The sequence below is a fragment of the Reichenbachiella carrageenanivorans genome (assembly GCF_025639805.1).
In the GTDB taxonomy this organism is placed as follows: Bacteria; Bacteroidota; Bacteroidia; order Cytophagales; family Cyclobacteriaceae; genus Reichenbachiella; species Reichenbachiella carrageenanivorans.
Genome location: NZ_CP106735.1, coordinates 3,480,932 through 3,538,602 on the forward strand (window position 1 = coordinate 3,480,932; position 57,671 = coordinate 3,538,602).

At 40.9% G+C, this 57,671-nt stretch carries 51 protein-coding genes (2 of these 51 running past the window's edge); 26 read left to right on the plus strand and 25 right to left on the minus strand.

The annotated features are described in order from the left end of the window. The 3 genes in view from N7E81_RS14020 to N7E81_RS14030 are tightly spaced (at most 36 nt apart) and all read left to right on the plus strand, a layout consistent with a single transcriptional unit that may run on beyond the window. A protein-coding gene (locus tag N7E81_RS14020) for a TolC family protein (RefSeq protein WP_263050219.1) crosses the window boundary here: on the plus strand, positions 1–1,249 show its 3' portion. 104 nt of this gene lie to the left of the window's left edge; 1,249 of the gene's 1,353 nt are visible here — the last part of the coding sequence; its start codon lies beyond the left edge, outside the window; it ends in the stop codon at positions 1,247–1,249. A gap of 36 nt (positions 1,250–1,285) precedes the next feature. After that, positions 1,286–4,441: an efflux RND transporter permease subunit gene (locus N7E81_RS14025; RefSeq protein WP_263050220.1), complete on the plus strand. Its 3,156-nt coding sequence runs from the start codon at positions 1,286–1,288 to the stop codon at positions 4,439–4,441. Between the two features lie 23 nt (positions 4,442–4,464). After that, the gene (locus N7E81_RS14030) at positions 4,465–5,610 is read left to right on the plus strand and encodes an efflux RND transporter periplasmic adaptor subunit (protein ID WP_263050221.1); all 1,146 of its coding nucleotides are present in this window, start codon (positions 4,465–4,467) and stop codon (positions 5,608–5,610) included. Between the two features lie 52 nt (positions 5,611–5,662). Here N7E81_RS14030 and N7E81_RS14035 read toward each other — a convergent pair whose 3' ends face one another. Next, on the minus strand, positions 5,663–6,832 hold the full coding sequence (locus tag N7E81_RS14035; RefSeq protein WP_263050222.1) for an OprO/OprP family phosphate-selective porin: 1,170 nt from the start codon (positions 6,830–6,832) through the stop codon (positions 5,663–5,665). Positions 6,833–6,946: 114 nt separating this feature from the next. Then, on the minus strand, positions 6,947–8,053 hold the full coding sequence (locus tag N7E81_RS14040; RefSeq protein ID WP_263050223.1) for a Na/Pi symporter: 1,107 nt from the start codon (positions 8,051–8,053) through the stop codon (positions 6,947–6,949). A gap of 180 nt (positions 8,054–8,233) precedes the next feature. Between N7E81_RS14040 and N7E81_RS14045 the strand changes: the two genes are divergently transcribed. Further along, positions 8,234–9,952 (plus strand): Na/Pi cotransporter family protein, encoded by a 1,719-nt coding sequence (locus tag N7E81_RS14045; RefSeq protein WP_263050224.1) that lies wholly within the window; start codon positions 8,234–8,236, stop codon positions 9,950–9,952. Between the two features lie 73 nt (positions 9,953–10,025). Here N7E81_RS14045 and N7E81_RS14050 read toward each other — a convergent pair whose 3' ends face one another. Beyond that, positions 10,026–10,706, minus strand: coding sequence for a head GIN domain-containing protein (locus N7E81_RS14050; protein WP_263050225.1), 681 nt, complete (start codon positions 10,704–10,706; stop codon positions 10,026–10,028). A 243-nt stretch (positions 10,707–10,949) separates the two neighbouring features. Here N7E81_RS14050 and mtaB point away from each other — a divergent pair, with 243 nt between their 5' ends. Continuing rightward, positions 10,950–12,257, plus strand: coding sequence for a tRNA (N(6)-L-threonylcarbamoyladenosine(37)-C(2))-methylthiotransferase MtaB (gene mtaB, locus N7E81_RS14055; protein WP_263050226.1), 1,308 nt, complete (start codon positions 10,950–10,952; stop codon positions 12,255–12,257). A 1-nt stretch (position 12,258) separates the two neighbouring features. Here the strand turns inward: mtaB and N7E81_RS14060 are convergent, their stop codons facing one another. Continuing rightward, on the minus strand, positions 12,259–12,846 hold the full coding sequence (locus tag N7E81_RS14060; protein WP_263050227.1) for a DUF2911 domain-containing protein: 588 nt from the start codon (positions 12,844–12,846) through the stop codon (positions 12,259–12,261). A 253-nt stretch (positions 12,847–13,099) separates the two neighbouring features. On the opposite strand from N7E81_RS14060, the gene N7E81_RS14065 reads away from it, so the two are divergent. Further along, positions 13,100–13,360, plus strand: coding sequence for a hypothetical protein (locus N7E81_RS14065; RefSeq protein ID WP_263050228.1), 261 nt, complete (start codon positions 13,100–13,102; stop codon positions 13,358–13,360). A 237-nt stretch (positions 13,361–13,597) separates the two neighbouring features. Next, positions 13,598–14,131 (plus strand): peroxiredoxin family protein, encoded by a 534-nt coding sequence (locus tag N7E81_RS14070; RefSeq protein ID WP_263050229.1) that lies wholly within the window; start codon positions 13,598–13,600, stop codon positions 14,129–14,131. A 10-nt stretch (positions 14,132–14,141) separates the two neighbouring features. Here N7E81_RS14070 and N7E81_RS14075 read toward each other — a convergent pair whose 3' ends face one another. From N7E81_RS14075 to N7E81_RS14125, 11 genes are all read right to left on the minus strand, one after another. Next, positions 14,142–14,438 (minus strand): hypothetical protein, encoded by a 297-nt coding sequence (locus N7E81_RS14075; RefSeq protein WP_263050230.1) that lies wholly within the window; start codon positions 14,436–14,438, stop codon positions 14,142–14,144. Between the two features lie 97 nt (positions 14,439–14,535). Further along, entirely contained in the window at positions 14,536–17,685 is a 3,150-nt protein-coding gene (locus N7E81_RS14080; RefSeq protein WP_263050231.1) for an AsmA family protein, read from the minus strand. A 115-nt stretch (positions 17,686–17,800) separates the two neighbouring features. Next, entirely contained in the window at positions 17,801–18,499 is a 699-nt protein-coding gene (locus tag N7E81_RS14085) for a sulfite exporter TauE/SafE family protein (protein WP_263050232.1), read from the minus strand. Further along, the gene (locus tag N7E81_RS14090; RefSeq protein WP_263050233.1) at positions 18,499–18,933 is read right to left on the minus strand and encodes a FixH family protein; all 435 of its coding nucleotides are present in this window, start codon (positions 18,931–18,933) and stop codon (positions 18,499–18,501) included. Before N7E81_RS14090 ends, N7E81_RS14085 begins: the two co-directional genes overlap by 1 nt. Next, the gene (gene ccoG / locus N7E81_RS14095; protein WP_263050234.1) at positions 18,933–20,345 is read right to left on the minus strand and encodes a cytochrome c oxidase accessory protein CcoG; all 1,413 of its coding nucleotides are present in this window, start codon (positions 20,343–20,345) and stop codon (positions 18,933–18,935) included. Before ccoG ends, N7E81_RS14090 begins: the two co-directional genes overlap by 1 nt. Then, entirely contained in the window at positions 20,345–21,229 is an 885-nt protein-coding gene (locus tag N7E81_RS14100; protein WP_263050235.1) for a cbb3-type cytochrome c oxidase N-terminal domain-containing protein, read from the minus strand. Before N7E81_RS14100 ends, ccoG begins: the two co-directional genes overlap by 1 nt. Before the next feature lie 4 nt (positions 21,230–21,233). Then, positions 21,234–21,407: a cytochrome C oxidase Cbb3 gene (locus N7E81_RS14105; RefSeq protein ID WP_263050236.1), complete on the minus strand. Its 174-nt coding sequence runs from the start codon at positions 21,405–21,407 to the stop codon at positions 21,234–21,236. A gap of 12 nt (positions 21,408–21,419) precedes the next feature. After that, a complete protein-coding gene (ccoN, locus tag N7E81_RS14110) occupies positions 21,420–23,537 on the minus strand; it encodes a cytochrome-c oxidase, cbb3-type subunit I (protein ID WP_263050237.1) in 2,118 nt (705 codons plus the stop codon). Positions 23,538–23,973: 436 nt separating this feature from the next. Beyond that, a complete protein-coding gene (gene hemN, locus N7E81_RS14115; protein WP_263050238.1) occupies positions 23,974–25,332 on the minus strand; it encodes an oxygen-independent coproporphyrinogen III oxidase in 1,359 nt (452 codons plus the stop codon). 79 nt (positions 25,333–25,411) lie between these two features. Continuing rightward, entirely contained in the window at positions 25,412–25,576 is a 165-nt protein-coding gene (gene ccoS / locus N7E81_RS14120; protein ID WP_263050239.1) for a cbb3-type cytochrome oxidase assembly protein CcoS, read from the minus strand. After that, positions 25,573–27,966, minus strand: a complete 2,394-nt coding sequence (locus tag N7E81_RS14125) for a heavy metal translocating P-type ATPase (RefSeq protein ID WP_263050240.1) — start codon at positions 27,964–27,966, stop codon at positions 25,573–25,575. The genes ccoS and N7E81_RS14125 overlap by 4 nt, the downstream gene beginning before the upstream one ends. A gap of 211 nt (positions 27,967–28,177) precedes the next feature. Here N7E81_RS14125 and N7E81_RS14130 point away from each other — a divergent pair, with 211 nt between their 5' ends. The 5 genes from N7E81_RS14130 (at position 28,178) to N7E81_RS14150 (ending at position 33,083) form a co-directional block, all read left to right on the plus strand. Continuing rightward, a complete protein-coding gene (locus N7E81_RS14130; protein ID WP_263050241.1) occupies positions 28,178–29,440 on the plus strand; it encodes a sensor histidine kinase in 1,263 nt (420 codons plus the stop codon). After that, the gene (locus tag N7E81_RS14135; protein ID WP_263050242.1) at positions 29,433–30,491 is read left to right on the plus strand and encodes a response regulator; all 1,059 of its coding nucleotides are present in this window, start codon (positions 29,433–29,435) and stop codon (positions 30,489–30,491) included. The genes N7E81_RS14130 and N7E81_RS14135 overlap by 8 nt, the downstream gene beginning before the upstream one ends. Positions 30,492–30,715: 224 nt before the next feature. After that, on the plus strand, positions 30,716–31,183 hold the full coding sequence (locus N7E81_RS14140; RefSeq protein ID WP_263050243.1) for a hypothetical protein: 468 nt from the start codon (positions 30,716–30,718) through the stop codon (positions 31,181–31,183). A gap of 259 nt (positions 31,184–31,442) precedes the next feature. Beyond that, entirely contained in the window at positions 31,443–32,060 is a 618-nt protein-coding gene (locus N7E81_RS14145) for a hypothetical protein (protein WP_263050244.1), read from the plus strand. A 225-nt stretch (positions 32,061–32,285) separates the two neighbouring features. Next, the gene (locus N7E81_RS14150) at positions 32,286–33,083 is read left to right on the plus strand and encodes a hypothetical protein (RefSeq protein WP_263050245.1); all 798 of its coding nucleotides are present in this window, start codon (positions 32,286–32,288) and stop codon (positions 33,081–33,083) included. A 226-nt stretch (positions 33,084–33,309) separates the two neighbouring features. Here the strand turns inward: N7E81_RS14150 and N7E81_RS14155 are convergent, their stop codons facing one another. Further along, entirely contained in the window at positions 33,310–34,329 is a 1,020-nt protein-coding gene (locus N7E81_RS14155; protein ID WP_263050246.1) for an IS110 family RNA-guided transposase, read from the minus strand. Between the two features lie 239 nt (positions 34,330–34,568). Between N7E81_RS14155 and N7E81_RS14160 the strand changes: the two genes are divergently transcribed. The 3 genes from N7E81_RS14160 (at position 34,569) to N7E81_RS14170 (ending at position 37,006) form a co-directional block, all read left to right on the plus strand. After that, positions 34,569–36,128, plus strand: a complete 1,560-nt coding sequence (locus tag N7E81_RS14160; protein WP_263050247.1) for a serine hydrolase — start codon at positions 34,569–34,571, stop codon at positions 36,126–36,128. 241 nt (positions 36,129–36,369) lie between these two features. Then, complete coding sequence (locus N7E81_RS14165) at positions 36,370–36,726, plus strand: type II toxin-antitoxin system RelE/ParE family toxin (protein ID WP_263050248.1); 357 nt, start codon at positions 36,370–36,372, stop codon at positions 36,724–36,726. Further along, positions 36,716–37,006, plus strand: a complete 291-nt coding sequence (locus N7E81_RS14170) for a helix-turn-helix domain-containing protein (protein ID WP_263050249.1) — start codon at positions 36,716–36,718, stop codon at positions 37,004–37,006. Before N7E81_RS14165 ends, N7E81_RS14170 begins: the two co-directional genes overlap by 11 nt. A gap of 305 nt (positions 37,007–37,311) precedes the next feature. On the opposite strand, the gene N7E81_RS14175 is transcribed toward N7E81_RS14170, so the two are convergent. Then, positions 37,312–38,304 carry a zinc metalloprotease gene (locus tag N7E81_RS14175; protein ID WP_263050250.1) on the minus strand — a complete coding sequence of 331 codons (993 nt, stop codon included), beginning with the start codon at positions 38,302–38,304 and terminating at the stop codon, positions 37,312–37,314. Between the two features lie 236 nt (positions 38,305–38,540). Here N7E81_RS14175 and N7E81_RS14180 point away from each other — a divergent pair, with 236 nt between their 5' ends. The 5 genes from N7E81_RS14180 to N7E81_RS14200 all read left to right on the plus strand — a co-directional run bounded on the left by N7E81_RS14180 (position 38,541) and on the right by N7E81_RS14200 (position 43,823). Further along, a complete protein-coding gene (locus N7E81_RS14180; protein ID WP_263050251.1) occupies positions 38,541–38,948 on the plus strand; it encodes a hypothetical protein in 408 nt (135 codons plus the stop codon). Between the two features lie 280 nt (positions 38,949–39,228). Continuing rightward, entirely contained in the window at positions 39,229–41,550 is a 2,322-nt protein-coding gene (locus N7E81_RS14185; RefSeq protein WP_263050252.1) for an acyl-CoA dehydrogenase family protein, read from the plus strand. A gap of 402 nt (positions 41,551–41,952) precedes the next feature. After that, positions 41,953–42,402 carry a thioredoxin-dependent thiol peroxidase gene (bcp, locus tag N7E81_RS14190; protein WP_263050253.1) on the plus strand — a complete coding sequence of 150 codons (450 nt, stop codon included), beginning with the start codon at positions 41,953–41,955 and terminating at the stop codon, positions 42,400–42,402. A 44-nt stretch (positions 42,403–42,446) separates the two neighbouring features. After that, positions 42,447–42,788 carry a hypothetical protein gene (locus N7E81_RS14195; RefSeq protein ID WP_263050254.1) on the plus strand — a complete coding sequence of 114 codons (342 nt, stop codon included), beginning with the start codon at positions 42,447–42,449 and terminating at the stop codon, positions 42,786–42,788. A 327-nt stretch (positions 42,789–43,115) separates the two neighbouring features. Then, positions 43,116–43,823 (plus strand): DUF2490 domain-containing protein, encoded by a 708-nt coding sequence (locus tag N7E81_RS14200; protein ID WP_263050255.1) that lies wholly within the window; start codon positions 43,116–43,118, stop codon positions 43,821–43,823. Between the two features lie 88 nt (positions 43,824–43,911). Here the strand turns inward: N7E81_RS14200 and N7E81_RS14205 are convergent, their stop codons facing one another. Beyond that, positions 43,912–44,415 carry an FKBP-type peptidyl-prolyl cis-trans isomerase gene (locus N7E81_RS14205; protein ID WP_263050256.1) on the minus strand — a complete coding sequence of 168 codons (504 nt, stop codon included), beginning with the start codon at positions 44,413–44,415 and terminating at the stop codon, positions 43,912–43,914. A gap of 80 nt (positions 44,416–44,495) precedes the next feature. On the opposite strand from N7E81_RS14205, the gene N7E81_RS14210 reads away from it, so the two are divergent. Together N7E81_RS14210 and N7E81_RS14215 are read left to right on the plus strand one after the other, a co-directional pair. After that, on the plus strand, positions 44,496–45,077 hold the full coding sequence (locus tag N7E81_RS14210; RefSeq protein WP_263050257.1) for a DUF4202 domain-containing protein: 582 nt from the start codon (positions 44,496–44,498) through the stop codon (positions 45,075–45,077). 116 nt (positions 45,078–45,193) lie between these two features. Beyond that, positions 45,194–46,363, plus strand: a complete 1,170-nt coding sequence (locus tag N7E81_RS14215; protein WP_263050258.1) for a mechanosensitive ion channel — start codon at positions 45,194–45,196, stop codon at positions 46,361–46,363. Positions 46,364–46,450: 87 nt separating this feature from the next. Here N7E81_RS14215 and N7E81_RS14220 read toward each other — a convergent pair whose 3' ends face one another. The 4 genes from N7E81_RS14220 to N7E81_RS19335 all read right to left on the minus strand — a co-directional run bounded on the left by N7E81_RS14220 (position 46,451) and on the right by N7E81_RS19335 (position 50,968). Beyond that, complete coding sequence (locus N7E81_RS14220; protein ID WP_263050259.1) at positions 46,451–48,574, minus strand: lamin tail domain-containing protein; 2,124 nt, start codon at positions 48,572–48,574, stop codon at positions 46,451–46,453. A gap of 96 nt (positions 48,575–48,670) precedes the next feature. Continuing rightward, the gene (locus tag N7E81_RS14225; RefSeq protein WP_263050260.1) at positions 48,671–49,747 is read right to left on the minus strand and encodes a phosphotransferase family protein; all 1,077 of its coding nucleotides are present in this window, start codon (positions 49,745–49,747) and stop codon (positions 48,671–48,673) included. 10 nt (positions 49,748–49,757) lie between these two features. Then, positions 49,758–50,333: an acyl-CoA dehydrogenase family protein gene (locus N7E81_RS19330; protein WP_317624049.1), complete on the minus strand. Its 576-nt coding sequence runs from the start codon at positions 50,331–50,333 to the stop codon at positions 49,758–49,760. Then, positions 50,255–50,968: an acyl-CoA dehydrogenase family protein gene (locus N7E81_RS19335; protein WP_317624050.1), complete on the minus strand. Its 714-nt coding sequence runs from the start codon at positions 50,966–50,968 to the stop codon at positions 50,255–50,257. The genes N7E81_RS19330 and N7E81_RS19335 overlap by 79 nt, the downstream gene beginning before the upstream one ends. A 399-nt stretch (positions 50,969–51,367) precedes the next feature. On the opposite strand from N7E81_RS19335, the gene N7E81_RS14235 reads away from it, so the two are divergent. The 4 genes from N7E81_RS14235 (at position 51,368) to N7E81_RS14250 (ending at position 55,940) form a co-directional block, all read left to right on the plus strand. Continuing rightward, positions 51,368–52,183 carry a 2,3,4,5-tetrahydropyridine-2,6-dicarboxylate N-succinyltransferase gene (locus tag N7E81_RS14235; RefSeq protein ID WP_263050261.1) on the plus strand — a complete coding sequence of 272 codons (816 nt, stop codon included), beginning with the start codon at positions 51,368–51,370 and terminating at the stop codon, positions 52,181–52,183. Between the two features lie 43 nt (positions 52,184–52,226). Further along, the gene (locus N7E81_RS14240) at positions 52,227–52,967 is read left to right on the plus strand and encodes an alpha/beta hydrolase (protein ID WP_263050262.1); all 741 of its coding nucleotides are present in this window, start codon (positions 52,227–52,229) and stop codon (positions 52,965–52,967) included. A gap of 722 nt (positions 52,968–53,689) precedes the next feature. Further along, the gene (locus N7E81_RS14245; protein WP_263050263.1) at positions 53,690–55,264 is read left to right on the plus strand and encodes a PAS domain-containing protein; all 1,575 of its coding nucleotides are present in this window, start codon (positions 53,690–53,692) and stop codon (positions 55,262–55,264) included. 16 nt (positions 55,265–55,280) lie between these two features. Next, positions 55,281–55,940 carry a response regulator transcription factor gene (locus tag N7E81_RS14250; protein ID WP_263050264.1) on the plus strand — a complete coding sequence of 220 codons (660 nt, stop codon included), beginning with the start codon at positions 55,281–55,283 and terminating at the stop codon, positions 55,938–55,940. Here N7E81_RS14250 and xseB read toward each other — a convergent pair whose 3' ends face one another. From xseB to N7E81_RS14265, 3 genes are all read right to left on the minus strand, one after another. Next, positions 55,941–56,132, minus strand: coding sequence for an exodeoxyribonuclease VII small subunit (gene xseB, locus N7E81_RS14255; protein WP_263050265.1), 192 nt, complete (start codon positions 56,130–56,132; stop codon positions 55,941–55,943). Continuing rightward, positions 56,129–57,358, minus strand: coding sequence for an exodeoxyribonuclease VII large subunit (gene xseA, locus N7E81_RS14260; RefSeq protein ID WP_263050266.1), 1,230 nt, complete (start codon positions 57,356–57,358; stop codon positions 56,129–56,131). Before xseA ends, xseB begins: the two co-directional genes overlap by 4 nt. Before the next feature lie 148 nt (positions 57,359–57,506). Then, on the minus strand, positions 57,507–57,671 hold the final stretch of the coding sequence (locus tag N7E81_RS14265; RefSeq protein WP_263050267.1) for a LytR/AlgR family response regulator transcription factor. It continues 549 nt past the right edge of the window; the window shows 165 of its 714 coding nt (coding positions 550–714); the start codon falls outside the window, past its right edge — the gene reads right to left on this strand; its stop codon occupies positions 57,507–57,509.

The window sequence follows — 57,671 nt, forward strand, 5'->3', positions numbered from 1 at the left end:
ACGCGCCCTTTCTGAAGCGACACTACAAGAAGTAGGGGCGACCAAAAACATATACATGCCGAAGTTGATGCTACAGCATCAATATACCTATTCAACTGGCAACAGTGTAGAAGGTGGTTTTTTCCCCAACGAAGGTACGATTTCACCGTCAGGAGGTATCCGTACTGAAAACATAAATCAGGGTGCATATGGGAGTTTTACCTCGGCTATTATGGAGTGGGATGTTTTCAGTTTTGGAAAGCAATCATCTAATGTAAGAGCAGCTAAAGCAGATGCCAATGCTGGTCAGTTGGATCTTGAGAACGAGATATTTCAGCATCAAATCAGAGTAGCTGATGCCTATCTATTATTGTTGGTGTCAGAAAAACTAACCGAAGTACAAGAGCATAATGTAATACGAGCGAAAAACTTTAGTGATGCGGTAGATGCAGGTGTCAGAGCCCAGCTTCGAGCCGGTGTTGATAGTTCATTGGCGCATGCCGAATATGCACGGGCTAGGGTGCTTCTGCTAGAAAGTCAGCGCAATGAACAGATGAGAAAATATCGTCTGATCGAGCTTTTAGGAGAGGATGCACAGACCTTTTCATTGGAAATTGATAGTATGAGTTTTTGTTCGCAGTTGCCAGTTGTAGGTTTTGCAAATATGGAGATCGATCAAAACCCATTGCTCAGAATGCAGCAAGCCAAAATCGAAGCTGCAGGGCAGCGAGCCTTAGCAATGAAGCGAAGTTTTATGCCAACGGTGTCATTAGTAGCTGCTGGCTGGGCAAGAGGTGCTGGCGTCGATAATGCTGATGGTTCTTACCATACAGATTTTGCTAACGGAACTCAGTACCAAGTGAGCAATTATCTGCTTGGCGTGACTGCCAAATGGAGGGTTACCGATGGTTTTTTAATCAGAAATAGATACAAAAAACTCCAATATATCACTGATCAGAATACACAGCAATTTTATCAGCAACAAAACATGCTGAAACGTCAAGCGACCGAATCAGAAATGCAGTATCGCATTATGATGGAAAAGGCCCGAACCATACCACTACAAATGAAAGCCGCAAAGCAGGCTTATACCCAAGCAGAAGCGCGATATGAAAATGGATTGAGTGACCTGTCGACACTACTTCAAAGTATGGTTGTGCTCAATCAAGCAGAGGCAGATTTAGCCATAGCCTATAGTAATGTGTGGAGATCACACCTAATGGTAGCTGCTGCAAAAGGAGATTTGACGTCATTTTTCGATTCGCTCTAATCAAGGCGAGTCCTATTAAAAATTAATTAAAGGATTATGTTAAAACTAATAAAATCTGCCTTACAGAAACCTATATCAGTGATGGTAGGTATCATAGGCATTCTGTTTTTTTCGGTGATTTCCATCAAGGAAATTCCTGTTGATATATTTCCAGAATTGGAATTGCCATCGATATATATTATTCAGCCCTATGGAGGAATGGCACCTGATCAGATGGATGGGTTTATTACTACTCGGTATCAGGATCATTTCCTGTATGTATCAGGAGTTCGAGATGTCGAAGTACGTACCATACAAGGGATGTCTATTCTGGAATTGAAATTTTACCCAGGAACGGACATGGGAGAAGCGGCCGCTGAAGTGGCTAATAATATAGCAAGAACAAAGGCTTATATGCCAGAAGGTACAGTGCCGCCTCAAGTTTTGCGATTTGATGCCAGCTCAGTACCAGTAGGGCAGTTGGTGTTTGAGAGTGAGACGCATACGCTCAATGAAATACAAGACTTGGCTTCTTCGCGTGTTCGACCTATGTTTTCGAAAATAGAGGGAGTATCGAGCCCGCCGCCACTTGGAGGAAATCAGCGAAGTATTGTGATCAAAGTAGATCCAAAACAACTGAGAAGTTATAAAGTGACTCCAGAGGAAGTGATCAAGGCAGTGATTGCCAACAACCAGCCTTCTCCTGCGGGGAATGTTAGAATCGGAAATAAAGCATTGATGGCGCCTATCAATTCACTCATCGATGACCCACAGGAGTTTCTCGATGTGCCTATCCGAACAGGGTCAGGGCCGTCTGTTTTTATCAGAGATGTAGCCACTGTCGAAGATGCTGCAGATATTACAGTCGGATTTGCCCTTATTCAAGGTAAGCGTGCAGTTTATATACCAGTGGTGAAAAAGGCAGATGCCTCTACGCTTTCTGTGGTGAATAATATAAAAGAAGCATTGCCTCGATTGCAGCATGCAGTACCTGAAGATGTTAAAATTTCCTATCAGTTTGATCAGTCTGTTTATGTATCCAATTCACTCAAGAGTTTAATTGTGGAAGGAATTCTCGGTGCCTTACTAACAGGGCTTATGGTGTTTTTGTTTTTAAAAGATTGGAGAAGTGTAATCATTGTGGTGGTTACTATTCCTGTGTCGGTTCTTTGTTCTGTGATGATCTTAAATCTGTTTGGGCAAACGATCAATATTATGACCTTGAGTGGATTGGCACTATCTATTGGGATATTGGTAGATGAGGCTACGATCACTATCGAAAACATTCACCAGCATCTAGAAATGAAGAAAACTAAAGCCATGGCGATTTGGGAAGCATGTAAAGAAATCGCATTTCCTAAGTTGCTAATTCTGCTATGTATTTTGGCTGTTTTCTTACCCGCTTTGGTCATGCATGGCGTACCTAGGTCTATGTTTTTACCCTTGTCGTTGGCTGTAGGGTTTGCGATGATAGCCTCCTTTTTACTATCTCAAACTTTAGTGCCTGTATTATCCAATTGGTTATTGAAAGGTCATGTTTCAATACCAAAGAGTGAAGAACTTACAGGTTTTGATCGATTCAAAGATCGATACCTCAAGTTGCTCGGCGAGATAATGGAAAAACGAAAATGGTGGGTTGGCGGATATTTGGTGATAGCTCTGGGTATTGCAGGATTATCATTTTATGTGATCGGTACAGATATTTTGCCTCATGCCAATAGTCATCAGTTTCAGCTCCGACTCAAAGCTGCAGATGGGACTCGTGTAGAGCGTACCGAAGAAATGACACTGAAAGTACTCGACTTGATTGATGAGGAAGTGGGAGAGGAGAATGTGGTCATTACTTCTGCCTATGTGGGCAACGTGCCTACGAGTTACGGTTCGGCGCAAGCCTTTGTGTTTAATAGTGGCCCTCATGAAGCGGTGATGCAAGTAGCACTGGATGAATCGTATCCCGTAAAAATGGATGAACTTAAAGAAAGGCTTCGTGCAAGAGTTTCTGAAAATATGCCTGAGCTAAAAGTGTCTTTTGAACCTATTGAGCTCGTAGATAAGATTATGAGTCAGGGTGCTGCTACGCCTATAGAGGTTCGAGTGGCCGCAAAAGATATCATACAGGCATATGGCTTTGCAGAGAAGATACGTGTCAATATGGGAAAGATTCCATTCTTGCGTGACGTACAGATCAAACAGCCAATGAATTATCCTACACTAAATATAGACATTGATCGTGCACGTGCGGGACAATTAGGGGTCACGCCAGTTCAGGTAGCGAAGTCCATGGTGGCAGCTACTTCTTCGAGTCGGTTTACAGATAAAAACCTTTGGTTGGACAATTCTAAAGGGTTGGCCTATCAGGTACAGGTACAAATACCAGAGCATGAAATGTCTTCTGTGAATGATGTGGCCAATATTCCGTTGCAAGCTGGGGCGGCACGACCAGCACTGGCCGATGTGGCTACTATTTCTCAGGAGGTTAGCCCAGGACAATATGACCGTACGGGGCCAAACCGGTTGGTAACCATTACTGCTAATATTCAAGAAAAGGATTTGGGTGCAGCCAAAAAAGCTGTGCAGCATGCGATTGATCAGACTGGCGAGCCCCCTCGGGGTATGATCGTAGAATCGAAGGGTTTAGCTCAATTGCTTACGGAGACTTTAGATAGCTTACAGGGAGGTTTACTTGTCGCAATTGTAATTATTTTCTTACTCCTTACGGCCAATTATCAATCATTCAAACTATCACTTGTAGTACTATCATCTATCCCTGCTGTGCTGGCAGGGTCACTGATGATGTTGCTGCTCTGTGGAGCCACACTCAATTTGCAGTCCTATATGGGGATGATTATGTCGTTAGGCGTTTCGGTGTCCAATGCCATTTTGATGGTCACTAATGCAGAGAGTATTAGACTGGAAGAGAAAGATGCACGTAAGGCGGGGTTGATGGCTGCTAATGGAAGAATACGTCCCATCATTATGACCAGTATCGCCATGATTATGGGTATGGCACCTATGGCCTTAGGTATGGGAGAAGGTGGCGATCAAGTTTCTCCATTGGGGCAGGCAGTGATCGGAGGGCTTATTGCCTCTACACTGGCATCGTTACTTATTCTGCCAAGTACTTTTAGCTTGTTGCAAGCCAAGGCAGGTTTTGATTCTGTGTCTTTAGATCCTGAAGACGTAGAGAGTAAATATTTTCAAAAACAATCGTGAAAAAGAGTTTAAAAATTAAAGAGATGTATAAAGCAATAGAAAGAGTAGGGTGCTTGATTGTGATCGCTGTACTCATACAATCATGTAGTCATGGGGCTAAATCTAATGAGAGCCCAAAGACATTGGTTCCCGAAGTTGAAATAACTAATGTGCAAGAAAAGACTCCTTCTAGACAGGTTGTGCTGCCAGGAGAACTGAAGCCATGGAACAAAGTAGATATTCTGGCCAGAGTCCGAGGCTATGTAGGAGGGATTCATGTAGATAGAGGGAGTATGGTGAAAAAAGGGCAGGTTTTGACTGTTTTGGAAGCGCCCGAAGTGGTGGCGGAATTAGGCAATGCTCAGGCGCAATACGAGACAGCCAAAGCAGGTGTGATAGAGCAAGAGGCTCGACTAAGGTCTAGTAAACTGACCTATAATCGCCTGATGGTGACGAGCAAGACTCCTGGCGCAGTATCAGCTAATGAAATAGATATGGCCTATGCTCGAATGATGGTGGATAGTGCTGCCACAGTATCAAGAGAGGGCTTGTTGGAGGCTGCGCGGGCTAAGCTGGTCTCGCAGCGCCAGTTGGTGAAATACCTAACTGTAAGGGCACCTTTCAACGGGATCATTACGGCAAGGAATGTGAGCCCAGGGACGCTTGTGGGATCGGGAGGCAACCAAGGGCTTCCCATGTTTGTGCTAGAGGACAGATCAAGATTACGGTTGACTGTAGCCATTCCAGAGCGCATGACGAATGCTATTCCTAAAGACAGTGAAGTAAGCTTTGTAGTCGCGGCTAATCCAGGTGATAGCTTTGTGGGGCACTATGCACGAAGTGCCAATAGTCTGGAAGAGATGAATCGTTCTATGCTTACTGAATTTGATGTAGACAATAAATCTGGCGAATTGAAATCTGGAATGTATGCTGAAGTTACTTTGCCTTTGGTGCGTAATGAGGCTACTTTGTTTGTGCCTGCTTCTGCATTGGTGCATACGTCGGAAGGCGTATACGTAATTAAAACGGTGGGTAATACCGCAGAATGGGTAAGCGTGGAGAAAGGAAACCAAATTGAAGATTTGGTGGAAGTATTTGGAGCGATAGAAGCAAAACAAAATATTTTATTGGTAGGTAACCCTGAAATTAGAAATGGACAAAGGGTGAACATAGCACCATCCAAGTCTTAATTTTTTATTTTAGGTGATGGGTCGAAACTTATGTGCTTCGACCCATTTTTCATTAAAATCCGATCTCCATCTGCGCGATAAACAATAGGGCATCATCGGCAGTGTAATTGTCAATGTAAGAGGCACTGGCTTGTATTTTGAGCGTATGCCCTGCAATGAATTTGGAGACGTTTAGGGTGTAAATATTTTCTTTGTCTCCAATAGATTCACTTTCAGGTGCATTATATACATAGCGACCTGCAAATTCGAGATTATTTTTAAGTAGATAGCCTGCGGAAATATTGAAAGCTTCTCCTGTATAATAATATCGGGTGGTACCAGTTTCATCTATGCCATCATGAGGTCCATCAAGTATGGTTCTGATACCGTATTCCGACATCATTGAGAATCCATTGTATTTGAACATCGCGTCTATAAAAAGTGTGGAAAAATCCACTTCGGTATTTAGGAACCTCCCCAATTGTCCTCTTTCTCTGTTGTTGTTGTCGTTGAAGTCATAAGTAACTCCGATCGATAGTTTTGGCTTAGGTTCTCTCATCAGGTCAGAACCGAAATAATCTCCTTTCTTTTTGAATTTGCCAAAAGGAAGAATCTCACCTCTTACTGTATAGTCATAGCCATTAGAACTATTCGAAATAGTCACATTTCGACCTTCACCCATAGAAATAGATGCAATTTCACGCAACACCATTTGACCAATTGTATGTTCGTGATGTAGTTGTATCCCAATGTCTCGGTCTAGCGTGTATCGATTGTTGAGCTGACTACGCTCTGTGAATTGCAAGGCGCCAGAAGAAATCACCCTTTCTCTGTTGCCAGGTAGTTTTGTTTGACCTACCCAGAGGTGCCAATTTTTCCGAAAATGCCATTTGAGCGCAGCGTCTAGGACGATGTTGGCTGCTCCAGAGTTTTCATTGTAAAAACTACCCTGATCGCGGTTGGATAGCCCCAGTTCAATTTTGTATTCGATTCGTGGGTCATACAAAAAACCTTTGAATTTTAAGCGATACCGTCTTATTAGAAACTGATCCGCATATTCTTCTGAGTCAAAGTCGTAGAGGCCTAGGTATTGTGTTTGAAATCTGAGATTGATTTGCGTACTAAAAGTCGAATCTTTGTCAACGAACCGTAATCCGTTCCCGATTTTACTGCCGTCGAATGATTGAGCTTGGGCCATAACGGCACAGGTAGCCAAAGCTAAAGTGAAGTAAAAAAGTTTCATATTTTCTGAATATAAGCCGCGAAGATACCCTGCCAAACTTGCTTACTAGTTAATTAAAGGTTTCCTTAATGTTAAGCAATTGTTAACAAAATGAAGAAATGCTGCTTAAATGATTCAGAGCCTATGCAAAAAGATAAGCGCGAGGGGTAATATAAAAAATATGAAAAGGATATAGAAAAAACCAATGACACGGTATTGCATGGTCATAAGTCCAAATTGTCTCGCATAGCGAATAGGCAATTGATTGAGGTAGGGTATAACTAAGAAAAGAATGCTCCCTATCAAGTTGAATAAAAAGTGAACCACTGCAATACTTAAAGCAGCTTCAGATTTATTGAATGCAGCGATGAGTGCAGTAATGGTAGTACCCACATTGGCGCCTACAATGTAGGGGTATATTTTGCTCAAATGGATTTTTCCAGTAGCTCCCAATGGAACGATGATAGAGGTAGTGATAGAGCTAGATTGAATTCCGGCAGTTAGTACTGTGCCTAAACCAAATGAATTGAGTTTGTTTTTGAAAAACACTTCTTGAAAACGTTCTTCTGATGCACCTATCATCCTGTTGGAAATGATTTTGGATATAATCTTGATGGATGCAAATAATGCAATACAAGCTACAAGTACCAGTACGAATTTGTACTCGACAGAATCAATCAAAAAACCATTGATCATATCAAAGAAACTCAATCCCGATTCCTGTCCTTTTGCCGCAGGAGTATGAGACAAATTTAAAGCTGTGACGACTTGAGTAGAGAGTTTGGAGAGTACGTGGTAGTAATATTCCAATGGAAACAACACCATCACCGTCATGATATTGAAAAAGTCGTGCATTACGCCAGTCGCAATAGCATTTTTAAACTCTTTGTTGTCGGTGATATAACTAAGGGAGACAATGGTACTAGTCAGGGTAGTACCCATATTGGCACCCATGATCATGGGTACTGCATTCTCTAGAGTCATTCCTCCTGAGGCTACTACAGCTACTATGAGAGAAGTACTCGTAGAACTGCTTTGAATTACGGCAGTGATAAACAGTCCGATAAAGAGACTAATAAAAGGGTTGGAGGTAATGGCTAATACTTTGATTACCGTATCATTGCCAATTACATGAAAAGAGCTGGTCATTAGATCTAATGACCATAAGAATACCAATAAAGCGAGCGATATGCTCAGTATAAACTGTACTAGATTAAGTTTTTGTGTTGTACTACCTTCCATAATTCAAGCTGCAAAAGTAGAATAGTTTGACTTCTCATATATTACTAAATTGTTATGAAGTGAAAGGTAAAGTAGAACTGCTTGGGTTTATCCTTAACATTTATTTAAAATTGAGCTTCTTTAATATTATTAGCTTTGCAAGCATTTTAAAATCAATTCAGAAAAATAAATAACGATCTCGTGGAATACGGAATTTTTGACATTTTACAGTTAATAGGAGCACTAGGTTTCTTCATTTATGGGATGAAGGTAATGAGTGAATCTATTCAGAAGGCAGCGGGGGATTCATTGAGATCTGTCATGAGTATTATTACTTCCAATCGAGTGAGTGGAGTATTTACAGGTTTTTTAACCACAGCTATTATACAATCATCATCAGCGACTACCGTGATGGTGGTAAGCTTTGTAAATGCTGGATTGCTAAAACTAAGGCAAGCTATAGGTGTAATTATGGGAGCCAATATAGGCACCACCATTACAGGCGTTTTAATCTTGGTATTTGGATTTTCAAAGTTTAGTATATCGCATTACACTTTGCCTATCATAGCGGTGGGTTTTCCCATGCTATTTGCTAAAAAAGTAGAGTGGAAATACTGGGGTGAATTTTTAATTGGATTCTCCCTTTTGTTTATGGGATTGGATGCCTTGAAGCATGCAGTTCCTGATTTAAAGCAAAATCCGGAAATTCTGGAATGGATTGCTGATATTAATAACTTAGGATTTATATCTGTCATTATTTCGGTATTAATAGGTACTATTTTGACTGTCGTTGTTCAGTCTTCTAGTGCTGCAATGACCGTTACACTTATTATGTGTCATAACGGTTGGATTCCATTCGATATGGCAGCGGGTATTGTGCTGGGTGAGAATATCGGAACTACCATCACGGCTAACTTAGCTGCCTTGGTAGGTAACGTGCATGCTAAACGTGCGGCATTGTCTCACTTTATGTTCAACGTGTTTGGTGTGGTGTGGATGTTATTGGTGTTTAATCTGTACATCGGAACCATTGATTCTATAATGGTTTCATTTGACTTAGGTTCACCACTCAACGATACGGCATCGATCAACTGGGGGTTGATATGTTTTCATACCAGTTTTAACATTGTGAATACCTTAATTATGATTTGGTTCGTGCCTCAGATCGAGCAGATCGTAACCAAATTAGTTACCTCTAAGGATGAAGAAGATGAAGAATTTCACCTTGAGTTTATTGGGACTCAATTGATGCGTACAGCCGAATTGTCCTTGATGGAGGCTAGGAAAGAAGTAGTCAACTTTAGTAAGCAAGTTGTGAAGATGAGTAGGTTTGTTCAAGAGCTGGTCACTTCTGATGATAACAAAAGAATAGAGGCTCTAACGGAAAAAATATCTAAATATGAGGACAGAACAGATGAGTTGGAAATGGAAATCGACGATTATCTGGTGAAGGTGTCTGAGGGGAGATTGAGTACGGCTGCATCCGAAGAGATTCGTGCCATCATGAGTATCACAAGCGATTTAGAAAGGTCTGCGGATATTTTTATGAGAATGTCTCGTGAGATCAATAGAAAAAATAAGCACAACCTGACCTTCACTTCTGATCAGATTCTGAACATCCAAAAGATATTTGGATTGGTAGATGCTGCTTTGGCCGAAATGCACAAAAATTTGAAATCAGATTATTCAGAAGTGCTGTTGGAGGGTGCTCGAAAGAGTGAAGAAGCCATCAACAAAATGAAAAAAGAGCTTAGCAAGAAGCACTGGAAGAGCGTAGAAGAAAATCACTACGATGTCCAAACAGGCATTGTCTATAGAGATATTATCTTTGGCTGTGAGCGTATTGGAGATCACGTGATCAATGTTACAGAAAGCATTGTAGGAATAGAAGAACATGTTTCTGTACACCATCATCATTAATAAAAACATGAAAAAAGCAAAAGCCCGAATCTCATATGAAATTCGGGCTTTTGCTTTTTAAGGGCTATATCGTTTAATCTTTAACGAACTTGCCGCTACTGTTTGCACTTACGTCTACTTTTTCTGGAGCGCCGCGATAATACACTTTGCCGCTACTGCTGGCACGGCCTTCAATGCTACGATGAGCAGTCACTTGGGCTTTGCCAGAGCTGCTGATATTGGCTTCTACGTTTTCGCTATCCATGTTATAGGCATATAGTTTGCCAGAGCTACTGATGTCTAAGTCCTGGTATTTGGCCTTGCCAGAGAGTTCTACTTTTGCGCTACTAGAAATTTTAACTTCTAGGTATCTTACGTTGAGTACTAAGTTGGCCTTGCCAGAACTGCTTGCCCTAATTTCGAAATCTTCTGTTGCTATGGCATCTTCACCAGATATGGAAGCAGAAGAGCTAACGGATATTTCTTTTAGTTCGTCGGAGTAGGAGAGTTCAATATTTACATCCATAGAAGAGTAGTTTCCTTTTTTCATTCTAATGTAAAGTGTAGAGCCTTCTATATCGGTTTCTACTCGGTCTACATCGATTCCACGGGTTTCTATTTTTGCTTCGTTAGCGGCTCCTTGGCGTAGATTGACTTTGATGGATTGAGAGACTCGTATTTGATCGAATGTACCTAGGTTTCTTGTTTCGCTATTTTGTGCCTGAGCCAAATTGAAGGCAAGAGCCAGGATCACACAAATGAGGTGCTTTTTCATGAGTTCTTATATTTTGATTACGAATGATGGACTGGGGTAGCATCAAAAGGTTGCATATTTTGAAATAAAAAGCACCGTACTTTTGAAGGTTTGAACTGAGTGACCTATTTTTAGGGTTGTTAATTAACACGGAAAAGAATTAAAGACGCTTCATTGAGAAAAAGGTAGATAATATTTACCTTGGAGAAAGCCCCCTAGTGGGGCTTTCTTTTTTTTAGTAGCTTTGCGTTTTATTTCTTACGCATGAAAAAAGTCGCATTTTATACACTGGGTTGTAAACTCAATTTTTCTGAGACCTCTACGATATCAAGATTGTTTGAAGAGGAAGGCTATCAGAAAGTGGCCTTCGAAGAAAAGGCCGATATTTTCGTGATCAACACCTGTTCGGTCACAGAGAATGCAGATAAAAAATGTCGACAGATTGTAAAGAGCGCCAAGAAAAACTCACCAGATTCATTTGTAGTCATTATTGGTTGCTTTGCTCAGCTCAAGCCTAAAGAAATATCTGAAATACCAGGAGTAGATGCGGTATTGGGTGCTGCAGAAAAATTCAAACTGCTAGAACACTTAAAAGGTTTTGAAAAACAAAAAGAGGCTATCGTATGTGCTTCTGAAATTTCTAACGCTACCGAATTTAACAATGCGTATTCTATAGCTGACCGTACGAGAACTTTTCTAAAAGTACAGGACGGCTGTAATTATGGCTGTGCATTTTGTACCATTCCGTTGGCGCGTGGTAAGAGTAGAAGCGATACCATCGAAAATATTTTGAAATCTGCTCATGAGATTGCTCAAACAGAGGTGAAGGAAGTGGTGCTGACGGGTGTGAATATCGGTGACTTTGGTGTGCAAGATGGCCGGAGAAAAGAACGGTTTTTAGAACTGATACAAACACTCGATGAAGTGGAAGGGATCGAGAGATATCGCATTTCTTCTATTGAACCCAATTTGCTCAACAATCAAATTATAGAGTTTGTGGCGAAGAGCAAGAGGTTTGTCCCTCATTTTCATATCCCACTTCAGTCAGGTAGCAATAAGATTTTGAAGTTGATGAATCGTCGATATCTGCGAGAGCTGTATGTGGAGCGTGTGGCTAAGATCAAGCAAGAAATGCCAGATGCATGTATTGGGGTGGATGTGATCACGGGGTTTCCTGGCGAAACGCATGAGGATTTTTTAGATACTTACAATTTCATCAATGAGTTGCCAGTATCTTACCTACATGTATTTACCTATTCTGAGCGAGCCAATACCCATGCCGTAGAAATGGATGGTGTAGTGCCAAAGAAAGAGCGAAATGAACGTTCTAATATGCTGCGGATTCTTTCCGAAAAGAAAAAACATGCCTTTTATGAATCTCAGCTTGGTAAAGCGTTTTCGGTATTGCTAGAAAACGATGTGAAGGAAGGTTATATGTTTGGGTTCACCGAAAATTACTTGAAAGTCAAATTGCCTTTTCAAGAAGATTTGGTCAATCAAGTACGTTTGGTGAAGATGGAAGCCGTCAATGAAGAAGGAACCATGGACGTATTAGAAAGTGTAGTTGTTTAAATTAAAGAGGCTGTACTTTAAAGTCAAATCTAAGTCGATCCCAAGCAAAGTACACAATACCAGTTTCGTCTACCTCGAAAGTTAACCGCTCCGAAATGTCTGGTACTATAGTAGGTACTACATCGAATCGAAGTACATCTAATGATTGATCATAGTCGTAGGCACCCCATACTTCATATTTTGTATTAAGGATTACCGTCCATTTGTCTTCTGCAGGTATGGTATATAGAGCGTAGTTGCCTGCCAGCAAGGTGTCACCATTCACCAATATGTCTCCCGTGGCAGAGAGTACGGTAGCCTCGTTGGCACCAGTTCTCCAGACTTTATGATAGGGGACTAGACCACCCCATATTTTACGTTCTTTCACAGCTGGTTGACTATAAGTTACAAATATGTCTGTTCGGTCTATGGTAGTGAGCGATCTGGCAGGGGGAGAGGGACGTGAAGCACATTTTTTTTGATAGGATTCAAATTCCCTTAAATCCGATGAGATGAATTTAGATGGGTATTCTGGACGGTAGCAACCGCTCAATGCAAGAGGGGTGAGGATAACTACTAGTACCCACCTACTGCTTAATTTCATATTCATTAACCTTTCTTTCAAATCGCCAAATTAATATTTTCTTGAATCTTGTGTACGTGTTGACTATAAATATGTTCAAACATTTAATTTTTTATTGTTGTTGATGCCTGGTTGGTCAGATATCGTACATTAATTGTATCAAAATCGATCAATTAAATAAGGAAATATTATTTGTAACTATCAGTATTACAGCTAGATAAGTGGTTAGGTATATTTTTTGATAATTCAATGTCTATTATACACTATTAAACTTAAAGACATGAGCATCATCGGTATAGAAATTCCACGATTGTCAGAGGATCAGGACATCAGTGTAGAGGTTAAAATCAATGGTATTAAAAAACAATATAATTATCGAGTAGAAATCTTCTATTGGGAAGAATGCCCATTTCCTACAGCTGATAGAGTAGAATGTATAAAAAACCTGGTGGCTAGCTATGATGATGCTTGGGATTTGGCACATATTGGTATTCCTACAGATGAATATATCCCTATTACGTTTAGAAGAAAAAGAGTTTAGGCTTGTATTATGGACAGTAGGTACTTATTATTGTTAACGATTTCAACTGGTTATGTCATTTGTATGAATACATAACCTCAACTATATAACCACGCTTCTGCGTGGTTTTTTTTTATGCTTGATTTTAACTGAGAATTGCTAAGTATAAGGAGTGAAATTTATATAACGAAAGACTATATTTAATGCTCTAATATTCTGACTAGAGCCAACTGGCTTAGTTTTAGCTTAATGCAACTTATGAAATACGCCGTTTTACTTTTTTTTGCCTTTGTATGGTCTGGGTCTGATCAAAAATCTTTTCAAGAGGGGCAGGTTGCTCCAGATATCGAAATGACTAATCTGAAAGGCGAGGTGGTCAAGCTTTCTTCGTTGAGAGGACAAATGGTTTTTATAGATTTTTGGGCTTCGTGGTGTAAGCCTTGTAGGAAAGAAAATCCAGAGATTGTACGTGTATATCAAACGTATAAGGATGAATCTTTCGACAATGGAGAGGGCTTTGCTGTATTCAGTGTATCGCTTGATAAAAAACAAGAGGCTTGGCAAAAGGCGATTGTAAAAGACAGTCTAATCTGGGATACTCATGTAAGTGATCTTAAAGGATGGAAAAGCGATGCAGCAGTCGCCTACGGCATTTCGAGTATTCCGATGAGCTACCTGATCGATGGAGATGGGGTAATCGTAGCCGTAAACCCAAGAGGGGATAAACTAGAAAAGGAACTTAAAAAGAATCGTAAATCCGATTCTTGGTTTAAGTCCCTTTTTGATAAGTGAAGGTGAGCTTTTAGAAGTTCGCCTTAGCGCGAGCAGCTAGTGCTTTTAGACTATTTGCTACCCTTGCTTTTTCTTCATCTGGTGCTTTCGATGCCGCACATTCTGAATCTTTAGAGGCTTCTTCAAAAGAATCATACTCCTTGTCGCCTACTTGGTACTTACATTCTGTTTCTGAAGTACAGCAAACAGTAACAACTACAGTGCATATATCTTCATCTGCACTACAACTTTCATCATCATCATCACTACATGATGAAAAACCAATAGCCATTGCAAGCATGGCGGTTAAAAATAAATTGTGTTTCATATCTTAAGTCTTTTTATTCTAAATAAATTCTTTAATAAAAGTAATCATCAGATCGCGTTATTATTGTGTGAACGCCATAAAATTTCAATCTATTTGCTCAGAGTTTTTCTGCTCCAGTATCAAATGTGAAAAATTTAGGTTGGAATCGGAATTCTAGAATTTTTTCTTGCGTTTTTACTTTTGTTAGCATAGCATCACGATCCTTTTCCTTGTCAAACCCACTTTTATATTTTCCTTTTCTACCTGTGGCTTTTAGACGTATCATTTTCTTTCGTTTTGTTGGGGCATTTTCATCAAGACTCGACTGCTTATTTTTACCCAAAATCTGTCCCAGATTTATTCCGATATGATATTGGTAGTCTTCTCCAAAACTCTGCATACCAATGGCTTCTACATCAAAAACACTAGTAACAACATAGGTTCTAGGAACGTAAACAGCATCTTTGAAAAGGAACATATGTGTATTGATGGTTTTGAAACTCATAGTATCCAAATTGTCAATTTTTGGAAGGTATTGTGCCATGTCTTGAACAGGAGGGTATTGATATATTCCCCCATCTTCAAATTTTAGATCACAAGTCATACGCAAGTCGTCGTATACGATGGAGTCTCCTATCATAGTCATTCTTAAAAAGAAGTTATCGGAAGATAGTTTGCCATTAAGTTGCTGATAGGTCATTTCTTGTTGATCGAAGTTTTTCATTTCTTTCATCAATCTTCTAATATCAATATTAGAGACACTATTTTTCATTTCTATTTCCATGTGGTCAGTTTCATCCATTTTTACTTTAATGGCTGTATTGACCTTTCCGCCAAAGGCTAAAAATTTCAATTGATCTACCGTATATACCGTGTCGTTTACGTTGTACAAAGCAGAGATTTGCTCTAGCAGGGCGTCTTCATACTTGACATTGTCTATGGCTAGTTTGCCTTTGATTTCATTGGTGGCAGTGTTCATTTCACAGTTTGTCGAGAGGCCATTGAGCAAAGTGCCTTCATAGTTGACGTGGCCTACGGATACCTGTGCTTTGATGACTTTTTTGACATCTTGTATATCGTAGGTCGTCTGTATGTCTTTGACCAGCGAGTTTTCATATTTAAAACTGTTGACAGATAGTTTGCCTTTGATTTCGTAGTTCCAAGCTTGTGGCTCTGAGGCTGGTTCTTCAGCTTCTATGTCGGGAGTATCTTCGCTAGATGCAAATGCCCCAAGAACGGTATAATCCAAGTCTCCTAAGCTACATATACCATCGACTTTGAGTGTGCCAGGTCGGTTTCGGATCACTGTGTTGAATAGATTTTGAATAGTGGTAGTATCGATATTGAAAGCCATTTTTTGATACATGCCGCCGAAGTTACTGATGCTAATCATTCGACTGTCTACAGCTATGTGTCCATTCAAATTCTGAACGTTCATTAGAGTATCTGTCATGTCCAGTGTGATATTTTTCATTCTCAGGTCGATTGTCGTTTGATCATAAAGTATGTTTTCGAACTGAGTTGCTACAGAATCCAGACATATTTCTCCTCTTGTTCTGATTTTTGCTTGGAATCGACCCTTCATATCGTTGACCAAAGTGTCGGGAGCCAAGCGTTTTAAGTTGGCCAACTCGACATCAATATTGCTTTGTATAGCAAAGGATACATCTTCCATCTTTCCCACATAGGCCGACCCAAAAACAGAGCCTTCGTCGGTAGCTAGATAAAAAGAGGGAATGTCAAGATCTAATCGCTCTACATTCATCACATCACCTATGAGTCTTACGTGAATGGAGTTATCTAGCAAATTGACCTTGTAATCAGGTAGGTTAGTACTCAGGTTTTTAAGTTTGATCGTACGTGCTTTGTAGTCTATGCTTGTAGATAGTTTGTTGAGTGTCACTACCGAATCCATAATTAAATCCAAGTCGCTGATTTGGATCTGAGCCCGTGTATTTTGTAAAGCTTGTTCGATAAACTTATTGTCAATCGAATCTGGTAGTGTGCCCTGTGTCTGAATGGATGCCTGTACACGTCCGCTAAGTTGCTGAACCAAATCACGTGGAATTAAAGGTTTGGAAGCCAACAAATCGAGTGATATCTTGGTTTTGAGATTGTAGTTCAGTTGATCCAAATTGTTGAAATTGCCACTGGTTTCGATATGGTTACCACTGAAATCAATTGCAAATAAGTCTACTAGAATAGCTGTCGTGCTATTATTGCTCTTAGCCCCGTTGGTAGCAGACCCTTTGAGTATGATGTTGTAAGCAAGTGGCAAAGTGTCATATTTTATACTTGCTTCAGTGAGCTTGTATTTAACCTCGTAATGGGGAAGGTCATCTCCGGTAGCCATGCCTTTTACTTTGGTTTGCAACTCAATGCCACCAGACAGCTGACTTACCTTATATTCATTTAATAAATCCTCAGGAGCGTATTTGATCAATGCGGCTAGCTCTGGTACGGAGATGGATAGTGTCAGGTCAGTATACATATCAGTCAGTGCTATTTTGCCTTTAGCAGAAAAATCAATTTCGTCTGTGGCTATTTTAAGTGTTTTGGCAATTACAGAATCTGATCGATAAGCCACGTCAAATTGTATATCAGCTCCTTTCATGCGATTTAGATGAGTGTTGTCATAGCTCATGTTGCTGAGTTTGACTTGACCGTTAGCAAGTACACGGGTGTCAAGTTCGTCTATATCTACTGCACAAGTAATCACGGGCAAATAAGCTTTCATTTTCACCTTTAGCTGATCGTCACTATATAACGTAGTGATATTTCTGATGGTGACTTTGTCTACGGTAAGGAGTAAAGGAGCGGATTCTACTTCATTTTCTGGAGTGGATGTAGTGTCGCTAGGCATGAGGAAGTCAAAGCAAGTAGCGCCTGTAGAATCCACTAAATATTTTACATAACCATCTTCTAGAGAGAGGTTTTTAATAGTAAAAACATTGTCTAAGAGGTCTGTTGATTTTAGGTTGATGTATAGCTTGTTGATCTTGGCAAGTGTGTCTATAGGATCTGATACTTGCTCTTGACGAGCACCTACCCAAATGCCATCTACTCGAACGCTTGCCTGAGGAAAATTTTCTATCAATGAAAATGAAATTTCACCTGTTGCCATGGGAGAACCTAGTGTTTCGCTTAGATAGGCTACTGCTAGCTTTGTGATTTTTTCTTGCATGAGCCAACCAGCAACGATAAGCGTAGTAAAGGCAATTAAAAATACGAGTAAGGTGATTTTTACGGCTTTTAATAAAATCTTCATGAGTGGTTTGTAAGATCAATTTTCAAAGCCCAATTTAAATTGAATTCAAGACTTGTAGGGGTGTTCTGAGAAGAAAATGAATACTTCTTCTAATATGAAAGGCATACGATGTGCTTTATCTGCAAACGGTGATGTCGGTGGTAGGATATAAATAGGCGATGGCGGGACTGAGGTAGGGGATGTTCAAATTCAGTCCTCGAATCACTAATAGACAACCTAAAACAAATACGAAGAAAGTAGAAAGCCGAGTGAAGGAAACAAATGAAAAGCTTTTGAAGGCTCGTCCTGAGATAGATATAAAAAGCATAGCAGGTACCGTACCGAGCCCAAAGACGACCATATACCAAAGGCCGTTTGATAGATCTGTAGTAGCCAGTGCACCTGCTACAGCTGCATAGACCAATCCACAAGGTAAGAAACCATTTAAAACGCCAAAAAAGAAAGTGCCCATGAGCTTACTAGACTTTATCCATTTGCCCAGTTTGTTTTTCAAACCCTGGGTGAGTTTGTACAAGGGTTGGTACAATTTTCCTTTGGCCGAAGAGCTAAGTCCTATGGCCAAAAGGATCATGAATAAGCCAATGACGATTGAAAATGCTTGCTGATATCCGCCTAAAGCAACCCATTCGCCTAGCAGACCAAATACCAAACCGATACCCGCATAGGTAACGATCCGACCCATGTTGTACAAAAGACGACTAATTAAGAACCTAGAGAGCGATTGTTGACCCGCCATACTGAGGGCGATTGGTCCGCACATCACGACGCAGTGTAGGCTGCCCACAAATCCAAGAAATAAGGCTGTCCAGTACATTACAGTACGAATCTTTGTTCGGAGAAATATTCCTTGTCGTTAGATTTCCAACGGAGTTTTGTTTTCCAAAGCCCTTTGCCTAAACCATTCGTAGGGAAAGACTGGCTATAAGCCTGATCCAGTTTTAGTTCGATTTTCTTATCTATCGAATTGTCCGATGGTCGAAAGAAATGAATTTCTCCAGATTGTATTTCGCTAGCCAAATGGATAGGAAAAGTCACTATGATCTCTTCTCCACGTCTGATGATGGTGGGCTTGTCTGCTAGATCATTGAAATTCTGAATTCTATCGATTTGGTCTTGATAGGCCAATTCTTCTTCATAATAATTATGTGCGACTAAATTCACTTCGTGCTTCATAGAAATGACCACCATAGTGATGACTAATCCAGCAAACAAGACGAAGGCTAATATGATGCTACGTGGCCAATTCATTATTTCATATTTACAGGTCCCAAAAATTTAGTGTTTATTTCGTCTATCAATTCTCCATTTCTAAATACGCCTATCTCTACGCTGAATTTAGCTTTGTAGATAGTATGTGGTGGCATTTTAATAAAAAACACTCCCTCATATTTGTCATTAGCAGGGATGATGATGCGTTGTGTACCTACACGGTCTATTTGAGCATGAGAGTTGTCTAGCACCTTTAACTCTAGTTCCATGTCTTCAAAAGTTTTGTTGATAAACTGTATGTTGTATAGGTTCGATATCTGACCATCGTCTGTTTTTTGGTATAGCGTACCAGGGACCTTCAAAACTGTAATTTCTACTTCTGATCTAGATATGAGCATAAAAGATAAGAAGGTGACTAAGGCTAGTAGTACTACAGAATATCCAGCTATTCTGGGGGTAAACAATTTCTTTTGCCCAGTTTCTATAGCGGTATGTGACGACAATCGAATTAGACCTTCTGGTTTATTGATTTTGTACATGACCTCATCACAAGCATCCATACAGGCGGTACAGTTTACACATTCTAGCTGTGTGCCATTTCTAATGTCAATGCCTGTAGGACAGGCGTGTACGCATAGCTTACAATCGATGCAGTCTCCTGCTGCTGTTGTTTGGTCTGTTTTTTTCAGTTTAGATCTGGGCTCACCACGTAGCCAATCATACATCACGGCCATGGTGTCTTTTACGATCAACACACTCTGTAGCCGCCCATAAGGGCACACGGCCACACAGGCCTGTTCTCTAAAGTAGGCAAATACCCAATAGAAGATACCAGTAAAAGTGACCAGCCCAATAAACCCACTCATGTGTGCGGTAGGTGGCTGAGATATGATCGCAATCACTTCGTCTACACCTATAAGGTAGGCCATTACAGTATGCGAAATGAGGATCGCAACTGCCAGAAAGATGAAATGCTTCAATGACTTTTTCCAAATTTTGCTGGCACTCCAAGGCGCAGTATTTAGTTTTCTTTGTTGATTGGCATCGCCTTCTATCCAGTATTCGATCTTTCTAAAGACCATTTCCATAAACAGTGTTTGTGGACAAGCCCATCCGCACCATACTCGTCCAAAGGCTACAGTGAATAAGATGATGAATACAAAAAAGGTAACGGCCAGTAAGGCCAGTAGGAAAAAATCTTGTGGCCAGAAGGCCTGCCCCAAGATGATGAACTTGCGTTCGAAAATATTGAGTAGAAGCATTGGACGGCCACCGATGGTGATGAAGGGGCCTGCGAAGAGCAATCCAAGGAGAACTACAGTAACCCCTATCCGATAGTTGTGATACTTGCCTTTGGGCTTTTTGGGGTAGACCCAAATACGCTTACCAGACTCGTCTACAGTGGCGATGGTGTCTCTGTATTCCTCCTCAAATTGATAATGGTTTTCCATTATTCTGTTTCTGCTTTTTCTGTGTATAATTCTCCCTGAGGTTCTTTAGCCCCTGCAGGATTGGTGCCTTTTAGTGTGTGAATATAAGAGGTTACATCATTCATTTTAGCAGGGGAGAGTACTTCGCCCCATGCGATCATTCCTTTGTCTGGCACACCATTTTTTATAGTGTTGTAGATTTCTTGAATGCTGCCACCATGTAGCCAATAGTCATCTGTCAGGTTAGGGCCTATTCCGCCTTCACCAGCGGCTTTGTGACAAGCTACACAATTTCTGTTGTAGACGGTTTTTCCACTAGAGATGACTGCGGGATCTTCGGAGAATACAATATTTGATTCGTCTACAGCATTACCATCTGCTTCAGCAGAAGCTTTATTGGCTTGCGCTTCTGCCATGGCTATTTCATATTCTTGTGTTTGTAGTGGAAGTGTGCCACTCACATGATAGAGAAACATATAGATGACAGCAAATACGATACATGCATAAAACATGTATGTCCACCATGGAGGCAAGTGATTGTCTAGTTCCTTGATGCCATCGTAGTCGTGATCTAGTACAATGGTATTTTCTTTTTCAATAGGTACGGCACCTGTGAGGCTATCATAAAATTTAGACCAAGCACTGGGTTCTTCTATATAAGCTAGTCCTTTTTCTTTTGCCTTTCTGATGCCGTCTTCTCTCACCATGACTTGTAGTATGGTCAAAAGGTAAAAAGCTACTAGCAGTACCAAAAGCATCACAAAGAGCACCAGAATAATCATCATTTCAGTGGTGTTGAGCAAAGCTATGGTCGAGCCTTCCGATTGTGCGAATGATATCGGGCCAGTCAGGAGCAATAGCATACAAACCCCAAGACCCTTTATATATGTTTTAAAATTATTCATGTCATTAAGATTTAGGTGTTTTGGTAATGGGTAAGTTTTTCATTTCGTCGATATATGAATTGTCGACGCCTTTGTATACCCACCAAAGCAGTCCTACAAAGAAGATGAAAAAGATGGATAGGGAAATAATTGGCCATATTTCCACACCATTTACTTGTTCGAAATAGTATTTAAACATAATTATTTTCCTTTAGTCTTTTACAGTAATGTCTTTACCTAGGCGTTGCAAGTAAGCAATCAGTGCAATGATTTCTGCGTCGTCAGAGATCTCAATGTCTTCTGCTGCCAGGTTTTCAGTAATACCCTTGGCTTGCGCCGCAAGGTCGTCGTTGGCTGTGTTTTCATAACCCTCTGCATACGGTACACCTACCGTTCTGAGGGCATTGATTTTGCCAGGTGTCAATTCTTTATCGATCATTTGCTCAAATAGCCAAGGGTAAGAAGGCATAATAGAACCCTCCGAAACTTGCCCTGGATCAAGCATGTGATAAAAATGCCAAGAGTTTGATTTCTTTAATTTGCCTACACCTTCACGAGCCAAATCTGGACCTGTTCTTTTCGATCCCCACAAGAAGGGGTGATCATAGACAAATTCTCCTGCTTTAGAGTACTCACCGTATCGCTCGGTTTCGTCACGGAAAGGACGGATCATTTGCGAGTGGCAATTGTTACAGCCTTCGCGGATGTAGATGTCTCTGCCGTGTAATTCTAGTGGAGTATATGGTTTTACCGAAGCAATTGTAGGTACATTAGATTTGATCAAAAAGGTAGGTACCATTTCTATTAGACCCCCGATCAGAATGGCAATTAATGATAATACAGTAAATATGATTGGCTTTCTTTCCAATACACTGTGCCAGTGCCCGCCAGTAATTACTTTTTTCTCTAGCGCGGGAGCTTCTGCTGCTTCATCGCTCACAAAAGAACCTTTACCAGCAGTCTTCATCAGGTTGAATATCATGATGAGTACACCAGATAGGTACAAACTTCCTCCAACGGCTCTTAGCATATACATGGGTAGAATCTGAACTACTGTTTCTAAGAAGTTTTTATAAACCAAGAATCCATCAGCATCGAACTGCTTCCACATAGAAGCTTGGGTGATACCTGCTATGTATAAGGGTAGAGCATAGAATATAATACCCAGTGTACCCAACCAGAAGTGGGTATTGGCCAAGCTACGTGAAAAGAGCTCTGTCTTCCACATTTTTGGCACGAGCCAATAGAACATTCCGAAGATTAAGAAGCCATTCCAACCCAATCCTCCCACGTGTACGTGAGCGACGATCCAGTCAGTATAATGGGCTATAGCACTTACATTTTTTAGCGAAAGCATCGGCCCCTCGAAGGTAGCCATACCATAGGCGGTCACGGCTACGACCATAAATTTCAAAACGGGATCTTCTCTTACCCGATCCCAAGCGCCTCTTAAGGTCATTAGCCCGTTGAGCATGCCCCCCCAGGATGGAGCCAATAGCATAATGGAAAAGACAACTCCTAATGATTGTGCCCAGTCAGGCAAAGAGGTGTAGAGCAAATGGTGGGGGCCAGCCCAGATGTATATAAATATTAAAGACCAAAAATGAATGATCGATAGCCTATAGGAGTAAACGGGTCTGTTGGCAGCTTTTGGCAGGTAGTAGTACATGATTCCCAAAAATGGGGTAGTCAAGAAAAATGCGACTGCATTGTGACCATACCACCATTGGACGAGTGCGTCTTGTACACCTGCATACCAAGAGTAACTCTTGAATAAGGTCACTGGGATTTCTACTGAATTGACAATATGGAGCACGGCAACTGTAACGAATGTGGCTATATAAAACCAGATGGCTACATACATATGCCGTTCACGTCTTTTTATTATGGTACCAATCATGTTGATCCCAAATACGACCCAAATCAAAGTGATGGCAATATCTATAGGCCATTCTAATTCGGCATATTCTTTACTAGTTGTATAGCCCAATGGTAAGGTGATGGCTGCTGCCAATAAAATAAGCTGCCAACCATAGAAATTTATCCATGAGAGGGTGTCGTTATACATACGGGCTTTGAGTAAGCGCTGCAACGAATAATATACCCCTGCAAACATGGCATTGCCGACAAAACCAAAGATGATAGCATTGGTGTGCAACGGCCTGACACGACCAAAAGTAGTATACTGCAGATCGAAATTGAAGGCTGGATAGAATAGCTGAATAGCAGCAGTGAGACCTGCCAGCATAGCCACCACTCCAAATACAATGGAGGCAATAGTGAAGTACTTGACAATTTTATTGTCGTAACTAAATTTTTCGAGTTCCATATGAGGCAATTGATTTTATGATTTGAGGTCTAAATTAGGTGAGAAAAATACATCGATGTATCTTCCAGATCATTCTTTAATATGATAATTATCATATTGGTTTGTTTCATTTTGTTTTCATTATCATTAAGATAATAGAAATCATTCTAAATGATTTCTATTATGATTTCTTTTTAAAGAGATACCCATAATTATGGGTCTACTAATGGGTGTTAAAATAATGATAGCTAACCATTTAGTTTTTTTTTTTTGAAGAAATGGCGCAGTTACTAGAGGCTGCGAACAGCTCCCCGAATAGCGAAGGGTATAGCTGCGGTGGCGATGATAATACTGTTCATTTTTTATGATCTTAAAGGTTATGTTTCGACTAATCCAACGATAAATCTAATTATACATAGATGTTGGGGTATGACATAAGATGCCATTAATACATATATTAGATAGTGCTGCTAAACTGTGGTTGGCTAGATCGGTTGGGTTTTAGATAGATATCCAATGCCATGCATACATTCCTTACAAACGGCCTGCCTTTTGTCGTTATCAATAGATGATTTGAAGTCGCAATGACGAGCTCGTCAGCGATCATTTCTTGCAGTTGGTTTTCTACATGATTTAACAAGTGTGCGTGAGGATCCGCTGGAGACCAGCTCGTTTCAAATTTGCACATCAGTTGGGTGATGTGTTGGCGGATATAAGCTTCCTCATCATTGAGTAGGTGGGTTTTGAAAATGGGAAATTCATTAGATATTACTGCTTTTTTATATTCTTCTACTTTTTTCAGATTTTGCCCATAGGCAGACCAAGCATCGCCAATGGCAGATACGCCTAGACCTATAGACAACAGACTGTGTTGTGTGGTGTAGCCCATGAAGTTTCGGTGCATGTGGCCTTCATTAGCAGCTCTGAATAGCGCTTCGTCTGGTAGTGAAAAATGATCCATACCTATTTCTTGATAGCCCATGTTTGTGAGCATTTGCTTGCCTAGTTCATATAGACTTCGTTTGCTTTCATGGCTGGGCAAGTCTGCTTCGGTAAACATGCGTTGGCCAGGTTTGATCCAGGGTACATGGGCGTAGCTGTAGAAGGCGATGCGGTCGGGTTGGAGTGTGGCTACTTTTGTACAAGTATCTGATATACTTGTGAGCGTCTGCAAGGGTAGACCATAGATCAAATCGAAGTTGATAGAAGTATAACCAATGGCTCTGGCAGAGTCGACCACTTTTTGTACTTGCTCATAAGTTTGCACTCGATTAATAATTTGTTGTACCTGAGAGTCAAAATCCTGAATACCAAAACTTACTCGACGAAAACCTAAGTTATAAAGGGTTTTTAGGTGTGTGTCGGTGGTATTGTTTGGGTGAGCTTCAAAACTAAATTCGGCAGCTGCTTTCATCACACATGTCTGGGTGATTCCTTCGATCAGGTAGGTTAGGTTTTGCGGACTAAAGAAAGTAGGAGTGCCTCCGCCTAAGTGTATTTCAGCAATTTCAGGTACGTCTTCTAGCAGGTCGAGATATAGTTTCCATTCTTTGAGTACAGTGTCGATATAAGGTTTTTCTACGGCATGGTTGATTGTGATTCTTGTGGTGCACCCACAGTAGGTACATAAGCTTTCGCAAAATGGCAAGTGAATGTATAAGCTGATCCCATTGGATTTGTTGGTCAGACGGAAAGTGTCTTTGATTTTACTTTTCCAGCCTTCAAGGTCTATTTTCTTTTGCCAAAAGGGGACACTAGGGTAGCTGGTATATCTGGGGCCAGGTACGTTATATTTGCGTGTGAGTGTAGTTGCCATACGATTCGCTTTTGTAGCAAATCAACTAGAATATAGTTAAGCCACTAAAGCCATAGGTCAGCTCATTTCATGATTTTGATCATATATCTAAAGAGTCCTCTCTGGGTTTGTCATCATAGAGGATGCGTATCGACGGAGAGTCTGTGTCTTCGTATTGATTCGATTTTACAGACCATATAAATAGCGCCAAAAAGATCAATGCGATCACCAAACTCACCACAATCAATATGATTAGAATTTTCATGCTTTTAGTTTTAGTCTACTACTCAAATATTTTACACCAAGTGTAGATAATAACACAACCGAAATGCTACTTACAGGCATCAGTATGGCGGCGATCACTGGTGTGATGTAGCCAGCCACAGCCAAAGATAACCCAACGATATTGTAACCAAACGAAACCATGAAGCCTGCGAGGATTATCTTTTTGGATTGATGAACGAGCTTGAGAAACTGAGGCAATTTTGTCAGTTGATTGCCCATGATGATGACATCACTGGCAGGGGTGAAGCTGGACATGTTTTCTGCTACTGAGATGCCTACATAGCTGGCTTTTAAAGCGCCTGCGTCGTTGAGCCCGTCGCCGATCATGATGGTTTTCTCCTGATATTCGAAGGCTTGTATGGCTTGTAGTTTGTCTTCCGGACTTTGATTGAACGCAAGTGGTGTATGCCTAGGAAATAATGCGGTTAGGTTCTGCTTTTCGGTCTCGTTGTCCCCTGATAGTACGGCAAAACTAAAGCGCGTAGCGAGTTGGTCGATCATGGCTTTGAGCCCTGTTCGGTATTTGCTTTGTATGAGGTAATAGCCCAGTACTTCTTCGTTGATAGCTATGGCGATGACTGCACCGTCGGAGGCGGGAGTGGTGGTGCCTACGAAACTGGCAGATCCCATTTTGACCGATTGATTATTTATAATACCGGATAGGCCTTTGCTTTTTTCTTCTTGGTAGCCAGAGACTGTTTGTACAGGTTCGCCCCGATGCAAGTGGGCGTGTAGCTGCATGCTAAGTGGGTGCACAGATTGGCTTGCTAGAGCCATGATAGCCGCTCTTTCAGCTGGTGCTAAAGTTCGACCATGCCATTCGATATTTTGATTGTCGCCAGTGGTGATGGTTCCTGTTTTGTCGAATACGATTTTTCTGATTTCCCAAAGCTTTTCTATAACTGCCGTACCTTTCAGGTACATTTTGCACTGACCCAAAGTATTCATAGTGGCACTGAGCGTGAAGGGTGCCGCTAGCGCGAGTGCACATGGACAGGCCACAATCAAAACTGAAGAAACAACAAACAGTACTTTGGAGCTATCCGCGAACGACCAATAGATACCTGCAACCAAAGCAATGCACAATACGATAGGTGTAAAGTATCTACTGACCTGATCGATCAACGAAGGAGTATCTCCTGATTTTGCTTCGTCGAATGAGGAGTGGTTCCAGAGCTGGGTAAGGTAGCTTTGAGAGACGGGTTTGATCACTGTCATTTGAGCAGAAGCCCCCTTTATTTTGCCGCCCGCATAGAGTTTAGCCCCTTCAGTCACGAGGTTCGGAGCTGATTCTCCTGATACAAAACTGTAATCTATCAAGGCCTCTGTGCTCATCAGTACGGCATCGCAGGGGATGATCTCTTCATTTCTGATTTCGATCAGATCATTTATTTCTAGCTGAGTCACAAGCGTACTTTTTTTATTGTCGCCAATGATTTTTTGTACAGCTAGTGGAAAGTAGGATTTGAAATTCCTGTCAAAGGCAAGTCCCTCATAGGTCTTGTTTTGCACCCATCGTCCGATGAGCAAAAAGAACACCAAGGCGGATAATGAGTCTAAATATCCAGATCCAGTTTCGGTGATTATTTCAAATAGACTTCTGCCAAAAAGAGCCAGGATGCCAATGGCGATGGGCAGGTCTATATTGAGGAGCCGCTTGCGCAGGCCGCTGATCGCTGAGGTGAAAAATTCGCTTGAGCAATAAAGCAGAACTGGAAGCGAGAGCCCAAGACTGATGTATGTGAAGTAGGCAATAAACTCAGAGTCTAGTTCGATACCTAGATAATCTGGAAATGCCAGTAGCATAATATTGCCAAAGCAAAAGCCTGCAATGCCGATTTTGAGATCGCGTGTCTTGTGGTTGGTGGTGGGAGCCTGTGTTTTGCGGTCGAGCGAAATTTCAGGTTCATAGCTGAGCTGGTAGAGTAGGTCGGCTATTTTGCGTAGACTAGTTTTGGCAGGGTTATAATCTATCGCTAGTCGTTTTTTGGAGAAGTCGATCTTGGTATGCAAAATGCCGTCGTCAAACTTTCGTATGTTTTCTAATAGCCAAATGCAACTGCTGCAATGGATCGAGGGGATGCTAAAAGTGATTTTTGCCAACTCGGCTGATTTGAAATCCAGCAAATGCTGCACGATCTCCTCGTCGTCCAGAAAGATGTATTTATCCTTAAAAAAATGGCTGAGCTGATTGCCAGGATTATTTTCAAAACTATAATAATCGCAAAGGTCTTTTTCCGCCAAAAGTTCAAATACGGTCTGACAGCCAAAGCAGCAAAAGGTGCGTTCATCGTGCCACAGCGGTTGGCCTTTGCAGTCTTCTCCGCAGTGGTAGCAGGTGGTTTTGTCTGGTGCTGTGGTCTGGTTCAAGTTTCTAAATTTTGTCTAAAACTAGTAATTACCGGTGGAATAAAATGCACGATCTGTCAAGGATAGGTGCTTGTATTTCTATTAGTTGTCTGTTCAAAACTAAATAGGGATTTTTCACCGAATGACAGCGATGATCACTTCATAATATGATCTAAATCACTTTATGGATAAATCATAAATGCTAGATTTGATTTCAAATTTTAAAAAACGAATGCATCGTTCTCATTCCAACACGTTTCAGAGTATTTTTTATTCTTGTGTAGAAGGCATATTGCTTGTCAACCAGGGCAAAATCACATTGGCCAACCCACAATGTGAGGCGTTGTTTGGCTATGGGTCAGGCGAATTGCTGGGGATGAGTATCGAAGAGCTAATGCCAAAGGATGTACGAACCAAACATGTGGTGGATCGTCAGAATTATGATAAGCGCCCTGAACCAAGACAAATGGGGGTAGGGAGAGACCTAGTGGCGCTAAAAAAGGATGGAAGTACTTTTCCTGTGGAAGTAAGTCTCAACGTGGCGCAAGTAGATGATGAAGACGTAACGATTGCACACATTATCGATATATCCAAGAGAAAAGAAATAGAGCAAGAGCTCAAGCGTAGTGAGGAACAGCTGACGCACTATGCCGCCGAACTAGAGCAGCGGGTGAATGATCGGACTAAAAAGCTACATGCTGTAGTGGATGAATTGCAGCAAACTAATGCAGACCTAGAACTGCAAATCAAAGAAAGAATAAAAGCTGAAAATGAAGCAAGAATAGCACTAGGGAAAGAAAAGGAGTTGCATGAGTTGAAAACACGTTTTGTGTCTATGGCTTCGCATGAGTTTCGTACGCCACTGAGTGCCATACTTTCTTCTGTATCACTCATTGGCAAATACAACACAGAGGAAAATAAAGACAAAAAACTCAAGCATATCAACCGAATCAAATCGAGTGTGGGAGAGCTAACGAGTATACTCAATGATTTTCTATCAATGGATCGCTTGGATGCGGGTAAGCTGTCGGTGTGGCATCGGGAGATTAAGCTTTGTGATTTTCTTCATGAGATCGTAGATGAGATGCGTGAGCTGATGAAGCGTGGACAACAATTAGACCTGAAGTGTGAACATCCCGATTCAATATTTGTGACAGATCCTCAGATACTTAAGCAAGTGTTAGTCAATTTACTGTCCAATGCCATCAAGTACTCTCCAGAAAAATCTGTGATTCGCATGCAGGTAAGGCTTATCAATGATGAATTAGAGATTCAGGTCGCTGATCAGGGGATTGGCATTCCTCAGGTAGATCAAAAGTACCTGTTCGACAAATTTTTCAGGGCGCACAATGCCGCGCATATACAAGGTACGGGGCTAGGACTCAATATTGTTCATAAATATCTAGAACTGATCGAAGGGGAGATAGCTTTTGAAAGTGAAGAAGGCAAGGGGTCGACCTTTAATCTAAAAATTAAATCAGGCGAAAATGAATAAAATACTGCTGATCGAAGACAATGTGGAAGTGCGTGAAAATACCGCGGAAATCCTAGAGTTATCAGGCTACCAAGTTACCACCGCACCTAATGGAAAGGCGGGGCTGGAGCAGCTCAAAGAGCAAATGCCAGATTTGATTATTTGCGATATTATGATGCCCGAGCTAGACGGCTATGGTGTATTACATATTCTATCAAAAAATCCGTCTACCGCACATATACCATTTATTTTCTTGACAGCCAAGGTGGAAAAATCCGATATGCGCATGGGGATGAATCTGGGTGCGGATGATTATCTCACCAAGCCGTTTGACGACATAGAGCTGCTTGGCGCAGTAGAGGCACGGCTGAAACGTACACGCCAGATTCAGCACGACTATGATAGCAACATTTCGGGCTTAGATCACTTTTTTAATGATGCTCAGGAGATCGAAAGCCTGAAAGCGCTGTCCAAGGAAAAGCGCATCAGACGACATAAAAAGAAGACAAATTTGTATCTGCAGGGGGACTTTCCTAACTATTTGATTTTCATCAATAAAGGGAAGGTGAAGACCTATAAGACCAACAAGGATGGCAAGGAGCTTATCACGGGGTTGTACGGCCCAGGAGATTTTATCGGGTTCAACGACCTGATTACCCAATCCGACCATACCGATTCGGCCATGGCCATGGAAGAATGCGAAACCTATTTTATTCCTAAAGAAGACTTTCTACAGCTGATCTATAAGGACAGATCGGTGGCTTCTCGGTTTATCAAGATCATTTCTGGCAACCTGAAAGATCAGGAGGAGAAGATGCTTCATATTGCCTACAACTCTGTGCGTCAGCGTGTGGCCGAAGCCCTGCTCACCGTGCAGCGCAATTTTGGAATGGCGTGCAAGCAGTTTCAGTTTTCGCGAGAGGACCTGTCCAATATCGTAGGCACTTCTCCTGAGTCTGTGATTCGTACGTTGTCGGATTTCAAAAAGGAGCAATTGATCGAAATCAAATCAAATCAAATCACCTTGAAAGACATCGACGAGCTATCGGCTATTATATCTCGTGGTTATTGATCTGTTTGCTGTTCTGTGCATAATAGTTAAGAAAAATTAAGTGTATTTTTAAACGTATAAAAACGGATAAATCCCGGATGTAAGGGATATATCAACCACTAGTGTGTTATATTCGGATGTTATCTGTAACTGACTGAACCCTCATGCGCTTTCCATTATTTCTAACATCGGTCTTGCTTACAGCATCAAGTTGTTCAAAAATGCTTATACCAGTTGCTTCAACAATGTATGACGCTAGTCAAGAAGCCCTACTGGATAGTTGCGAACTGACTGCTCTAACAACCGTTATGGGTTTTCATGCGATGCATGGCGAGTACCCATTTGCAGCCAAACAACTTGACACAACTATTGTTCTCCCAAATTTAGACACCCTAGACCTACCGCCATCGGAACTTGAAGAGTACAATCTGCAAATGGCCGACTCGCGCAGTTTTATAAACTCTTGGGAACAATGTAAGTCAACATTCGACTCTATTTATTTCAACACTTATGGGGCAGATTCTACAGACATCTTCTGGGAACGACAGAACATTTCTGCCAGTGGACACAAAAAATGGGTGAAGGAACATTGGCGACTGGAACCCTCAGCGAACGACTCAATTAACCTTCAATTTATTGGTCTAGAAATGAAGGTAGATTCATTGGACTCGAATGGTAATTTCAGAACGTACAAAAGCAATATCGGCAAATAAATACAGATAACATGGCGTCATAGTGCATGTGCGAACTGAGCATTTAGCCATCTTCGGCGGAACGAACCCGTGCATCTGCCGCGGGAAAAACTTCTCTGCTTATAGTGAGACCAGTTCGCCGCACCGGAAGATCAGCGGAACGCAGCTCTCACCGAATCACTAGTAGGTTCGGCAGATTTTCACTACTTTGGCTGTATTATCAAACGACACGCACACGCACCATACGCAGGCGTTACCACCCATGCGATAATTACTAAGTATGCAATTCAAATTAACTGAGGAAATTCTAAAACTTAGTGAATCCAAAATTTGGAATCAGGCTAAAAACGAATGGACTTTTGAATATGCATACTCTAGTGAAGAGCTTCAATCCTGCCTTTGCGGACATTATCCAATAAAAAACATCTGTGTTCTTAATAATTCCGAGAATAACAACACAACAGAAGTTGGTAACTGTTGCGTAAACAAATTTCTAGGTATTGAAGACGGGAATAAGATTTTCACTTCTATAAAGAGGCTAAAGGAAGATTTGACCAAATCAATGAGCTCAGAAGTATTGGAATTTTTGTTTAGCAAAAAAGTAGTTTCTGAATTTGAGTACAAGTTTTATTCTGACACAATTCGGAAAAGAAAACTCTCAACTAAGCAAGAAACTATAAGGGAAAGGATAAATCAGAAGCTGCTAGACTTTACGAGTGGCGAAGCGAACACACAATTCTCCAGAATTAATCTTGTCTTGAAATGGGCAGATCAGAATACTTGGTTTGATACAACTTTTGTGAAATCACTAAATGAGAGCTGTAAACGAAAAGGGAAATTAACTGACGCTCAAAAAGGATCTCTAGAAAAAATAATCTTTAAATGTAAAATTGAATAACGTGTGGTAACATTCTGTATCAAATCATGGCGGTTCAGCTGTGAAAGAAAGCTCTCAGCGTTCTGGAAACCCCGCCATATCTCAGATTAGCTCTATGGAATTAATAAAAGGGATAGACTGCGCGTCCCGGCCCAAATCAGAGATTTGGCTATCTTGTAGCCGAAACTTAAACTAAATCACACGCCACGATTGATACAGTGGCGTTATGTCTAACTAGAATTTTAAATGAAAAAAATAACTCTATCGGTATTTTTTATACTCATTATTTTTAACGGCATAAGTGAAAATCCATGCCATGATGGCTATATGTCACCATATGGAGAAGATGAAGATTGGGGTATTGGTGCTTGTAAAATACCAATGGAAATAGAAATCCCGATATACGACACCAACCACAACTTTTTTGGCTATATACTAAAAAAGAATTGGCAAACAACAGTACATAATAAACAGTCTCAGCAGGTAGGCGTTCTTAACTTTAATAGTGTTACTGCAATAAGTCATGAATCTAATAGTTTTATAAAATTAAAAAAATGGAAAAACAGCCTGTATTACCACTTTAATTGGAAATCAATAAACGGTGGTTATCTATTAAAAAAACAAGATTTAATTGACAACCAAGCTTATATATATAGTTATCGTGACTTAATTATACGTGATGATATTTCAAAGCACAAAAGATATTATGCAACTGAAAGAGGAACCCCTATGGGAGTTAACGTAATAAAAAGTTGTCTCAAATTAAGAGAATCACCTTCCTTAGAAGGGAAAGCCATTATATGCATTCCTGGAAACGACTGGGAATCAGAAATAAAAACAAGAGTAATTATTAAGGTTATTCAAGAAAATTGGGCTCTTGTTGATGTAGAATTTATTAAACCTACAACGGTAGAATGTGGTGAAGAAGTTGAATGGTGTTGTGACTCATACCCTGTTCAAGAAGTAAAGGAGGGTTGGATTAAGTTTATTGATGACAATGGCTTTCCTAACTTATGGTTCGCAGTTTCTTCTTCAGGATACTAAAAATAGACATAACATTACCTACCACTCCATGGTGATTACTGCTAGAGTTGAGTGTGGCAGTTTCTAGCATCACCGGAAAATCTTCGCTTTTCCTCACATGGTTGAAAAAAGGTAGTGATGAAAATCGAAGATTTTCCTAATTTGTAAACGAAACAAAATACGCGTCAAGCGCCACGGATGATAGCTGGACGATATCTATGGTAAAAACAAGCGTATTGGTCTTTTTTTAATCCAATTTCTCTTGATAAGGGGTTCCTCTTTTTACTACGGCGACTACTCTATGGAGTAGTTTGTTTCTCACTGCATTGAGTGCACTCATTTTACTTTTCCCTTCTTCGGTTTTCCGAAGGTAATATCCTCGAAGTTCTTTGTGACATTTGATGGCATTCATCGCACACATGTGTAGATGAAATTTGAGTTGTTTGTTGGCAAAACTTGATGTGCCTGGACTGGCAAATATGCTGGTTCCACTACTGTATTCGAAAGGAGCTACACCGCAATAACAAGCCAGCTTTCGGTTGTCCAACATGCGAGTAAATCCTTCTGTATAAACGATCAGATCCACGGCCAAAACCTTGCCTACACTTTTCACCGAAGTGACCAATTCGTAGAGGGCCTTTAAGTGTTTATCTATCTGAATCAATTCGTCCATTTTGGCTTCAACTTTATCTAAAGATTTTTTTAACCCACTGATAGCTGATCTACTGATTCTTTCGATTTCACGTCCTGCTTTTGGGTCTACTTTGGTCAACTCATCTACAGCAATTTGCTGACTGTGTAAACTTTTTTGAAGCCTCATTCTGGTTTTCATTAGATCTTTGAGGCGGTTTAAGGTAGGATGTGAGAGTTTGACCAGTTTGGCATCACGTTGATGATCAAAAGCAAAATTGGCAATTCTTTCAGCGTCGATTTTGTCTGACTTACCCCTGATTAGTCCCATGCTTCTTTTGATGTGCAGGGAGGATTCCAGCCAAACTTTGCATCCTCTTTTGAGCAAATACTTGACAATGTTTCTGGTATAGATACCGGTATGTTCCATGCAGAAAAGGATGTCCTCACCACAGTCATTGCCATGTTGTTTAAGCCATCTTTTCATTTTCTGGAAGCCTTCGCTATCATTACTAAACAAGCCATTGTTGCACTTCATCGATGAGCTGTTAATCAAAGCCACATCAATACTCATTTTGCTGATGTCTATACCCACGATATGTGGGTAGAAGATTTGTTTAGGGGTGGTATTTTCCATAATTTCAATATTAAGTTCAAAACCTTGATGTTAGGGCATCTCGACGGATCGGGATCCCTGAATATCTATCTGAACATTTAACAATGGAAAGCAAGCCCTGAATCGCCCGATAAGTCTGGGTAACTTGGTTAGCGCGTAGTTCTGGCTTGCTTTCTTTTACTATTAAAAGTAAAACCTTTATTTCTTTGATTAATTATAGACAGGAAAGCTAAAGGTTAGATGCAATCAACCTTTCATAGATGAATAGATCAATAATATTTATACTTCTAATAACCTTTGCCATTTCTCATAATGGTAATTCACAACTCAAATCTGAAGAAGTAAATGCACTTGTAGAAACCACTTTAGAGAAGTTTGGTAGCGCAGGAATGGCTGTTGGGATAGTAAAAGATGGTACAATTATACATTCAAAGGGTTATGGAATAAAATCCAAAAATTCCAACGATTATGTAAATGAGCACACTCAGTTTGCGATTGCCTCGAATAGCAAAGCCTTCACCACTACCGCACTGGCTATTCTGGTTGAACAGGGCAAAATTGACTGGGATGATAAGGTCATTGAGCATATTCCAGAATTCAAAATGTACAATAGCTATGTAACAGAAAATTTTACAATTCAAGATTTATTAACACATCGTAGCGGACTAGGTCTCGGTGCAGGAGATTTGATGTTTATTCCAGAAGGTTCAGATTTTACAATTCAAGATATTTTATCAAATTTTCAATACTTTGAACCTCAATCTGCCTTTAGAACCAAATATGACTATGATAATATCCTTTACATTGTTGCTGGAGAATTAATTGCAAGAGTAAGCGGTCAAAGCTGGGAGGATTTTGTCCAAAACAATATCTTCAAAACTCTAGGTATGCAAAATACATTTAGTTCTTTCTCGTCCATTAAGTCTACTAATAAATTAGCAACACCATTTTTGATTAAAAACGGAAACTTAGAACCAATTTCTCATTTTGAACAAACAGCAAACGGGGCAGCTGGAGGCATTATTTCCACTGTCGCAGATATGTGTCAGTGGATGCTCGTTCATCTAAATCATGGAAAATATGGAAGCAATAATGAAAATGAGTTGTTCACATTGGATACTCAAAGAGAGATGTGGAGAATACATAATTCTCATGTTTCCTACCCTGCTGAGCCATATAATTCTCATTTTTCTGGCTATGGTTTAGGATGGGAGCTTACAGATGTACAAGGGAAAATGGTAGCCTACCACAGCGGTCTTTTGCCAGGAATGGCCTCTATGACAATATTAGTTCCTGACTTAGAACTGGGAATAGTAGTAATGATAAATACTTCTGATGAAGTTGGAAACAGTCCTGTTGAACCCATAGTGCTGACAATTCTTGATAAATATTTACAAATTCCTGATAATGATTGGGTAAATAAAGTTCACAAAAGACTCCAATCAAGAACAAGTATCGCCGATAGTGTAGTAATTACAGTTTGGGAAACAGTTGAACAAGCAAATGATGATCATATAGTAGCAGACAACTACGTTGGTATTTATGAAGACAATTGGTTTGGACAAGTGGAAATATCTAAGAGGAACGATCAACTTTGGTTTCAATCTTTTAGATCACCAAAACTTAACGGTCGGTTGCAATATTATAAAGCTAATTCATTCGCTGTAAAATGGGAATATCAAAAACTGAACGCAGATGCATTTGTCATTTTTTCTCTTAATCAAGAAGGAAAAGCAAAAGGAATCAAATTGAAAGGTATTTCACCAGAGATGGATTTCAGCTTTGATTTTCAGGATTTGAACCTTATAAGAGTAGAATAAAAAAGCATCTAACATCATACATCAAATCATGCTTATGGATGCTAGCGGAAAGTTTTGAGCTTACTCTAGCCCCGCTGAATCTGGGATTCAGCCCATGGAAAATGAAAAGGAATGCGCTGAATCCCAGATTCAGCTATATTGCATCCTAAACTTAACTACATAACAAACGCACGCTTGATGTATAGGCGTTACAGTTCATGACCATTTTGAATAATGGTAACTTTTAAGTTACATTTGTCGTATGAACAAAATCAGAGAAGTAATAGCATACAAACATTACTTTGAAGAATTTCTCAAGAGCCAACCAATCAAGGTTCAAGACAAAGTCTTCAAAATAATTGAAGCTATTGAAACTCTAGAACGAATACCAAGTCAATACCTCAAACATCTTGAAAATTCAGACGGTCTATATGAAGCAAGAATTAAGCTGGGGTCAAACATTTGGCGAGTATTCTGCTTTTTCGACAAAGGAAAATTGGTGATTCTATTGAACGGATTTCAGAAGAAGACCCAAAAGACACCTAAGAATGAAATACAAAAAGCACTTAAATTGAAGTCAGACTATTACAACGATAAACTGAAGAAACATGGAAACTAAATCGTGGAAATCAATCAAAGATGACGTCTATGGAGTCGAAGGAACTGAGAGACGTGACCAGTTGGAACGAGAAGCCTCAAGTTTCTCAGTTGGACTACTTTTAAGGAAAGCCCGAGAAGATAAACACTTAACTCAGGAACAACTTGGAGAACTCGTTGATAAAAAAAGAACGTACATTTCCAGAGTTGAAAATGACGGAAGTAACTTAACCCTTAAAACACTTTACGATATTGTTGAAAAAGGTCTTGGCGGCAAAGTAACAATCAGCATTGACGTTTAAAAGAACTGTAACATTTTGTATGATATCATCCGTGTTCTCTGCTAGAATGGAGTGATCATACACCAATAGTTAGGACAGGGTTTGTTCGGTTTTAAGTTCTACAATAGTGTTTAATAAATCTTTCATTAAAGTGAAATCAAAAACTTTGCGGGGACTAAATTTCTCGCCCAAGAATACCTTTGAACTCTCCGCATTGCAAATAGTCACTACCCAGCTAAATATTGACAACTAAAATAAAAGCTTGCATTTCAATCGTCTAACAATTGAAATGCAAGCTTTTATTGATTACTCGGTACTTGCTTGAGTTAATTCCAAGGCCACCCACCCCATGCTTCGCAGTAGTTGCCTTTGTCATTAGGCCCTAGGAAGTCCCTAGATTCTCCTATGTAAAGCGCGTTCATGGTATTGACAGGCTGATAGACATAGTCGGTAGCCCCAGTTTCGGTATCTGTGAATGCTTGTAGGATACCAAAGTGACCGAGGTTGAGCGTATGGCCAAACTCATGTAAAATCACTGATTTCAAATCGATCACGCCCGACCCTGCACCATCTGCCCAGGTAAATCCGTCGTTGAACCAAACCTCAGTATAAGCCTTATCTTCCTTGCCTCGGGTAGACTTGATAGGATCACCATTGTCATCCACAAATACGAAGGAAAATGCCACTCCCAAAATATTCTCAGCTCCAAGAACAGCTTCAAAAATAGAAGCGGGCAAGAAACCGACCACAGAAATATCTGCAATCGGATTGCCAGTACTCGGCAAACCAAAGTCTAAAATCAAGCTAGGGTTACCCATGGCAAAGTCATAAGTCATCTCGTCTACAGTGACGGTATTGCAATAACCATCATTTTGCCACTTGGCATACATGCTGCGATAGATCGGTTCGGCATCATAGAGTTCATTGGCCACAGCAAAGGGATAGAACGAAACCCAATCAATATCATCCAAGTCTCCGTCACCATTCCAGTTACGGTTGATATCTCCAGGTACCCATCTGGAAGTCAATGTACTCTGAAACTGTTGATCAACCGTCTCCACTGTAGTTGCAGCATCGATAGTCTTAAAGGTATGTACATCTTTGACTTGGATGTTGCTACCGGCAAAGAGCGTACTATTTAGCATTGTTTTGATGTCTACAGTACCTGTTTGGCGTGCAGCGGTTTGGTAATTGATGAGCGCATCTGGGATGGTGATACTGATTTTAGGTTTGTTTTTTTGTGTTTGACTGACTTCGTTAAAATCTTGACAGGACACAATCATCAGTGTTGCACATAGTGCAAAAAATAACTTTTTCATAATTGAATTGTTTAGGTTGGTTATGTGACTTTCGTCCGAAAGCCCATTCTTAATGATGAAAATACAGGTTAATTTTGAGAGATACAAGAATGGATGCCTGTGTTTTCTGATGGTAACGTACTGATATAATGCTATTTATGATTGCATTTTTCAAGGACATTCAATTCAATCTCTTCTGGGAATATTGAAATACAAGCTCATATTCTTAAATTTGATTGTCTTAAAATCAGTTCGTCATGAGGCTATACTATCTACTGTTCGTGTTGCTTATTGTTTTAGCAAATACCTCTTGTGAAAAATCGAGAGATGATGGCGACTGGGATGATAATATCCATTTGTCTACTAGAGAATTGATCTTGCCTGCAATAGCCAGTTCTGGTCAAGTCACTACTAAAGGAGATTGGTGGTGGGTTTCCGAAATCCATGTCGACAACCAATCCTACTATGATTTTGAAGGTGTAGATTTGGAATTTCCGGGATATTCCATCAAGAGAGATAGTATAACCGTCACGCGTAGTGATGTAAATACTTTGGATATCCAATTAGGGAAAAACCCAGAGGCTACTTTTCGTGTCTTCATCATATCGTTACAAGCTGGCAATTATTTTGATTATGTCAAAGTCACACAAGAGGGAAGTAAATGAAGCTATTATTTCCCTGGGTTTAGTTGGGCCAGCACCGATGAGAAGAGCCGAATGGAAGTAGTGTAGAATATACTCCGTTTGGTGGTTTGTTGTTTTTTTGCTTTGCGAATAGTCTAATCTCTTGTGCGAGTTACTTTTCTTTAAATAAGTGGCTGATGGGTGTACATTCCTCCAATCTGCAAATGACTCCCTCATCGAATTATTTGGATTCAAATCTATTTCTTCATTCTCCACGTTTGCTATCTTACGATACAAACAGGTAATTAATATTTGAACTGATATGACCACAGACCTCTTAGCATCTCCATATTTCGAAAAGAACCCTTCACTTTACGCCTTTTTGCCTATGCTCTACATGGTATGGGCAGACGCTGTCCTTACGCCAAGTGAGGTGGTCAAAATCAGGGAATTGATGGAAAGTCAAGGCTGGCTGAGTAGTGAAGAGCGGGAGTTTCTACTCTCATATTTGGATCCCAAAAATCCACCTCGCCCTAGACAACTCAAGTCTTGGTTGGTAGAAATAAGAAAAACTGCAAATCAGCTCAGTCCAGAGATGCGCAACTCCCTAGTAGATATAGGTCTCAAGCTAGCGGCACTCAATGCTCGTAGTCAAGACATCGACTCGCTCGACAAAGCCCGCGAGCCACTGACCAACATAGAGGAAGCACTGGGCGTGATTACCAGCGAAGCTGCTTACCACTTGCGCTCCGCCAACCGTGACACTGTCACTGGTAGTCAAAGCACCGAACAGATATTTGACATACAGCAAATGGCCGACTTGCTAGACGGACCAGACAAAGAAATTATCCGGAAGGTGAAAACAGTCCTCTCAGACAAAGAGTTTGCTTACATCGATCCAGATAATCTTTCCGACTATCGCGAAAAAGTCTTGCAGTGGTGTAAGTACCTCGCGGAGCAGGGTTTTGGTGCCATGGCATTTCCTCAAGAGTATGGCGGCGGCGGTGACATGAGATCCTACTTCAGCATCATGGAAACACTATCGTACCACGACCTCAGCATGGTTATCAAGTTTGGTGTGCAGTTTGGGCTTTTTGGGATGAGTATTTACTTTTTAGGAACCAAAAAACACCATGAAAAATACCTGTCATTAGTAGGTAGCTTGGAGTTGTCAGGCTGCTTTGCTATGACAGAGACGCGTCACGGGTCCAATGTGAAAGGGATCGAAACCACGGCAACTTACAATCACGGCAATAAGACCTTTATCATCCACACGCCTCACCCTGATGCCTGCAAAGAGTACATAGGCAATGCCGCTGTACATGGTGAAATGGCGACAGTCTTTGCCAAGCTCGTTATCGATGGTGTAGATTATGGAGTCAATGCTTTTCTAGTTCCGCTCCGGGACAAAAACAAAAACACTTTGACTGGCGTCAAAATAGTAGACTGTGGTCGGAAAATGGGTCTCAATGGTGTGGACAATGGCAAAGTATGGTTTGATCAAGTCGTCATTCCTTATGACAATATGCTAGATAGATTCGCCTCTGTTAGCTCAGAAGGGCAGTTCGAAAGCCCCATCACCAGCGACAATCGTCGCTTTTTCACGATGCTCGGCACTTTGGTGGGAGGGCGTATCGGCATCCCTCGCTCGGGGCTCAGTGCCACCAAGAGTGGACTAGCCATTGCCATCAAATATGGCGACAAACGCAGACAGTTTGGCCCAGAGAATGAAAGTGAAGTACCCATTCTCAACTACAGAACCCATCAGCGTCGATTGATGCCGCTTTTGGCTAATAGCTACGCACTGCACTTTTCACTCCAGTACTTGACCGAGCGGTTTTTGAGCAGGACAGAGGATGATATGCAGGAGATCGAAGCACTCGCTGCAGGGTTGAAATCCTTCACGACATGGCATGCAACACAGGCACTTCAGGAATGCAGAGAAGCCTGCGGTGGCAAAGGCTACCTTTCCGAAAACCGCATCGACCGTCTCAAAAATGACACAGATGTGTACACGACCTTTGAGGGTGACAATACTGTACTGATGCAACTAGTGGCGAAAAGCAGGTTGTCGGAGTTTAAAAAGGAATTTTCGGACATCAACCTTTTTGGTATCTTGGGCTACATTGCAGATCAGGCGAAAACTTCTGTAACTGAACTCAATCCTATCACTGTCCGAAACACCAGTAAGGAGCACTTATTGGATTTTGATTTTCATTTGAGTGCTTTTCGCTATCGAGAAAAAGAAATCTTGAGTGCAGCTGCACGTAGGATTAAAAAGCATATTGATCAAGGAATGGACTCTTTTGATGCCTTCAACCAAACGCAAAACCACTTACTCAACGTTGGTTTTGCCTATGTGGAAAGAATCATATTGGAACAGTTTGTAGCGCAAATCGAGCGAACAGAAGATGCAGGCTGCAAAGCGATACTCACCCAACTGTGTCAGCTTTTTGCTCTGTCTCAAATCGAAAAAAACAAGGGATGGTATCTAGAGCACGACTACATGGCTGGTGTCAAAACCAAAGCTATCCGTCGTGAGATCAACCAGCTCTGCATGCAAATCAGGGAAAATGCAGTTCCGTTGGTAGAGGCATTCAAAATCCCCGATAGTTGTCTGGCAGCACCTATAGCTATGGTCTAAGCTAGAGTTATTAAACACTAGTGAATTGTGAAGGATACCTCATGAAAAAATGGTAGTTGCTATTTTTTCTTAGTTTATGCCACGTGCTAAAGACAGAATTAGGTTAATTAAAAAGAATATTAGATCAATAGCTAAATAAATCATACTGGTTAGTAATGTGAAAAAAAACTGCCCCTGATGCGCTTTTTCAAGGCGTGTCGGTTTTCTAGAGTATTTGCAATATGATGGAGAAGGATTTAGATTTATGGTATGTCAGACAAATACAAAGCGTATGAATTGAGAGGATCTAGACTTCGTCATGGTGACGGTTGTCGATTGACTACTTATATCTTTGGAGGAAGCTCATGCGCCTTCCAAATAAGTTTTTAAATTGCTACTGAATTTCTAATACACGTTACGAATATGAGTTTATCAGTAGGAGACCAAGCACCAGATTTTGAGGCGAAGATACAAGATGGCACGACTATTAAATTGTCTGATTATCAAGGTAAGAAAGTAGTCCTTTACTTTTATCCCAAAGACAATACCCCTGGGTGTACTGCACAGTCGTGCAACCTGCGAGATAATTACGAATTGTTACAAAAGCAAGGCTATGTGGTTTTGGGAGTGAGTACTGATTCCGAAAAATCCCACGTGAAGTTTATCGACAAGTTCGAACTACCCTTTGATCTGATCGCAGATCCTGACAAAGTAGTGCATGACCTCTATGGCACGTGGGCAGAAAAACAGATGTATGGTCGCAAGTACATGGGCACAGTACGGACGACATTTGTGATCGATGAGCAGGGCGTGATATCAGAAATTATTGGGAAAGTGAAAACTAAAGAGCATACGGCTCAGATTATCAAATAAGAAATACATAGACAGACTACTCTTTCAAATCAAGTAAAGTTCAAGTGTTGACCAAAAGACATATCGTAGTGACATTCATTGTTTTCCTTGCCGGGTTTTTCACGGTTTGTGACATGGGTATGGCGATGGTTAATATTGGGACTGACGCTATAGAGGGCAGAGAAGTAGAAGAGACCGAGATCCAAGAAACCTTGGAGTCGGGGCGCAAGAGTTTTGTGAATTTCTCAGGCGACGATGAAGATGATGTGGGTGCGTCAATGACTATTGACCGTTCTGATTTTATTTACTTTCGTAGTCACACAAAGGCTGCAGCTTTGCTATCAGTCCACCGAGTGTCCCCAGTCGCTCTCTATATTGTCTATTGCTGTCTCAAGCTAGCCTGCTAGGCTAAATTTTTACCCTTTTTTGCTTATTACCAATAGCAGCAAAGCATTCAACGAATGTTTTGACTGTGGGCTATATGGCCATTCCACCTCGGTATACCTATGATTTATAATGGATAAAAACCTAGAATAGGTAATAACTCTCTTTTATAAATAGGTAAAAATGCTGAACCCTTTTAGGTCATATAGCCCTAATATTGAGTTTATACAATAAAAGGAAAGAAGATCGTAAAAGAGTAGATAGTTTGCGTGTCAGATTTCATAAATATCAGATTAACTGAAGTGGTTTAAATAAACAAATTCACTTCACCGCATAAAAGAAAATTAATAATGAAAAGAATTTTAGCAGGAGTCTTGCTCCTACTCAGTACGATAGATAGTTATGGACAAGAGGTTCATGGAGATCCTAATGTTTGGTTTTTTATGTTGAATCATTATTCGCTCAATGAAAAATGGAGAATAGGCAATGAGTTGCATGTCAGAAGAAACGATTGGACCAAAGAGCAAGAACAGTTTTTGATTCGACCTTATTTGGATTATAAACTCAATGATAATGTGTCGTTTACGGTCGGATATACCTACATCAAAAATTCACAGTTTGGCAAATATCCGCTACCTACGGCAGTACCAGAAAATAACATTTGGGAGCAAGTGACTTTAACCCAAAAGATTGGGAAGTTGAAAATAATGCATCGCTATCGGCAGGAACATCGGTTTATAGGTGTGCCTGTTAAGGTGTCAGACGATAATTATGAAATAGACGGGACGCATTTCACTAATCGTTTTAGGTACCGATTTACGATGTTTAGAGACCTGACAGACGATTGGTTTGTTCATGTATTTGATGAGATTTGGTTTCACCAAGATGGATTGAAACCGAAGTCTTTTGATAGAAACTGGTTGTATGTAGGAGCAGGGTATAGGGTGGCAAGAAATGCCAATGTGCAGCTAGGGTTTCTGCACCAGTGGATCAGGGCTACTGCCGATAGGTATGCAGAGCGACCTACAGTACAGCTGATGTTCCAATACGATTTTTAAGAATAGTTCTAATAAGTATCTTTTGTTACGGCTACCAGACGAAGAGCACCCTCCATGTTCTAAATCTGGTAGCTTTTTTATTATTAATTTAATGTTGATGTCCACCTGGCCCGTGTACATGACCGTGCTCTAATTCTTCGGCAGTGGCTTCTCTGATCTCGACTACTTCACCAGAGAAGAAAAGGTCTTTGCCAGCCATAGGGTGGTTGAAGTCCATTTTCACATGCTCGTCTTTGATCTCCACGACTAGCCCTTGTAGTGGATTGCCTTCTTGATCGTTCATCGGTAGGTAGTTGCCCACTTTTACGATATCACCAAGTTTGCCATCTACTTCAAACATGTTTTTGGGTAAATCTACTACTGCGTTTTCATCTACAGGGCCATAGGCCTTGTCGCTCTCGATGCCGAATTCAAAAGAATCGCCAACGGCTTTTTCATTCAGATGAATTTCAAAGTCAGGTAATACCTGCTGTGCTCCAAACAAAAATACGAATGGTTCTTTGCTGTCCACTTCTTGGACTACCGCACCACTCTTATTTCCCTCTTGGAGTTTATAGGTGATGGATACTACTTTTTGGTTTCCTATATTCATTCGGCGAAGTTAGAAATATCATCCGACGAATGCCAATTGCCCCGCTTCTTATATATTTACGGTCTTATAAATGAACAAATATGATTGACAAGATAATAGCAGAAATAGATAGTATAAACAGTAAGGATCCTAATGAGGAGCAGTTTGAGGGCAAGGCATATCCAAAAGAATTGATCTATGGACAACGAATGACAGAGATGCTTGGCAAATATGACAATGCACCGTCTGTAGCCATGCAAATAGCTGCTCGTGGTCAGCACATTCAGCGATGGGCTATACCAAGGTCAGATTACCCTATGGATCGTGCAGGATACCTCAAGTGGCGTACCGATCTCAAACTATATCATGGAAAGCTCCTTTCGGAAATACTAGAGCAAGAAGGTGCTGATCAGGAACTTGTCGTAAAAGTGAATGATTTGGTCACTAAAAAACGGCTGAAAAATGATTTGGAGACTCAGCAACTTGAAGATGTGGTATGCTTAGTGTTTTTGAAATACTATTTCTCGGCTTTCGCTACTGAGCATGCAGACGACAAAGTAGTGGATATCGTGCAAAAGACTTGGGGCAAGATGACAGAGAAGGGACATGATTTGGCTCTACAGTTGAACTATGCAGAAAAGGATCTCATTTTGATCAAAAAAGCACTGAAAATTATTGAATAAATAGGAGATGTAATTTAACTATTCCAATAGGTCAAGGGCTGTATTCTTAGGATAATTGGTAGGCATGAGTTAACTTATTCGTCAGAATTTTTATAAATCTAAACGTATAAGAAGAAATGGTTTTTCCTGATTACTTACAAACCTTAATAAATTCAATCCATGATACGCTGCCAGGCGTACTCGGTGCACTCGTGGTTTTTGTGGTGGGCTGGCTCATTGCACTACTCATCAAAAGGGTAGTACATAGCCTCATGAAAAAAACGGACTGGGACGAACGGCTACTGGGCAATACCATCGTAGATACGAATAAGTTTTTGGCCAATTTTGCCTATTACATATTCATGGTGGTGATCCTGTTGATCGTACTAGAAATGCTGGGATTCAGCTATGTACTTGATCCTATTCGCAATATGCTCGATGAGTTTTTGAGCTTTGTTCCTAAAATAGTGGCAGCTGGTGCGGTCGTATTCATCGGATATATCTTAGCCAAATTTGTTTCTAATCTAGTGAAAATGGCTGGTAGTTTTTTAGATAGAATAGGAGAGCAGATTGGCTTTAAAGAAACTGAAAAATTGGTCTATTTCCTGCAACAGATTGTATTTATAGCTATTTTCATTCCAGCGATTATTCAAGGGTTGAACGCTTTGGAACTTGATGCCATCACTACACCAGCCAATAATATTTTGCACAAGCTTATGGATGCTGTACCGCACATCATAGGGGCAGGACTGATTATGGCAATCTTTTTTATAGGGGGCAAGTTTGTGGCGACTTTCGTCAATGATTTGCTTGTCAATGTGGGAGTAGATAAGCTCTCAAAACAGTTGCATTTATTTATCGTGTCAGATGATCAGTCGCTATCTAAAGTGCTCTCGAATGTGCTTCATTTTTTTATTGTCTTTTTTGGTGTCATCTCTGGTGTAGAGTTGCTCGGTATGGATCGCCTTACCGAAGTGATGCATAATATTCTAAACCTATCTGGTGATATCCTTTTTGGCTTAGTAGTCATGGTGTTGGGCAATTTTGTGGCTTCAGTAGTCTATGGTTCTATGAGCAAGAAAAAGGAGAACGAATTTGCTGCAGGTGTAGCTCGAGTAGCTATTATAGGTTTGTTTTTAGCTATTGCATTGCGTACCATGGGTATTGCCAATAGCATCATTGATTTGGCTTTTGGTCTTACGTTGGGGTCATTGGCAGTGACTGTGGCTTTAGCTTATGGTTTGGGTGGGCGAGAAGCCGCTGGTAAGCACATGGAGCAAATTTTGAAGAAATTCAGAAAGGAGTAACGGAATTTACTCAATTTTAGAAAAGACTGTTTCAAGAGTTATTCTACCTTTTTGGTTGGCTATAGACTTTTGAAACAGTCTTTTTTGTTACTTTTTAATTACTTTTTGAATTTGGTTATTGATCGAAATGTAATAAATGCCAGGTTGGAGAGCCAATAGACGTTGTTTGGCTTCGGGCCAATCCACCAGCCCTTCAAAGGTTTTGGTCTGACTGGTGTGAATGGAGAATCGCAGTGGTTCGTTTTGAAAAGCTTGTGAATAGTACACTTGTTGTGCTATTGGGTTTGGATACAGCTGTTGGCTATATAGATCCTTATTTTTGATGTAAATCACTTCAGACCATGTTTTTGTGCCATCAAAATCTACTTGCCTGAGTCGGTAATAACGAGATTGCTCAAACGTATGGTCTTGATAGCTATACTTGCTAGTAGAGCTTTTGGTGCCTTGTCCTATCACAAAATCCAAATCATAGAATTCGACCCCGTCTCGTGATGCTTCAATATAAAACCCTTCGTTGTTGAGTTCTGAGCCCGTTTGCCATTGTAGGTGTGTAAATGACGATATGAAATACCCCTCCCAAGAGATCAAAGTAACGGGAAGAGATATGATATAGTCTCCGTCCAACGGGCTGCCTGTGTCGCCTTGAGTGGAGCTATAAGCTTTATTGTCGGTAGTGAAATTGTTGCCTTCATAGCCAAGGGTAGCACCTAGATTGTCATTGCCATTCCTGACGATGCCGGGTAGTGCCATGCTACCATATGATCGGGTGTCCATAGATTCACTATAGTCTAGGTAGGTAGCTATACCTTCAGTGTCGTCATCATTGTATGCTACACTCCATACGGCAGTACCCGTATTATTGCTTAGTATGATTTGGTCGGAGGTGTTGCCTAAGGAAAAATTGGGAATATCTATGACCTGAGCATTTAGAGTGCCTCCTAGCCATTCTGTTTCAAATAAAGCCTTGTTGTTAGCTAAGATAAGAAAGCTATTGGCTGGGATAATCAAACTGCTGTTAGCGATTGTAATGTTGTCTACGCCTTCATCAGATAAAGTCCACCCGTTTAGATCTACAGAAGTTTCTCCAAAATTGAATATTTCGATCCATTCGGCTGTAGGCTCACTTCCGAATGGGTTGTTTATAAATTCTGTGATGGCAATACTTTCGATACTAGCTTCTACTTGAATCATCGTTGGGCTTGCTTGTAGATTGGGGGAGCCTTCGTCATCTTCAGCAATCACATATACATCGTATGTGAGTCCATCGACTAGTCCAGGCACGTTGGAGGAAGCATCTGTGTTGGCTGTAGGTACAGACATAGAACCTGAGATACCTGCGGAGGCACCAGAGGCGTCATTCCCTGTTTTTACCTGCTCATTGCTAGGTGTAGGGGCACCAGTAGGCAATACGACATAGTAGGCTGTACCAGGTTCGTCGAGCTGAACGACCAAGTCAAAATTGTCAGTAGTAATATTTCTAGCTATAGGAAAATTAGTGATAAATCGCGGTGCAGTGACTTCGTCCAAATGTACGGTTATTGAAATGTTGCTTATAGCAAATTCGTCCCTACTACCAGCCCCGCTTACGTCTGATCCTCCCCAACTGAAGTAATAATTGGATGAATTGGCGATTTGTAAAGCAGTTAGTGTAGTTGATCTATTAGTCGTTTGCCAAGCAGGAATAGCGTCAGCAGCTTCTTCACTGATATAATCTAATGCAGTGACTTGTGTGTAGGAGGCATCATCTGCACTATGTGCAAATACCAAGGAGTTGGCTCGGCCTTGATCATTGTAGATATGGAGGTCGTAGGCTATTTCAATTTCTTGAATAGTAGCCCCCGCGTTATTGGTTGTTTGCAAATGAAAGAAGCCTGGGGTGAAGTCTGATCCTCCTGGTTGCACGCCTAATGCTTTGTTTCCTCCTCCTACATCAAATATGTAAACACCTCCTGTACCGACTCCTCCGCTGCTAGTGCCTCTTGTATAGTCTCCTGTAATATACTCACCTCCAAAGGTAGTGTTCCCATCACTCATGCCAGTAATTTTCCATTCATTGCTATTGAGTTGACCCGCTGATGGAGTGGCAGAAAATCCTGAACCATCTGTACCTGTAAAGCCTATGTTGTTGGTGCCATCAGAAAGAAGAAGTCCTTGTCCGAACAGAGGTATTGATTTCAAGAAAATCAAAATGAGTAGTGAAGAGTATTTCATTTGGATGTTTTTTAAAAACTTTTCTTTAAAGGTGTTGAATTGATACAAAAGCAATGAGAATACTCGCTGAACGAACCAAACTTCTCTGTCAATGTCTTAGTAATTAGAAATTTTACCTGTGTTTAAAGCCTTTTGTCCATTAGCTGCGCAGGCATTTACCACACTGATGAGTCCAGCAAACCTTGGGTCTTTGGTGAGGCCTTGCTTATATCGGGCATAGATTTGTTGGCAAATGACTCCTAGTTTGAAACAAGCAAACACATAGTAGAAAAGTATGTTTGTAGTATCTATTCCAGTTTTCTCTGTATACCGCTCGATAACTTCATTTCTATTGAGATTGCCTGGCACCCAGGTGAGATTGAAAGTTTTGAGGGCAGGAGGGTCGAGTAGTTCTACCCAGTAGGCCAGTGTGGTGCCTAGATCCATTAGTGGATCGCCAATAGTAGCCATTTCCCAATCCAGCACGGCTAATATATCTGAGTAGTTGTCGAGCGAGAGTACGAGGTTGTCATACTTATAATCGTTGTGCAAAAGAGAGACGTTTTTGCTTTCTGGGATGTGCTGTAGTAGCCAGTTGCTGAGCGCTTCCATGCTTGCTAGTTGATCCGTTTTCGATTGGTTGTACCGATCGATCCATCCTTCTACTTGGCGTTTGGCATAGCCTGTTGGTTTGCCTAATTCCCACAGGTTATTTTTGTCTAAATCCAATTGATGTAAATCACATAATATATCTACTGCATGGCTGCTGATGGTGTGCATCAACTCACTAGTCATGGGCATGTTTTTTGGGGGCGCATTTCTGAGTATGATACCACGAACCCGTTCCATGATGAAAAATTCATCACCAATGATTTCCTTATTTGCACAGTGCAAAACTGGACGGGGCGAGTATGGACATACAGGGTTGATCTTGGTTAGCAGATCATATTCTCGCTTCATGTCGTGTCCGCCTTTTACATTGGCGCCTACGGGTGGTTTGCGTAATACGAATTCTTGAGCGCCACTTTTGATTAAATAAGTTAAGTTAGAAAAGCCACTGGGAAATTGTTCAATGCTAACACCTTCCTCAAATTCAGGCCATTTTATTAGGTATTCGTTGAGTCGTTTGATGTCAAGCCCTTCTCCTGGTCGAATCATACCTGACCGATCCATTAACATATTTTTCTCTCTCATACTCATAGGGTTATGATTTAGAAGGGTAGTATTGCTTCAAAACAGCTTTGGCTACTACGGTTTTGTGTACTTCGTCTGGGCCATCGTATATCCTCGCACCGCGTTCGTGTCTGTACCACCACGATAGGATGAGGTTGTCAGTCATGCCTAAGGCACCATGTACCTGTATGGCTTTGTCCAGTACTTGTTGCAAAACATGGGCTACATAGAATTTGATGGAAGAAATTTCTTGTTTGGCTGCTTTACTGCCTTCATTTTCAATTTTGTAGGCGGTGTGTAGTACAAGCAATCTTGCAGCGTCTATTTCAGTTCTGCACTCGGCGATCCAGTACTGTATGGTTTGCTTGTCAGCCAATACTTCCGTACTCGATACCTGTCTAGCTACCGCTCGACTGCACATCAGATCAAGTGCACGCTCACAGATGCCAATCCAGCGCATGCAGTGGTGTATGCGTCCAGGGCCTAGTCGCTGTTGGGCCAGCATAAAGCCTTGGCCTTCCAGATGAATCAAGTGGGAGGCAGGAACTTTGCAATTGGTATATCTAATTTCGGCATGACTCGCATAACCTGCGCCTGCTTCACCCATGATGGAAATGTTGCGGACGAGTTCGAAGCCTGGCGTGTCTGTGGGACTACGATCATGCTGGCTCTTTCGTAGGGGCTGGTGGCTTCAGGATTGGTGATAGCCATTACTATGGCAAAGGCTGCGCCGTCGGCCGAAGAGGTAAACCACTTGTGTCCATTGATGATGTAATACTCACTTTCTTTTATGGCTGTAGTACTCAAGTATTTTGGGTTTGATCCTGCATGTTCGGGCTCGGTCATGGAGAAGCAGCTTCTAATTTCTCCATGTTGTAGTGGAGTGAGAAACTGGGCTTTGATGTCAGGCGAAGCGTAGCCATGTAGTAGTTCCATGTTGCCGATGTCTGGTGCTTGGCAGTTGAATGCGTAGTGCCCAAATGGGGTAGTGCCCATCACTTCGCTGAGCTGTGCAAACTCGATCAGGTTGAGACTGAGACCTCCAGATTCTTTTGGTAGATGCGGGGCCCAGAGCCCTGCATCTTTGGATTTTTGTCTGAGTCTGGCTAGTAACTTTTCATGTGCGGATCGGTCTGTTGTATCGAGAAGTTGGAGCTCAATAGGTATGATTTCTTTTGCAATGAAGGCTCTGTATTTAGGAAGTAATTCTTTTACTTGTGGGGTGGTAAATAGCTCTATCATAGTGGCATATAGATATGAAGTCAAGTTAACTAAACCAAGGGATTAAATAAAACTTGTGATAGGGTGTTTCCCTAAGGCGGAAGGTTGATTAAAGGGAATAAAAGTACTTTCTGTATTTGCGCACACGCACCAAATATTATTTGGCTTAGCATCTTAAATCATTATAAATCAACAAATTGTATTTGTTTCATTAAAGCAATTTTTAAGTAAAATACAGGGAACTTTAAAATCAGATTTTTAAGAATGACCTACTGTTTATTTGTTAATTAATTAACATAACGCTAAGGCTTCGTGAAAATGAAAGTGAGGGATCTGTTTTTCATACTTCTAATTGTCACTAGCTTTGCATCATTAAAAAATTCAGATACCTCTAGAAGTTTATAAAAACAGAAATAAGAAATGGAAGACATCAAAAAAATCATAGAAGCAACCTGGGAAGACAGATCAAAACTTCAAGATTCAGAAGTAATTAAAACCATCGAGTTTGTACTTGAGGAATTGGACAAAGGACGTCTGAGATGTGCTGAACCTACAGCCGATGGATGGCAGGTAAATGACTGGGTGAAGAAAGCTGTGATCTTGTATTTTCCAATTCGTAAAATGGAAAAAATAGAAGTCGGACCTTTTGAGTATCACGACAAGATGGCACTCAAAACTGACTATGATAAATTAGGTGTTCGCGTAGTACCTAATGCTGTAGCCCGATACGGAGCGTATATCTCTAGTGGTACTATTTTGATGCCATCTTATGTCAACATTGGGGCCTATGTAGATGAAGGAACTATGGTGGATACTTGGGCTACAGTAGGTAGTTGTGCGCAAATCGGTAAAGGTGTTCACTTGAGTGGTGGAGTAGGGATCGGTGGAGTGCTGGAGCCAGTACAAGCAGCGCCAGTGATCGTGGAAGACAATGCTTTCATCGGATCTAGATGTATCATCGTAGAAGGTGTACGCATCGGAAAAGAAGCTGTGCTAGGGGCTAATGTAACCTTGACGGCAAGTTCTAAAATCATAGACGTGACAGGTGATGAGCCAGTAGAATACAAAGGTTATGTGCCAGAGCGTTCTGTGGTGATCCCTGGATCTTATGCTAAAAAATTCCCTGCTGGTGAGTTTAATGTGCCGTGTGCTATTATCATTGGTAAAAGAAAAGAAAGTACAGATAAAAAGACGTCGCTCAACGATGCGCTAAGAGAAAATAGCGTGGCGGTATAAGTTACATTCGTTAGATTGAGTGTCTGAATAGAAACTAGATCTTATGAAATATTTAATCCTGATATTCTTCTTGTGTTTTGGTTTGAATGTCTTGGCCAAAGAGACCATCAAAATCAAGGCTGCAGATGGAGTAGAGGTTACCGTGGAATTGTATATGGTACATCCAGACACGGTGCCTATGATCATCTTGTACCATCAAGCAGGATGGAGCCGAGGAGAATATCAGGAAATCGCCCCTATTCTCAACCAATGGGGGTTCAACTGCATGGCAGTGGATCAGCGATCGGGTAATATGGTAAATAATGTGCAGAACAAGACCTTTGTGAGTGCACGACAGCTCATGAAAGAGACCAAATACGTTGATGCTCTACCCGATATGCAAGCGGCTATCAACCATGCTAAGATGTATTTGGCAAAAGGTCAAATGATCATTTGGGGGAGCTCATACTCAGCAGCATTAGTGCTCAAAATAGCAGGCGATCGCTCGTCAGATATCGATGGAGTAGTGGCTTTTTCTCCAGGAGAGTATTTTCAGTCTATGGGCAAGTCAAGTGACTATATCACATCGAGTGCGCAAAACATCCAATGCCCATCATTTATTACCTCTTCGCGTAGCGAAAAAAACAGTTGGTGGGGCATACACGAAGCCATACCTACAGAAACTAAATTTTACTACTTGCCAGAAACCTCTGGTAATCATGGTTCTCGAGCCCTTTGGAGCAAATTTTCTGATAACGAAGGCTATTGGAATGCGGTAGGGGTCTTCCTTGAGCAATACCTATAATTCACGACTACTTGTTGGTATCCACTCTTATACTCTTTAGCAATGAACAGTATTTGGTAAGTCTCGTTTTGAAGAAATAAAGAGTGAGAAGAGCTACTGGGATAACCCCCGAAGCGAAGGCAGGATAGGTTTTATGGCTATCACACACAGGTAGTACCTAGTACTAGACGCACCACACTGTCAAATTTCCTTACGTTTCTCATAAGTTTAGATTAATTGGTTATCAATAGATAATCAAAACCTAGCATTATATTTCAAGTCATGGGCTTTCGGTAGGCTTTTTACCTATTTCATTTATTAGGTGTTTCACTATTACACAGGAGGAGGCTTTGCGCCAACTTTGTATTGTTCAGTTAAGGAAAGCATTACACAACATTAATGAACAGGTTGGTTTTTGGAAGTAAACTGAGGGCTAAGTGGATAAGGCAGCAGGAAAGTAGCTCTCAGTTTTATTAAACCATCAAAGAAAATAGAGCCAGCAGGTTATTGTGAGAAAAATTAGGTTGGTTTTTGGAAGTAAAACAAGGGCAATTGTGAAGTTGGTAGAAGTAAAGAGCCCTTGTTTTTTTATCAACCAAAGAAATTACCATAAGGTCTAATCAGCTATAGGATCAAAGTAATGGCACCAAAGACACATTTGTCTTTGGTGCTTTTTTCGTTTATAGCCTTTATTTTCTTGCAAATTCTTATCTATTTCCAAATCCATTGCCTGATATTTGAATATGACCAAGACCTCAGATGAAGTACTGGAGGGCGTACTGCTTGCCATCAATGAGCTTATAGCAAATCATAATTTTGCAGAGGCCTTAGATAATTCAGTTCGTATGCTAGGCGAGCTATTCGATAGTGATTGCTTGCTTTCAAAAATCACCCGTGAAAATGATCATTGGCTGAGTTCAGTAGAGCACTATTGGATGAAAATCCCTAATAAAATTCGTATTGAGCAAAACCAAAATTTACTGATTAGCAGTTTTGGAGATATCAACCATACGTTAGGTCAGGGTCAGATTTTCTGTGTGACTTATAGTGAGGCCAAGGGGAAATTGAGATCTCATTTGGAAAAAACGGGAGGTAAGTCCGTCGTTTTGGTTCCTATCATGCGTAATGACACCCTGTGGGGGACACTCGCATTGGCGGATTTGGATTATGAGAGGCAATGGTCAAATAGTATTCAATGTACTTTGCGTTCATTGGCTACAGCGATCAGCGCCACATTGCTGAACAAGCAGCAGAAGACCAATTTGAAATCTGAAATCAAAAAGCGAAATGAAGCCTTGCTCAATCAGAATGCTCGATATCTGTCGCTGATAGAAAATGTGCCTGGTATTATTTTTCGATGCAAAAATGACCAGCACTGGTCTATGGAGTTTATAAGTGCCTATGTCTATACCGTGACGGGGTATCAGCCCACAGACTTTTTAGATCATGCACATGGTATTCATTTCAATGATATCATCTATGCGTCTGACAAACAATTTGCTAAGGAGGAAGTGGAATCTCAATTGCTCAAAGGAATACACTACCGGGTCACTTATAGAATACAAACCAAAGACGGAGTTATACGCTGGCTCTGGGAGCAAGGGGTACAAGTATTGGATAGAGGGGACGAATACCTTGAAGGATGCATCGTAGACATATCTGATCGGGTAAATGGCCATGAGAAAATACTAGCCGCTACGCTGGAGGCTGAAGACCGCGAACGCAGTCGTATCTCTAGAAACATACATGACAATTTGCAGCAGTTGCTAATCACGGCACATATGAATATTGCTTACCTCAAAAAGAGACAGGTAGATTTTACCGAGAAGGAAAAAAGAAAATATGAGATCGCCAATGACTATTTGCAAAAAGCAATAGCAGAATCTCGCTCTCTTTCACACAAGCTTATGCCTAAGGCTATAGAGGATTATGGTTTTGAAGCAGCTGTAGAAGGACTGATTGAGAATATCGACGATGTGGTAGATACCAAGTTCGAATTTTATAACAACCTCAAAGGAGAGCACTTGGATGCTAAAATGGAACTGTGCTTGTTTAGAATCACACAAGAAGCCATTAGCAATGTGATTAAATTTGCTCAGGCCAAACGCTGTACGATCCAGCTCCTTCGACACAAAACATCTATTATGCTCATGGTAGAAGATGATGGCGTGGGGTTTGATAAATCTCAACTGATACTTAATGGTGATTCTTTTGGAATCAATAGCATGAAAAATAGATCCTCATCTATAGGCGGACAGTTTTTTATTGACACGCAAGTAGGCAAGGGCACCCAACTTATCGTAGAAATACCTAATTAAAAACTCAAAACTTAAAATGACCACACCAATCAACATTTTATTAGTCGATGATCATAAAATGATCCGAGAAGGGATCAAATCTTTCTTGGAAGATCATCCGACCTATGTAATAAGCGCAGAGGCTCAAGATGGCAAAGAGGCCATAGCCAAGTACGACAAAAGGCAAATCGATTTGGTGATAACGGATATACTCATGCCCGAAATGGACGGGATAGCGCTGACTACAGAATTAGTTAGGCTGAATCCAGAAGTGAAAATCATTGCACTTACTATGCTCAATGAAAATCACCACATCAAACAAATGCTAAAGGCTGGAGTGTACGGGTATTTGCTGAAAAACTGTAGTGAAGAGGAGTTGATTCATGCCATAGGTAGTGTAGTTGATGGCAATAAGTATTATTCGAAAGAGGTTACGGATATCATCATGAATGATTTGTCGAAAGACAAGAAACCCAAACAGCGACTCTCTGTAGAGATACCACTGACTCCACGTGAATTGGAGATTTTGCACTTGATTTGCAAAGAATATAGCAATCAGGAGATATCAGATGCACTTTTTATAGGCATGCGTACAGTAGATGCACACAAGCGAAACCTACTAGAAAAGACCGGTTGTAAAAATGTGGCTGGCCTTGTAGTCTACGCACTAGAAAGAGCACTCTTCGATGATTTGTAATTAAGCCTCGGCTACTGTGCTTAGGTCTTTTTCTATGCCTCGGAGTCGATCTTGACAATGCTTTACCAATTCGTTGGCACGTTTGACTAGTTCGGTGATTTGATCAACATCTATTTCTTCGGATTCTAGTTGTTCGCAGATGTTTTGCAGTTCGTCGTAGGCTGCTTGATACGATAATTTTTTCTTACTCATTGGATTTTGTGGATAGTACTGATGATGGTCTTCGAAGCGGTTTGTGTTTCTAGCTCATCACCAGCTTTTATTTTTTGATTTTTTAATGCTTTTCCATTCAGTCTCGTAATAGAGTAGCCCTTTTTTAGCAAATTGATGGGATCGTAGGCATCCACCAAGTGGCGTGTATGGTCGAGATTGGATTGTTGCTTTTTCAATACTGCTAATGGCTTGTGCTGTATCAGGTCTGCATATCGTTCTAGTTGATAGGCATTTTTTTGTAGGTTTTGTTTAGCGCTCATTTTCCATCTGAAATTCAATTCTTGGATTGCTTCTTTCTGATCGTGCAAAAATGCTTGGGTGAGTTTGCTAATGGATTTTTGCAGGCTGTTGATTGCTGATTCGAAATTCATCATTCGGGAAAGGAGAAATTCAGCCACAGATGTTGGTGTTTTGAGACGAGTATGAGCCACCAGGTCTGCAATGGCCTGATCGCGCTCATGGCCAATACCTGTGATCACAGGTAGCGGAAACTGCGCCAAATGGGCACAGAGTTCATAGTCATCGAAACAGTCCAAGTCCATTTTCGATCCACCACCACGGATCACTATCACAGCATCATAGTCGATGTCTGCGGAGTGGATTTGGTGCAGGGCATGGATCATCGATGGTGGCGCTGCATCACCTTGCATCGTGGCAGGGTATAGGTCGAGTTGTGACTGGTAGCCATAAGGATTGTTTTGAAATTGATTCATGAAATCCTCATAGCCTGCGGCGGTTTCCGAACTGATGATGGCTATTCGCTGAATGACTGTAGGCAATTCTAGACCTTGGTTCATGTCCATGATGCCTTCAGCTTCTAGCTGTTGGATGGTTTCCTGCTTCTTGCGCTCACGTTCGCCAATGGTGAAGTTTACATCTATGTCACGGATATTGAGGCTCAGTCCATAGACTTCATGAAATTCTAGAGAAGCATTGAGTAGCACTTTCATGCCTTGCTTTAGTTCTGTGCCTGTCTGCGATACAAACCACGGGTGGATTTCGCGGTACACATTTGCCCAGATGGTGCCTCTGGCCTTGGCTTTTACATAGTTGTTGTCCTTCTCTACCAGTTCAAGATAGCAGTGACCGTTGCCATGTAGGTTGAGCTGGCCAATTTCTGCTACGATCCAGTAGGATCTTTCGAGCTGATCAGCCAAGACCTCTTTGACGAGTGTATTGAATTCTAAAAGGGAATATTGATTCACAGGGTAAAGCTCAAGTGACAAAGTTCAAATTCCAAATTCCCAGTCTCTATTTTCAAAAATCAGTTAGTAATTTACCAATTCAACGATGCCATTAGAGGTTGAAGTTTGCTCTTTGAAGTAGGCATTTGTACCCTGTATTTGCAATTATTTACTCTGTGCCTAGCAAAAGATTTTTGATGTCTTTTTGATAGTTTCTACCAATAGGAAGAAGCTTGTCTGCGATTTCTACCTGATTACCATCGATAGCTTTAACCTTGTTGATCGCGATAATGTATGAGCGATGAATCCTTACAAAATCGTTGGCAGGCAAGAG

What these genes read in the sequence shown, in the direction of transcription:
- N7E81_RS14025 (WP_263050220.1), top strand. Translation starts at nt 1,286, where the DNA reads ATGTTAAAACTAATAAAATCTGCCTTACAGAAACCTATATCAGTGATG.
- N7E81_RS14030 (WP_263050221.1), top strand. Translation starts at nt 4,465, where the DNA reads ATGTATAAAGCAATAGAAAGAGTAGGGTGCTTGATTGTGATCGCTGTA.
- N7E81_RS14035 (WP_263050222.1), bottom strand. Translation starts at nt 6,832, where the DNA reads ATGAAACTTTTTTACTTCACTTTAGCTTTGGCTACCTGTGCCGTTATG.
- N7E81_RS14040 (WP_263050223.1), bottom strand. Translation starts at nt 8,053, where the DNA reads ATGGAAGGTAGTACAACACAAAAACTTAATCTAGTACAGTTTATACTG.
- N7E81_RS14050 (WP_263050225.1), bottom strand. Translation starts at nt 10,706, where the DNA reads ATGAAAAAGCACCTCATTTGTGTGATCCTGGCTCTTGCCTTCAATTTG.
- mtaB (WP_263050226.1), top strand. Translation starts at nt 10,950, where the DNA reads ATGAAAAAAGTCGCATTTTATACACTGGGTTGTAAACTCAATTTTTCT.
- N7E81_RS14060 (WP_263050227.1), bottom strand. Translation starts at nt 12,846, where the DNA reads ATGAATATGAAATTAAGCAGTAGGTGGGTACTAGTAGTTATCCTCACC.
- N7E81_RS14065 (WP_263050228.1), top strand. Translation starts at nt 13,100, where the DNA reads ATGAGCATCATCGGTATAGAAATTCCACGATTGTCAGAGGATCAGGAC.
- N7E81_RS14070 (WP_263050229.1), top strand. Translation starts at nt 13,598, where the DNA reads ATGAAATACGCCGTTTTACTTTTTTTTGCCTTTGTATGGTCTGGGTCT.
- N7E81_RS14075 (WP_263050230.1), bottom strand. Translation starts at nt 14,438, where the DNA reads ATGAAACACAATTTATTTTTAACCGCCATGCTTGCAATGGCTATTGGT.
- N7E81_RS14080 (WP_263050231.1), bottom strand. Translation starts at nt 17,685, where the DNA reads ATGAAGATTTTATTAAAAGCCGTAAAAATCACCTTACTCGTATTTTTA.
- N7E81_RS14085 (WP_263050232.1), bottom strand. Translation starts at nt 18,499, where the DNA reads ATGTACTGGACAGCCTTATTTCTTGGATTTGTGGGCAGCCTACACTGC.
- N7E81_RS14090 (WP_263050233.1), bottom strand. Translation starts at nt 18,933, where the DNA reads ATGAATTGGCCACGTAGCATCATATTAGCCTTCGTCTTGTTTGCTGGA.
- ccoG (WP_263050234.1), bottom strand. Translation starts at nt 20,345, where the DNA reads ATGGAAAACCATTATCAATTTGAGGAGGAATACAGAGACACCATCGCC.
- N7E81_RS14100 (WP_263050235.1), bottom strand. Translation starts at nt 21,229, where the DNA reads ATGAATAATTTTAAAACATATATAAAGGGTCTTGGGGTTTGTATGCTA.
- N7E81_RS14105 (WP_263050236.1), bottom strand. Translation starts at nt 21,407, where the DNA reads ATGTTTAAATACTATTTCGAACAAGTAAATGGTGTGGAAATATGGCCA.
- ccoN (WP_263050237.1), bottom strand. Translation starts at nt 23,537, where the DNA reads ATGGAACTCGAAAAATTTAGTTACGACAATAAAATTGTCAAGTACTTC.
- hemN (WP_263050238.1), bottom strand. Translation starts at nt 25,332, where the DNA reads ATGGCAACTACACTCACACGCAAATATAACGTACCTGGCCCCAGATAT.
- ccoS (WP_263050239.1), bottom strand. Translation starts at nt 25,576, where the DNA reads ATGAAAATTCTAATCATATTGATTGTGGTGAGTTTGGTGATCGCATTG.
- N7E81_RS14130 (WP_263050241.1), top strand. Translation starts at nt 28,178, where the DNA reads ATGCATCGTTCTCATTCCAACACGTTTCAGAGTATTTTTTATTCTTGT.
- N7E81_RS14135 (WP_263050242.1), top strand. Translation starts at nt 29,433, where the DNA reads ATGAATAAAATACTGCTGATCGAAGACAATGTGGAAGTGCGTGAAAAT.
- N7E81_RS14140 (WP_263050243.1), top strand. Translation starts at nt 30,716, where the DNA reads ATGTATGACGCTAGTCAAGAAGCCCTACTGGATAGTTGCGAACTGACT.
- N7E81_RS14145 (WP_263050244.1), top strand. Translation starts at nt 31,443, where the DNA reads ATGCAATTCAAATTAACTGAGGAAATTCTAAAACTTAGTGAATCCAAA.
- N7E81_RS14150 (WP_263050245.1), top strand. Translation starts at nt 32,286, where the DNA reads ATGAAAAAAATAACTCTATCGGTATTTTTTATACTCATTATTTTTAAC.
- N7E81_RS14155 (WP_263050246.1), bottom strand. Translation starts at nt 34,329, where the DNA reads ATGGAAAATACCACCCCTAAACAAATCTTCTACCCACATATCGTGGGT.
- N7E81_RS14160 (WP_263050247.1), top strand. Translation starts at nt 34,569, where the DNA reads ATGAATAGATCAATAATATTTATACTTCTAATAACCTTTGCCATTTCT.
- N7E81_RS14165 (WP_263050248.1), top strand. Translation starts at nt 36,370, where the DNA reads ATGAACAAAATCAGAGAAGTAATAGCATACAAACATTACTTTGAAGAA.
- N7E81_RS14170 (WP_263050249.1), top strand. Translation starts at nt 36,716, where the DNA reads ATGGAAACTAAATCGTGGAAATCAATCAAAGATGACGTCTATGGAGTC.
- N7E81_RS14175 (WP_263050250.1), bottom strand. Translation starts at nt 38,304, where the DNA reads ATGAAAAAGTTATTTTTTGCACTATGTGCAACACTGATGATTGTGTCC.
- N7E81_RS14180 (WP_263050251.1), top strand. Translation starts at nt 38,541, where the DNA reads ATGAGGCTATACTATCTACTGTTCGTGTTGCTTATTGTTTTAGCAAAT.
- N7E81_RS14185 (WP_263050252.1), top strand. Translation starts at nt 39,229, where the DNA reads ATGACCACAGACCTCTTAGCATCTCCATATTTCGAAAAGAACCCTTCA.
- bcp (WP_263050253.1), top strand. Translation starts at nt 41,953, where the DNA reads ATGAGTTTATCAGTAGGAGACCAAGCACCAGATTTTGAGGCGAAGATA.
- N7E81_RS14200 (WP_263050255.1), top strand. Translation starts at nt 43,116, where the DNA reads ATGAAAAGAATTTTAGCAGGAGTCTTGCTCCTACTCAGTACGATAGAT.
- N7E81_RS14205 (WP_263050256.1), bottom strand. Translation starts at nt 44,415, where the DNA reads ATGAATATAGGAAACCAAAAAGTAGTATCCATCACCTATAAACTCCAA.
- N7E81_RS14210 (WP_263050257.1), top strand. Translation starts at nt 44,496, where the DNA reads ATGATTGACAAGATAATAGCAGAAATAGATAGTATAAACAGTAAGGAT.
- N7E81_RS14215 (WP_263050258.1), top strand. Translation starts at nt 45,194, where the DNA reads ATGGTTTTTCCTGATTACTTACAAACCTTAATAAATTCAATCCATGAT.
- N7E81_RS14220 (WP_263050259.1), bottom strand. Translation starts at nt 48,574, where the DNA reads ATGAAATACTCTTCACTACTCATTTTGATTTTCTTGAAATCAATACCT.
- N7E81_RS14225 (WP_263050260.1), bottom strand. Translation starts at nt 49,747, where the DNA reads ATGAGAGAGAAAAATATGTTAATGGATCGGTCAGGTATGATTCGACCA.
- N7E81_RS19330 (WP_317624049.1), bottom strand. Translation starts at nt 50,333, where the DNA reads ATGGGTGAAGCAGGCGCAGGTTATGCGAGTCATGCCGAAATTAGATAT.
- N7E81_RS19335 (WP_317624050.1), bottom strand. Translation starts at nt 50,968, where the DNA reads ATGATAGAGCTATTTACCACCCCACAAGTAAAAGAATTACTTCCTAAA.
- N7E81_RS14235 (WP_263050261.1), top strand. Translation starts at nt 51,368, where the DNA reads ATGGAAGACATCAAAAAAATCATAGAAGCAACCTGGGAAGACAGATCA.
- N7E81_RS14240 (WP_263050262.1), top strand. Translation starts at nt 52,227, where the DNA reads ATGAAATATTTAATCCTGATATTCTTCTTGTGTTTTGGTTTGAATGTC.
- N7E81_RS14245 (WP_263050263.1), top strand. Translation starts at nt 53,690, where the DNA reads ATGACCAAGACCTCAGATGAAGTACTGGAGGGCGTACTGCTTGCCATC.
- N7E81_RS14250 (WP_263050264.1), top strand. Translation starts at nt 55,281, where the DNA reads ATGACCACACCAATCAACATTTTATTAGTCGATGATCATAAAATGATC.
- xseB (WP_263050265.1), bottom strand. Translation starts at nt 56,132, where the DNA reads ATGAGTAAGAAAAAATTATCGTATCAAGCAGCCTACGACGAACTGCAA.